Origin of the sequence: Dickeya undicola (assembly GCF_000784735.1) — a bacterium.
GTDB classification, from domain to species: Bacteria; Pseudomonadota; Gammaproteobacteria; order Enterobacterales; family Enterobacteriaceae; genus Dickeya; species Dickeya undicola.
Genome location: NZ_JSYG01000015.1, coordinates 115,344 through 169,840 on the forward strand (window position 1 = coordinate 115,344; position 54,497 = coordinate 169,840).

Here is a 54,497-nt window from a genome sequence, read left to right on the forward strand (position 1 = left end):
AGTTGTCAGGTCGTGCATGAAGAAACGCTGGATATCGCGCTGAATGACCGCACGCGGGCGATGTTTACGCTGAAAGAACGGGTACGCCAGGTGCTGCAACACCGCGCTATTCCTGCGTCGGCCGTCATCGGTATCGGGTTTGCCATTGCCGGTTATTTGATGGAAGAAAAGCGGTTGTTCAATACGCCGGAACCGCTGCGTGATTGGTCACTGGTGGATCTCAAAAACGAACTGGAAACCCTGTTTGATCTGGAAGTCTGGACGGAGAACAACGCCACCACCGGTGCCATCGGCGAGTCCGTGCTGGGTGCAGGGTTGCAATACCCCACCTTCGGTTACCTGTCGTTTAATTACGGGTTTGGTGCCGGGCTCATCCTCAATGGGCAGCCTTTTTCCGGCGCGTTCGGTAATGCCGGGGAGATCAGCCGCATTTACACCGAGCAAGAATTCCCCTCCCGCCCGGCACTGGGCGAACTGCTCAAGCGACTTAATGCGCACGGGGTCGATATCCAGCGGGTCAGCGCCTTGCGCCAGCAGTTCGACCCGCAATGGCCGGGTGTAAACGACTGGGTGGCGGAGGTCCGGCCATACCTGAACCGGGCGATTGATGCGTTGCGGGCGGTGATTGACCCAGCCGCCATCGTATTTGGCGGTGAACTGCCGACGGCACTGGGCGACATGCTGCTCAACGTGCCGCCAACCCAACAGCCGCCACGTTACGGCCTCGCCGCGCAGTACCCTCGGTTGTTGCTAAGCCAGATCCAGCACGACCCCTCCGTGGTTGGTGCTGCATTGATGCCGTTCAAAGCGCGTTACTTCGCCTGACGGCCGTTTAGCGTCAATCGCCAGCAGATAAGGGTGACAACGTCACTTTCCAGGCTGAGGTTGCCGCGTCCGTCAGTAATGTCACCAGGGTGGCAACCTCTTCATCACAAGGCTGCTTCTCTTCCTCCACCACCAGATACAACGGTGTGAAACGCCGCCCCCCCTGCGGCAGCGACAGCGGTTTCAGCTCGCCGGAAGCCAGCCAGGGCGCGATACGCTCCTCCGGCATCCAGCCATAACCGACTCCGTGCATGACGGCTTCTATCGCCGCCTCGACCGTGGTGAACGTCCAGTTTTCGGCGCTGGCTGGCTTACGCAGACTGTCTTTTTGCTGTTGCCGGTCGATGATCTCAATCAGCGGATACGCCGCGAGATCCTGAAACGACAATGGCGTGGCAAGCTGGTGCAACGGATGTTCAGCCCGTGCGACGGCCACAAACGCCATTTCCATCAATAATCGTCCCCGGTTAATGCCTTCCCACGGCCGGGAAATCAGCCAGATATCCGCCTGACGATCCGCCAGTTGCGCCCGGCTTTCACTGCGCAGCACTTCCATCAGATGCACCTGCGTATGCGGATGGCGAGACTGAAAGGTGCGCAGCGCGCCAAACAGCGTGGCTTTGGGGAAAATACTGTCCACCACCAGATCGATTCTGGCGCGTCCGCCACGCTGTAGTACTTCCGCTCGCGACTCCAGCGCCTGAAAGGCGTTTAGCAACGGCATCACCTGCGCCAGCAATTGCTGCCCCTGTGCCGTCAACACCGTTCTACGTCCAGAGGGCGCCAGCAGCGCCACCCCCAACCGTTCCTGCATCAACGACAATTGATAACTGACCGACGATTGGCTGCGATTAAACGCCTGCGCCGCCGGGGCAAAGCCCCCCAGCTCCACCACCGCCTGTAGCAGCGTCCATTGTTCCAGTGTGGTTTTCGTCAACATCATGCTTCAGTCTGCCTCTGTGTAACGGGTGTATCGTTCGGCCATCGCCTCAATTCATCTAATTATTGAATTAATTAGCACTAAAAACAGCGTTATTCATCAACTTAATTCGCTTTTATACTCCCGTTAACACCCTATCCCAATAGGCGTCGCCCGTTTGGACACAGACAGCGCGGAGAACCCGGAGCGTACACGGAGTACGTGAGGCGTTCAAACCCGGTCCTGGGCCAACATGGCAAGTAAAAGAACCTATCGGGACAGGTTATCAGTCAACAAAAGGAAAACAGTATGAGTAGCTTCGACAAACAGGATCTCAGCGGTTTTGTGGGAAAACATCTGGTCTACACCTACGACAATGGCTGGAATTACGAGATCTACGTGAAAAATGGCAACACGCTGGATTACCGCATTCACAGCGGCATTGTGGGTAATCGCTGGGTGAAGGATCAGGCGGTGTTTATCGCCCGCGTCGCCCGCGACGTCTACAAGGTGTCCTGGACGGAACCGACCGGCACCGACGTGAGCCTGATCATCAATCTGGGCGATCGGATTTTCCACGGCACCATTTTCTTCCCCCGTTGGGTTATCAATAACCCGGAAAAAACCGTCTGCTTCCAGAACGACCATATTCCGCTGATGGAGTCTTATCGTGCGGCAGGCCCGGCCTACCCGACTGAAGTGATTGACGAATTCGCTACCATTACTTTTGTGCGCGACTGCGGTGAAGACGATAACAACGTGATCAATTGCCCGGCCAGCGACCTGCCGGACAATTTCCCGCAGAATCTGCGTTAAGCCCCACAGACATCGCTAATGCGGGATCGCATTTAGCGTTCAGCGCATCATCCCCAAACACAACGGCAGGCCACCAGGGCCTGCCGTTTTTCTGTGTCATAGCAAATATGTCGGCTCAGAACGTCGTCCAATTATCCGCTGACGAACTGTCTGAACGACCGGCCGGTAACGCGGCAGGACGAACGTTGCGATCCGCTATCTTCGCCTTGTTGTCCGCCATGCGCGGGTGGGTAGCAAGCGCGGGTTCATCCTGTGATGACAGGCGGAATACCGACACCATCCGTGACAGTTTCGCCGCCTCGTCTTCCAGCGAGTTCGCTGCCGCAGACGATTCCTGCACCATTGAAGCATTCTGCTGAATGGTGGTATCCATTTCCGATACCGCTGCACCTATTTGCGCGATGCCGCGGCTCTGTTCATCCGACGCCGAGGCGATTTCGCCCATGATGTCGTGAACCCGTTTGACGGATGCCATAATGTCATCCATCGCACTGCCCGAATCCGACACCAGCACCGTCCCGGTATTCACCCGGCTCACCGATTCTGAGATCAGCCCTTCAATCTCTTTGGCCGCCTGGGAACTGCGTTGCGCCAGATTACGCACTTCCCCGGCCACCACCGCAAAACCACGCCCCTGTTCACCGGCTCGCGCGGCTTCCACCGCCGCGTTCAGCGCCAGGATGTTGGTTTGAAACGCAATGCTGTTGATGACGGAGGTAATATCGGAAATCTTTTTCGAGCTCCCCGAAATATCATCCATCGTCTGGATCACCTTGTGGATGATCTCACCGCCACGATTGGCGTTACCGGAAGCCTGTTCGGAAATCTGGCTGGCATGTCGCGCATTGTCGGCGTTGTTTTTCACCGTGGCGGTCAGCTGTTCCATACTGGCGGCGGTTTCCACGATCGCTGCCGACTGCTGTTCGGTACGTGATGACAAGTCGTTGTTGCCAGCGGCAATCTCTGACGATGCGTTGGCAACGCTGTAAACACTATGGCGGATATCAGCAATCAAATGGCGTAGCTTTTCCGTCATCGACATCATCGCCTGAGTCAATTGCCCCAGCTCATCATGCCGTTCCACCACCACACTGGCCGACAAGTCACCGTCGGCTATCTTCTCTGCCAGTTTCAGATTGGCGATCACCGGTCGGGTAATCTGGCGGGTGACGGACCAGGCAATGAATAACCCCAGCACGACAGCCGCTATGCCGGAAATAACCGTCTGGAGCACCGAGTTATCAATAATATCGTTGTTACGAACGCCGATTTTTTTGAGAATGCCATCGATATCGCTAATCAGCTTGTCCCCGGTCGCCCTGAGCGCGGAGTCAGACGTTCTCAACTGATTGAGCTTGTCGTTATATTTCACACCACTCTGGTTATAGCGCTCAATTCGGTTACCGAGTTCGATGACGCTATTTTTAGCCTCCGCAGGGAGCAATCCATTCAGGTTATCGAAGGCTTTTTTTGCCTGTTCATACCCGCCCTGCATCGACTTAAATGCCGCCTCGCTGCCTTCTTTTTGCAACAAATGCACTTTGTCCACCAGTTGCGTGTAGAGTACGCTGGCCTGATGATACTGCCGTAATACATTGATATCGTTAGAGCTGGTGTACAGTGCATCGCTCAGGGGATCTTTCTGGTCAAGCGCGGCGATCTCTTTCGTGACATCATTCATGCTATCGACACTGTTTTTGACTTGCTCAATATTTTTGGCGTATTCCGTAAAGTCCTGCGCCACATTGCTAAAATCGCCCTGATACGTTGCATCCCAACGTAGTGCGTTGGCTTTTTCATTGAGCTGGCGAGCCTGCGCAAGGTATTTATTCAGATTATTGAGGTTGTCATTATTAAGTGTGTAGGTGAATTTAATACGGGCAATTCGGGTAAGATCAATAAAGTTCCCCATTTCATTCATAACGGAACTTTTAACATACAAGTCCTGAATCATAAAAAAACGAACTGAGCTAAATGCTGAAGCCAGAATAACCAACAGCAGCACAATGCCAAATCCGCCATACATCTTGTGAGCGATCTTTAAATTTCGAACATAATTCCCAAACACACTCATCCTTGCTTCTCCGACAGGTGGAAGACGCCGCGATAAAGGCGACAGATATTTTTATCTTATCGGAACAGAATGATGTTTTTTTAGCAAAATCACGTGACATTAGTCACACTTTATATAATAAAATGCTTTATTTTAATCACGAATGATTAATTTACATCGAGATCTGATGATCAACAAAAAGCCCCTGCCGGAAGGCAAGGGCTAAACAGCGGGACACAGGTGTGACTATTTTGCCGCCAGCAAGCTTTTCCCTATCGCCAGCGTCGCGCTGGCCTGACGCTGCTGCGCTGGCTCAAACATTTTGTTATCCACCAGCGTCACTGGCTGAATTTCAACAATACGGCCTTTCACCACAGCGGAGCACAGTGAATGAACCACCTGGTCATTCAAAATCGTCAACAGGCAACGAAACGTGGGTGAACCGTCAGCAACCAGGTCCTTTTTTTCCGGCCGGATGCGTTGGCGCAACATCTCTTTCTCAGAGCTGGCAACCACGGAATCCAGTTCGCTGTCACCAGCCACTGTCTGCCCGTTAGCCAGGGGTGGCGTATAAATGGTTACCAGCGCCTTACGCTTGGTGACGGTATCCACATACTCCGTCTGTACCGAATGCTCTTTCGCATCCACCTCCACTTTCAACCGCTTTAAACCATCGACGACCGTCGGCAGTGCATCGGCCAGTTGCTGTGAGGTATACCCTGCTATCAGATCCGGATTGCTGTTATCAGCAAAACCATAGAGTGGCATCACCAGTAACAAGCCGTACAGTCCTTTCGTTATCACGCTTTTCGTCATTTTTTCTCTCCAATACGCCTGATTTTTTGATATGAACCATCCCCTGATAACACTATATATATCGAATCGCTTTTTTATCAGCGTGATAGCGTCAATTTTTACCGCAATTCGGTTGTTATGATGTTGGCTGTTTTTCGTTTACCCCTGCCTCACCGGTTTCAGCGCTATCCTTCCTCTATACCCGTCATATTTCACGTTGCAGGTGTATTGGCTTTCCTGAAACCCGAATTATTTTGGGTCTACTATCATTAGATAGTCTACATTATTTTTACTTGTTAATTATTGTAATCCATCGGCTAGCTAGCGGAATAACGGCATGAAAACAACCGGTGTGATCCCTCACACGGAAATACATTTCTTGCTTATTCGACGCATAAGTGGGTGATCGCGATCACCCTCTGACCTGATAGCATCCCTTAGGATGAATTCAGGATTCCCATTAGATTAATTTAAATATAGGGAGTGGGGATATCATGTCATCTTTCCTGAATCGTATCGCAATTCCAGGTTTAAAAAGGAACCGCCCTGCACGTGGGGCCTATCGCTGTGACGCTTTACCTACCTCACTGTCAGCCCTCGGATTACCGTCCAAGCCAGGGCTACTGCTGGTATTTGTGCCACCTGAAGCGCATTTTTCGGAGGTCAATCGCGCCTGGCAACGTTTCTCCGCCCCCCATCGCACCGTCATTACCCTCTCCTCCACCGGCGCATTATGCAGCCAGCGCAATAATTCCACGTATTGCGACATGAACGGCCCTTATGGCAGTTGGTTGTGGATGCCCCAGACGCTGATCGCCAAACACGAAGTGCATCTGGTGGACTTGCACATGCATGATAAACCCAATGCCCGCGTCAGAGTCGATGCGATCAGACGGGAACTAGAGCGCATTGACGTCAGTATGCCGCTCTCCTCGGACAACACGTTCGCACTGATTTATTGCGACGGCCTGGCCGCTTCGGAAGGCTTCCTGATGCAGGCCTGGTATGCCTGCCGCCGTTTCCCCTGCCTCACCATTGGCGGGGCGGCGGGCGGGCGGTTGGACTTCAGCGGAACCTACATTGGTGCGGATAACACCGTGCTACAGGGGAAGGCGGTGATTGTGTTCTGCCAGATGGCACCCGGTAAATCCTTTGCACCGTTTAAGAGCCAGAATTTTAATCCAACACAACAAAGCTGGCTGGTTGCCGAAGCTGACCCGGTCGCCCGCACCGTTAAATCCGTCTTTGACGCTAACGGCCACGAACAGCCCATCATTGAGGCTATCGCCTCATGCTTACGTTGCCCGCCCGATCAGATCAGTCAACATCTGACAGGAAAAACCTTTGCCGTTAAGGTTAATGACGAGTTCTTCGTCCGCTCTGTTGCATCAATTAAAGAAGATCGCATTGCGTTTTTCTGCGACCTGGAATTTGGCGACCGTCTGTATCTTATGCAATCAACGGATTTTATCGCCACGACCGAGCGCGACTGGCAACAATTCATGTCGCAATATGGCAAACCTGATCTTGTTCTGCTCAATGACTGCGTATTGCGCCGGGCGGGCAACACCAACCTGGATCGGGCCCATTTCTTTGAGCACATCCCTGCGGCAGGGTTTTCCAGTTTTGGGGAGATTCTGGGCGTACCGATTAATCAGACACTATCGGCGCTGGCATTCTTCAGTCGAGACGTAAAAGCGATGACGCATTTCCCGGTTGAATACGCTGCCTATGCCGGACACTACGCCCAGCGCGCGTTACGGCGTTGGGAAGCCCTGCACGATATTCAGTCTACCGTCGTCAAGCAGGTCGTCGATTACGAGCAGGCACTGGCTCCTTTGTTAACGGCCATGCCACAGTTGGAACAGGCGACACTACAACAAAGCGAAACACTGGATGTGGCTCAAGCCAGTATTCGCGCAATTAGCGAATCCGCCTCAAAAACTCAGGAAGCGCAATCACGGCTGGAAACCGGCCTCAACGACCTGGAGCGAATCTCAAAAGGCATCAGTCATATCACCAGTGGTATCAATGCTATTGCGGATAAAACCAATCTGCTGGCGCTGAATGCGGCAGTCGAAGCCGCTCGTGCTGGCGAGGCAGGCCGGGGATTCGCCGTGGTAGCCGATGAGGTACGCAAACTGGCTAGCTCCTCCAAAGAGCAGGTGGACGCCACAACGCACAGCATCAACGAAGCCGTTGAAACCATTGCGCATATCCGAGCCATCGCACAGCAGACGGTAACGACAACAACGCAGATGGCGGATAAAAGCATCTCGGCGGCAAATCAAATCGCAGACATGAGCGCTGAAACCGATAAGGATCGGGCCAAGATGAGCGCCAATCTGAATAATTTGAAAGATCTTGCCAGAGGTATGGATGCCATGCAGGATGCCGTCAACCAGTTGACTACCTTGCAAAAACTCGCCTCATCCTAACCGCCTCGATAACCGGAGTCGACAGCCATTCCCCCTCGTCGACTCCGTCATTTTCCTGAAAAAATCATGCAGTTTTTATGTGACAGACGGCGCTATTAAAGCGACAATGCTGCCCACGCTTAAATCAGGTTATCACGTTGTCTTAATTGACCGACGTTTCACAACACGATATTTATGCAGACATTCTTATTTGACACATTACCTACCCCCATTGGGGATTTATTATTAATTGCCGATGAGAATTATCACTTAAGGGCGGTGGAATGGTGTGAATATGAAGAAAAATTATATCAATCGCTCAATAAGCGTTATCGCAATGATCCATTCGTGTTAAAAGCCTGTGGTAATCCTGGTGGATTAACTGATACTCTGCACGCCTATTTTGCTGGCGAGCTGCATAGCATAGAAACGTTGCCAGTTGCCGCCGCCGGGACAGATTTTCAGCGCCAGGTATGGCAGGCTCTTCGCACGATATCCTGTGGTAGTACAATAACTTATGGTGAGCTAGCTGCCAGGCTCGGGCAACCGGGTGCCGCCCGTGCGGTTGGTCTGGCAAATGGTGCCAACCCCATCAGTATCGTGGTTCCCTGCCATCGCGTCATCGGCGCACAAGGTGCGCTCACCGGCTATGCTGGCGGCATTCATCGCAAACAATGGTTATTAACGCATGAAGGGTATTTGCCGCAGCAGAATTTATTCAATACCAGCCATTAAGTTACCGAGGTTAGCGTAGCGCCAGGGTAAAAATCCGAATGTGATGGTAAAAATATTAATAAGCTCACTATTTATTAGTCAGTTCCGGAGATAGCAGAGCTTATCAGACCCAATAAAAGCTGTTAAAATTGACCGATATCAATTATCGCCTGAGTAAAGTCTATGATTCCTGAAAAGCGAATAATCCGACGCATTCAGTCTGGCGGTTGTGCAATCCATTGTCAGGACTGCAGCATCAGCCAACTGTGTATTCCTTTCACGCTGAACGAGCATGAACTTGACCAGCTCGACAACATCATCGAAAGGAAAAAACCCATCCAGAAAGGGCAGGCGTTGTTCAAGGCCGGCGATGAGCTGAAATCGCTGTACGCCATCCGCTCAGGCACCATCAAAAGCTACACCATCACCGAACAGGGTGATGAACAGATCACCGGTTTCCATTTGGCCGGTGACCTGGTTGGATTTGACGCCATCGGCAATGCCCAGCACCCGAGCTTTGCGCAGGCGCTGGAAACGTCGATGGTGTGCGAGATTCCCTTTGAAACGCTGGATGACCTGTCCGGCAAAATGCCCAACCTGCGTCAGCAGATGATGCGGCTGATGAGCGGCGAAATCCGCGGCGATCAGGACATGATCCTGCTGTTATCGAAGAAAAACGCCGAAGAGCGTCTGGCGGCGTTCATCTACAACCTGTCTCGCCGTTTTGCTCAGCGTGGTTTTTCACCTCGTGAATTCCGCCTGACCATGACTCGTGGCGACATCGGCAACTACCTTGGTTTGACGGTGGAAACCATCAGCCGTCTGCTTGGCCGATTCCAGAAAAGCGGGATGCTGGCGGTAAAAGGCAAATACATCACCATCGAGAATATCGAAACGCTGGCTGAGTTAGCCGGTACGTCACGTAGCAAAGCGTAACACCCCCTCTCCCTGACTGGATCAATGATTGCTCTGAATTGTTGATCCGGTCTTCATCACCAGTTGTTCAAAGCGATTTCCTTGCGTTACTCTTAACGGGCAGGCTGCAGAGTGACAGCCAACAGGAGGAGCTATGGCGAAGTATCAGAACTTACTGGTAGCTATTGACCCCAATCAGGATGACCAGCCCGCGTTGCGGCGGGCCGTCTATCTGGTCCAGCGACTTGGTGGCCGTATCAAGGCATTTTTGCCTATCTACGACTTTTCCTACGAAATGACCACCCTGCTCTCTCCGGACGAAAGAACCGAGATGAGACAAGGGGTTATCGCCCAACGAACCGAATGGATTGCGGAGCAGTGTAAATACTATCTTGATGCAGGAATCACTATTGATATCAAGGTGGTCTGGCATAACAAACCTTATGAAGCCATTATTCAGGAGGTGATCGCCGGAAAGCACGACTTATTGCTCAAAATGGCTCATCAGCACGACCGGCTGGAAGCGGTGATTTTTACCCCCACCGATTGGCAGTTGCTACGGAAGTGCCCCTGCCCGGTGTGGATGGTAAAAGATCAGCCGTGGCCGGAAGACAGCCGTGCGCTGGTGGCCGTGAATCTGGCTAGCGAAGACCCGTATCACGATCCACTTAATATCAAACTGGTGTCGGAAGCATTGGACCTGGCCCGTCAGGTCAATCAGACCGAGGTTCATCTGGTCGGTGCCTATCCAGTCACCCCCATCAATATCGCTATCGAGTTACCGGATTTCGATCCCGGCGTTTACAACGGTGCCATTCGTGGTCAGCATCTGCTGGCAATGAAATCTCTGCGACAGAAATTCAACCTGGACGAACGCGTTACCCACGTAGAGAAAGGGCTACCAGAAGAAGTCATCCCCGACCTGGCCGAACATTTGCAGGCTGGCGTAGTGGTGCTGGGGTCACTGGGGCGCACCGGATTGTCTGCTGCCTTTATCGGCAATACGGTGGAACATGTCATTGACCACCTGAAGTGCGACCTGTTGGCTATCAAACCGGACGATTTCGTCTCGCCGGTAACGCTACAGGGAGAGGCCGATAACCCGGATGAAAGCGCCTGACGTCCGGCACGCTTACCATCATCAAATAGCAACGGGGGCCAGACGGCCCCCGTTGTGTTTCTGCAACCGCCGTCTTCTGGCGGGATTCAGGCTTATAGTGCTTTCAGAATCGCTTCGACGCTTTCTTTGGCATCGCCAAACAGCATCTGGGTATTTTCTTTGAAGAACAACGGATTCTGCACACCAGCGTAGCCGGTATTCATCGAACGCTTGAACACAATCACGTTCTGCGCCTTCCACACTTCCAGCACCGGCATACCCGCAATCGGACTATGTGGATCTTCCTGTGCCGCCGGGTTGACGGTATCGTTGGCACCAATCACCAGCACGGTGTCGGTATCGACGAAATCATCATTGATTTCATCCATTTCCAGCACGATGTCGTAAGGCACCTTGGCTTCCGCCAGTAGAACGTTCATATGTCCTGGCAAACGTCCGGCAACCGGGTGAATACCGAAACGCACGTTGATACCACGAGCACGCAGTTTGGCAGTAATGTCATGCACCGGATACTGTGCTTGTGCCACTGCCATACCGTATCCCGGCGTAATGATCACCGACGTGGAGTTTTTCAGCAGCTCGGCCACCTCTTCCGCGGTGGTTTCGCGATGTTCGCCAACCGCATCATCACTGCCAGTCGAAGAGCCATCTGTACCAAAACCACCGGCAATGACGCTAATGAACGACCGGTTCATCGCCTTACACATAATGTAGGACAGAATGGCACCAGAAGACCCCACTAACGCACCGGTAACGATCAGCAGGTCGTTGCTCAGCATGAAACCCGCCGCCGCCGCGGCCCAACCGGAATAGGAGTTCAGCATGGAAACCACCACCGGCATGTCCGCACCACCAATAGACGCCACCAGATGCCAACCAAACGCCAACGCAATCAGCGTCATCAGCAACAGGGCAAACCCTTGCATCGCCACACTGTTAGTTTTGACGAACACCAGTAACAACAGGAATGACAATACCAAAGCCAGCAGATTCAACTTATGACGGTTAGGCAGCATCAACGGTTTGGATGAGATCAAACCACGCAGCTTACCAAACGCAACGATCGAGCCGGTAAAGGTCACAGCACCGATGAAAATACCCAGAAACACTTCGGTCAGATGGATATTTTCCATGATCGGGTCAGCAATATCGCCTTCGCCGATAAAGCTGTTAAAACCGACCAGCACCGCAGCAAAACCGACAAAACTGTGCAGAATCGCCACCAGCTCCGGCATCTCGGTCATTTCCACCTTACGAGCCAGATGCACGCCGATAGCGCCACCAATCACCATCGCCGCGATAATCCACCCCACGTTGCCTGCGCTCGGCCCCAGAATGGTCGCTAACAATGCAATGGTCATCCCGCTGATGCCGAAAATGTTCCCCTGACGGGACGTCTCGTGTTTGGATAAGCCAGCCAGGCTGAAAATAAACAAAATTGCAGCAACGATGTATGCTGCCGTTACTAATCCTCCAGACATCCGTTACCCCTTAATTCTTGCGGAACATTTTCAGCATACGCTGAGTGACGGTAAATCCGCCGAAAATATTGATGCTGGCGATCAGCACAGCGATGAAGGAGAAAAAGGACACCCATCCACCATGCCCGATCTGCAACAACGCGCCCACCACAATGATGCCGGAAATAGCATTGGTGACCGACATCAACGGCGTATGCAGTGCGTGGCTGACATTCCAGACCACGTAGTACCCCACCACGCAAGACAATGCGAATACGGTGAAGTGCGACAGGAACTCTTTCGGTGCCACATTTGCCAGCCAGCCAAACAGCACGATAGCGATAGCGATGAAAATGAATTTTTTCCAGGGCGACGCGGGTTTAGCGTCCTGCTGTGCGACAGCGGCGGCGGCGGGTTTTGCCTGCTGCGGCTGAGCGGAAACCTGAATCGGCGGTGCCGGCCAGGTAATTTCGCCAGACTTGATGACCGTCACGCCACGGATGACGTTATCGTCGAAATCGATATCGATCTCGCCGTTTTTCTCTTTGCACAGCAGCTTCAACAGGTTCACCAGATTGGTGCCGTACAATTGTGAAGATTGCGTCGACAAGCGACTCGGCAGATCGGTATAACCGATGATTTTCACACCATTTTCCGTCACCGTGACCTGATCCGCGACGGTCAATTCGCAGTTGCCACCGGTCTGGGCCGCCAGGTCGACAATCACACTGCCGGGCTTCATGCTCTGCACCATCTCTTTGGTGATCAAGCGTGGAGCCGGTTTGCCTGGAATCAGTGCCGTGGTGACAATAATGTCCACCTCTTGCGCCTGCGCGGCAAACAACGCCATTTCAGCGTTGATAAAGGCTTCGGACATCACTTTAGCGTAGCCATCGCCGCTGCCAGCCTCTTCTTCGAATTCCAGTTCCAGGAACTCGGCACCCATGCTTTTAACCTGCTCTTTCACTTCCGGGCGGGTATCAAATGCACGCACGATGGCACCCAGGCTGCCTGCCGCACCAATCGCCGCCAGGCCAGCCACACCGGCACCAATAATCAGTACCTTAGCCGGAGGGACTTTACCTGCCGCCGTGATCTGCCCGGTGAAGAAACGACCGAATTCATGCGCGGCTTCAACAATCGCACGATAGCCTGCAATATTCGCCATCGAACTCAGCGCATCCATAGACTGGGCGCGTGAAATACGGGGAACGGAATCCATCGCCAATACCGTTACCTGGCGCGCCGCCAACGTTTCCAGCAGAGCTGGATTCTGGGCTGGCCAGATAAAGCTGATAATCGTACTACCGGCACGGGTCCATTCCACTTCGTCATCCAGCGGGGCGTTAACCTTGAGCAGGATATCGCTCTGCCAGACAGCCGCCGTATCCAGAATCGTCGCGCCAGCTTGCTCGTAAGCCTCATCCTCAAAGCTGGCGAGTTTCCCAGCTCCACGCTCAACGGCGACCTCAAAACCCAATTTCAGCAGTTGCTCCACCGTTTTTGGCGTGGCTGCGACACGGGCTTCATTGGCCAACCTCTCTTTTGGTACACCAATACGCATTGTGAATCCCTTTTCGTTGTCACGAAGGTTTTATATGGTTGTGTCAATCACCTAAAAACTAACTTGTCGCCGTTGCCAGCACCCTCGGCAATAACGATAAGTCCCTTTATAACCTACTTAAAATGGAATTAATGATCCACCGCTAAAACCATTAAGTTCTAAAAGCAGAATTTTGGCAGGTTACGATGCCTATTCATGGTTAAAAATCACAGCTAAAACAGATTTTTCTATCATTATTACCATATCAATGTTTCGAACCATCTCACAAAAAGCCACTGTTAACGCCTTGTTAACCAGGCTAATTCTGATAAATATCATTTATGATAGGAATTAGGTTATTAATAGTGATTATTTCCATTTTTCTTTTCTTCCATTATTAACACCGTGGTTTTACGGGATTTGGCTTAAAATGCAGAGGCATAACGTCAGGTTCCGTGCCATAATCAGCGGCTACAACAGAAAACGGCTTGGTACGTATTTACCGAATTGCGTCAGGCGAAAGGATTTTTTATGAAGCTGAAAACTAGCGTTGTTGCATCCACTCTTTTATCAATAGTAGCGTTTTCGGCGCAGGCTGCGCAGGAACTTACGCCAGAAAAAGCACAATCATTGCAGCCCTTTGAACGCATCACCTTTTTCGGTCGTTATGACGCGATTTACGAAGCAGCGGCCGATGCCTCTAAAAAGGCCGATGAGCGAGGAGCCGCCGCGTTTTATATTCAGGGTAGCTCCGAAGTCAATGGTGGCCGCTGGCAGGTCACCGTCGATTTGTATAAAAAAGACGCCCCAGCCGCAGTTAAAGATACCTCTCACCGCGAATTCAGTGGCGTAAAAGAGTTACCGAAAGATGAAGCGGTGCGTCTGGAACCGTATGACACCGTTACGGTCACCGGTTACTTTGGCAATCAGCCGGAAGTCAATGAAGCCATTGGCAAAGCCGCCAAAGAGAAGAATGCTTATTCCTTCTATATTGTGCGTCAGGTTGATATCAACTCCAGCGGCGCGACACAGTCCATCACTGCGTTCGTCTACAAGAAAGATGCAGCGAAACGCCAGGTGCAAAGCCCAGACGCCATCCCAGCCGACTCAGAAGCCGGTAAAGCGGCAATTGCCGCTGGCGGCGCAGCGGCGTCCAAAGTGGAAATCCCCGGCGTAGCAACCTCTTCCAGCCTGAGTGACAAGGTGGGTAATTTCTTCCAAACGCAGTCCTCCTCTGTTGGGCCACGTTACAGTGTCACCATGCCTGACGGCACCAAAATTCAGGAACTGAATAACGCAACGGCAGCACAGATGGCACCGTTTGACTCCATTACTCTGCGCGGCAGTTTCAGCAGCCCGACCGATATCTCTGAAGAAGTGGCCAAACAGGCAGCGAAGAAAGGTGCCAAGTTCTACCACATCACCAGAGAGTGGCAGGAAAAAGGCGACCACTACACCATCGGTGCCGATTTGTACAAATAACTTTGCTCTGCGCATAAAAAAAACCGCCAATCGGCGGTTTTTTTACGTCTGACGAAAAATCAGTTGCTGGTATCCAGCTCAGGAAAACTTTTCACCAGATCATCAATGGCTTTCATCTGTTGCAGGAACGGCTCCAGTTTATCCAGCGGCAACGCGGAAGGACCGTCACACATGGCGCTGTTCGGCTCCGGATGCGCTTCAATAAACAGCCCGGCAATCCCGACCGCCATACCGGCACGCGCCAGCTCAGCCACCTGAGCACGGCGTCCGCCAGATGCAGCACCAAACGGGTCGCGGCATTGCAGCGCATGGGTAACGTCGAAAATCACCGGCGCGCCATGAGAGGCTTGCTTCATGACATTAAAACCCAGCATATCCACAACCAGGTTGTCGTAACCAAAGTTGCTGCCACGATCGCACAAAATCACCTGTTCATTGCCACCCTCGCGGAATTTATCCACGATGTTGCCCACCTGCCCTGGGCTGATGAACTGCGGTTTTTTGATGTTGATAACCGCGCCGGTTTTCGCCATGGCTTCTACCAGGTCAGTCTGACGCGCGAGGAATGCCGGTAACTGAATCACATCCACCACTTCAGATACTGGTTGTGCCTGCTGCGGCTCATGCACATCGGTAATGATTTTTACACCAAACGTCTGCTTCAGCTCCTGGAAGATCTTCATGCCTTCTTCCAGGCCCGGACCACGGTAAGAGTGGATGGAGGAGCGGTTCGCCTTATCAAAAGACGCCTTGAAAACATAGGGGATACCCAGTTTCTGCGTTACCACGACATAGTGTTCGCAAATCCGCATCGCCAGATCGCGGGATTCGAGCACATTCATACCGCCAAACAGTACAAACGGCAGAGAGTTGGCAACCGGGATATCTCCGATGTTAACCACTTTATTGTTCATAAACTTACCTTATTGTCGGATAAATCAGATGATCGGGGTTCAGGCGCTTTCCCGAACTAGTGCAGCACAATCTGCTTCTGCTCGATGGAGTGAATCTGCACCTTGATCATTTCGCTAACAGGATCTTCCGGGCATTGTTCCACAAAATAGCTCAGATCAGACAAAGCGATATGGTCGCACTCCAGCTGTGCGTAAATCAGGCCACGGTCACGGATTTCATATGGATCTTCCGGGTCAAATTGCAATACAGCTTCACTGGCACGCAACGCCAGCTCCATCTGTTTCTCTTCCATCAGTGCAACTTTGAGCGTATCCAGCAGCTTACGGACAATCATCACGTTTTCCGCTTCATCCAGATCGCTATCCATCAACCTGGTGGAAGGGCCCAGATTACCTTTTAACCACACTTCCAACACATGCTCACTCAGCGTGTCACCGTTCAGCGGGTTAATCAGCCACATTTCATCGTCGAGCCAGTCAGCACGTAGAATCAGCTGAGTGGGGAAAATGACCGGCATCAGCGGCAGCCCTAATTGATTGGCGATATGCAGGAAAATGATTCCCAGCGATACGGGCATTCCCTGTCGGGTCGCCAGCACGTTATCCAACCACAGGACGTCGGATAAATGGTAAACGCCACTGGCACCACCAAAGCCCCAGGTGTGGAAGAAAAGTTCAATGAGTTGCTCCAGCTGTTGATCCTGATCCAGCTCATCGGAAATAGTCGCTCGTGCTTCTTCAACGAGTTGCTGCAGATTTTGTCTCACTTCCTGCGCGGAAAAATCGCGGCGTATTGACTGGGAAACCAACATCACGCCTTCACTTAAGAGTGATTGGTTAAATTCAAAATCAGCAATAGAACTCATAGTTATTCCATCAAGCAAAGATAACGTCAGCTACACGTCTGAAAAAGCAAATTTCTCTCTCAGTTTATGTATGCCTTGCGGGTGCGGAAGCCAGCGGATCAGATAATAATGCCAAACCTGGCGCTCGTCAGCAGGTCTATCCGAAACGGAAAGCGATAATCATGGCTAATCATTGCCAATGTGATCCCGCTCAACTCCCGACGACACAAGCAGAGGTCCCACTCAACACACGCAGGTTGCGCCCTGAGGCCATTGCCCCAACGTCACCCGCTCATTGTCGCCATAATCACGACAGGTTTTCACCTGCACAAATCCATACTGTGTCAGTAATGACCGTACCGCGTCACCCTGCTGCCAGCCATGTTCCAGTAACAACCAGCCATTATCCAGCAAAAATGCCCCCGCCTGCCGGATAATGTGCCGTAAATCAGCCAACCCCGCGTCACCAGCCACCAGTGCGCTGGCTGGTTCGAAGCGCACATCGCCACGCGACAAGTGCGGATCATGCTCATCAATATAGGGGGGGTTACTGACAATCAGAGCAAAACGTTGTCCATCCAGCGGCGAAAACCAGTCTCCCGACAAAAACCGGGCGTTGGCGATCCCCAACTGGCTGGCGTTATGACTGGCTAATGCCACCGCCTCAGGTTGACGATCAATACCCACCACCTGGCAATCCGGCCGCTCATGCGCAATCGCCAGCGCAATCGCCCCGGTGCCGGTGCCCAAATCCAGTACCGATGACGCGTCGGCGGGTAAACGCGCCAACGCCTGCTCAACCAGACACTCGGTATCCGGACGCGGGATCAGCGTCGCGGGTGATACCGCCAGCGGCAATGACCAGAATTCCCGTTGGCCGACCAGGTAGGCAATCGGCTCACCAGTGGCGCGGCGCGCCAGCAAGGCTTCTAACGCCGAAAGCGCTTCGTCGCTCAACTCGGTTTCGCCAAACGCCAGCAGAAACGTACGGCGTTTACCGGTTACATGCTCCAGTAGGATCTCGGCGTCTCGCTTCGGGCTGTCGCTCGCTTGCAGCCGGGCCACCGCCTGTTTCAGCCAATGCTGATAATTCATTGATCCTGCTCGGCCAGCGCCGCCAGTTGATCCGCCTGATATTCCTGCACAATAGGCTGAATCAGCATGTCCAGTTTGCCCTCCATCGCTTCGTCCAGGCGATAGAGCGTCAGGTTGATGCGATGATCGGTCACCCTTCCCTGTGGGAAGTTATAGGTGCGGATACGGTCGGAACGGTCACCGCTGCCCAACAAATTGCGCCGGGTCGAGGCTTCCTCCTGCTGACGTTTTTGCATTTCCGCAGCGCGAATGCGTGCCGCCAGCACCGACAATGCTTTGGCTTTGTTCTTGTGCTGTGAGCGCTCATCCTGACACTCCACCACAATACCGGTCGGCAGATGGGTAATACGGATAGCAGAATCGGTGGTGTTAACGTGCTGCCCACCCGCACCGGAGGAACGGAAGGTATCGATTTTCAGATCGGAAGGGTTGATATCTGGCAGTTCCGCTTCCGGCACTTCCGGCATCACGGCGACGGTACAAGCAGAGGTATGGATACGCCCTTGCGACTCAGTCGCGGGTACGCGCTGCACCCGATGACCGCCAGATTCAAATTTCAACTGACCGTAAGCGCCGTCGCCCACTACCTTGGCAATCATCTCTTTATAGCCGCCGTGTTCACCGTCGTTTGCACTCATGATTTCAACTTTCCAGCGACGGGATTCGGCATAACGGCTGTACATACGGAACAAATCGCCAGCAAACAATGCTGCTTCATCGCCACCGGTGCCAGCGCGAATTTCGAGGAAACAACCGCGTTCATCATCCGGGTCCTTCGGCAACAGCAACACTTGCAGTTGCTGTTCCAGCTCTTCGGTAGCCGCTTTGGCTGCTTTCAGTTCGTCCTGCGCCAGGTCACGCATTTCGGGATCATCCAGCATCAGCTCGGCCGTGGCGAGATCATCCTGCGTCTGCTGCCAGCGCTGAAAGCAAAGGGTAATGTCGGTAAGTTGCGCGTACTCGCGGGACAATGCCCGGAAACGGTCCATATCGGCAATCACGCTGGGTTCTCCCAGCAGCGCCTGCACTTCTTCATGGCGCTCTTGTAACGCTTCCAGTTTGGCAACAATAGAAGACTTCATGCGGGCGGTTCAATCCTGTGTTGAATCATTATGGGGGAAGAAGAATGCTAGTTCAGACCGAGGCTGTCACGCAAAATCTGCAAACGCTCCAGATCGCCATCGCGGGCGGCCTGTTGCAATGACCGGGTGGGAGCATGAATCAGGCGGTTGGTTAACCGGTGCGCCAGTTCCTGTACGATGGCATCCACATCGCCACCATTCTGTATCGCCGCCAGCGCCTTGGCGGTCATGTCTTCACGCAGGCGATCGGCTTGAGAACGATAGTCGCGGATGGTGTCCACCGCTGCCTGTGCGCGCAGCCAGGACATAAACTCCGAACATTCCTGCTGCACGATGGATTCAGCCTGAATCGCCGCCGCTTTGCGCTGCGCCAAATTATGCTGAATGATAGCCTGCAAGTCATCGACGCTATACAGGTAAATGTTTGGCAACCGTCCGACTTCGGGTTCGATATCGCGCGGTACGGCAATATCCACCATCAACATTGGCTGGTTACGGCGGGCTTTCATGGTGCGCTCCATCATCCCTTTACCGATGATGGGCAACGTACTGGCGGTAGAACTGATGACAATGTCCGCCTGCGGCAAATAGGCGTCCAGTTCCGCCAGTGTTATCACGTCGGCACCCACTTCCTCTGCCAGCGCCTGAGCGCGCTCACGCGTCCGGTTGGCAATTACCATCCGCTTCACGCGGTGCTCGCGTAAATGACGAGACACCAGTTCGATGGTTTCACCCGCGCCCACCAGCAACACACTGACATCGGCCAACGATTCGAAGATCTGCCGAGCCAGCGTACAAGCGGCAAACGCCACCGACACCGCGCTGGCACCAATATCAGTTTCGGTACGCACCCGTTTGGCGACGGTAAACGATTTCTGGAACATGCGCTCCAGATCGCCCGACAGCGAGCGTTCACGCTGAGAATCAGCAAACGCTTTCTTGACCTGCCCCAGAATCTGGGGCTCGCCCAGCACCAACGAATCCAACCCGCTGGCGACACGCATCAAGTGGCTGACAGCGGCATTACCTTCATGCCAGTAGAGATTTTTGCGGATTTCATCAGGATTAAGCCGGTGATACTCACACAGCCAGGCAATCAGTTGTTCGTGCCGGTTTTCCTGCTCTTCATCCACACTGAGATAGAGTTCGGTACGGTTGCAGGTGGAAAGTAACACCCCACCCTGAACTAACGGTTGCTGTAACAGACTGTGCAGCGCCTGCCCCTGTCTGTCCGGCGAAAACGCGACGCGCTCCCGCAGAGAGACTGGTGCTGTTTTATGATTGATGCCAAGCGCAAGCAGGGTCATGGTTTACAGAGTAATCCCGTTGTTAGTATGGGTTTCATCTAAGCGGCATTCTACTTGAAGCCTGCGGGCAAGAAAAGTGACCCAGAACAACCGCGCTCACGTTGTCGCCAGCACACTGAGCAGCATCACAGGCATTGACGCTGCCAGCCAACCCGGCTAGCGTGACGCCTTGTTGTGAACCCATGATGCTTGTAACAGGACCTTTTCGACATGCTAAATAATCCCGTTCGCGCCTTACGGTTACTGCCTTTGGCGAGCGTGTTACTGACCGCCTGTACCCTGACTCAGCCCACCCTACCGGGTAAAAAGCCGACCTCTCCCGAGTGGCGCGAGCATGAGCAAAAAGTACAGAATCTGACCAACTATCAGACCCGTGGCTCATTCGCCTATATTTCCGATAGGAAAAAGCTGTACGCCCGTTTCTTTTGGCAGCAATTCTCGCCGCAGCGTTACCGCCTGTTACTCAGCAACCCACTTGGTGGCACTGAACTGGAGCTGCAATCGAGTCCCGACCTGGTACAAATTACCGACAATCAGGGCAAGCGCTACATGGGCAAAAACGCGCAGTACATGGTTCAGCAGTTAACCGGCATGGCGATTCCACTCGATAATTTGCGCCAGTGGATGCTCGGTCTGCCAGGTGATGCGCAAGACTTCACACTGGATGATCACGCTCTGCTGCGCAGCGTCAACTATCAACAAGGCGACCAACACTGGAGCGTGTCCTATCAATCCTATACCGATGGCCCGCTGCCGTTGCCGCATAATTTAGAACTCACACAGGGCGAGCAACGCATCAAACTGAAAATGGATAACTGGACGACGCAATAAATCATGGCGACCACATGCAATCGCTGGCCTTCCCCAGCCAAGCTGAATCTGTTTTTGTACATCACCGGCCGTCGCCCGGATGGTTACCATAATCTACAAACGCTGTTTCAGTTTCTGGATTACGGCGACACGCTGACCATCACCCCACGGCAGGATCAGCAAATTGTACTGCTGACACCCTTGCCCGGCGTTCCCGATGAGCACAATCTGGCTGTACGTGCTGCCCGTCAGTTACAGGCCTATTGTCAGCAGGCCGGGTTGCCGTTTGCCGGTGCCGACATCGCTGTCGACAAGCATCTGCCGATGGGCGGCGGCCTGGGCGGCGGTTCGTCAAATGCCGCCACTGTGCTGGTGGCGCTGAACCAGTTATGGCGTAGCCAGATACCGGTCGACACGCTGGCGGCGTTGGGCCTGAAACTGGGGGCCGATGTCCCGGTATTTGTGCACGGGCACGCGGCCTTCGCCGAAGGCGTCGGTGAGCAGCTAACCCCGGTGTCACCACCGGAAAAGTGGTATCTGGTGGTTCATCCTGGCGTCAGCATTCCCACCCCGGTTATCTTTGCCGATCCGGACCTGACGCGAGATACGCCAGTACGCCCACTGTCACAATTACTGACACAAACTTTCAGCAACGATTGTGAAGCCGTCGCAAGAAAACGTTTTCGTGAGGTTGAAGAGCGACTTTTATGGCTGTTAGAATACGCACCGTCGCGCCTGACTGGCACCGGCGCTTGCGTGTTTGCCGAATTCGACACCGAGTCCGCCGCTCGTCAGGTGCTAAACCGGGCCCCGGAAGGGTTTTTGCATGGTTTTGTTGCGCGTGGTGTTAACGTTTCCCCACTGCAGCAACGGCTTTCCGGGCAATCCAAGGATTGCTAAAACACCACCGCCGACCGTGATGTTCTAGCGATCTTTTCCATACACCCGTATGTATATCCTGCTTGCGGTACGACACACGGCCTTCCGCAGGCGGATATTTCTCTGGACGCAAGCTTGAGGTTCTTCTCGTGCCTGATATGAAGCTTTTTGCTGGTAACGCCACACCGGAACTAGCACAACGTATTGCCAACCGTTTGTACACCAGTCTGGGCGACGCTGCTGTTGGTCGTTTTAGCGACGGCGAAGTCAGCGTACAAATCAACGAAAATGTACGCGGTGGTGATATTTTCATCATCCAGTCAACCTGTGCTCCCACCAATGACAATCTGATGGAGCTGGTCGTAATGGTTGATGCCCTGCGCCGCGCTTCCGCAGGACGTATTACCGCTGTTATCCCCTACTTCGGCTATGCCCGTCAGGATCGCCGTGTGCGTTCCGCTCGCGTGCCGATTACCGCGAAAGTAGTGGCTGACTTCCTCTCCAGCGTCGGCGTTGACCGCGTTCTGACGGTGGATCTCCACGCCGAGCAGATTCAAGGATTCTTCGACGTACCGGTAGACAACGTGTTCGGCAGCCCAATCCTGCTGGAAGACATGTTGCAACAGAATCTGGACAACCCGATCGTCGTTTCTCCGGATATTGGTGGTGTGGTTCGCGCCCGCGCTATCGCCAAGCTGCTGAACGACACCGATATGGCCATCATCGACAAGCGCCGCCCACGTGCCAACGTCTCTCAGGTGATGCACATCATCGGTGACGTAGCCGGTCGTGATTGCGTGCTGGTCGACGACATGATCGACACCGGTGGCACCCTGTGCAAAGCAGCGGAAGCACTGAAAGAACGTGGTGCTAAACGCGTCTTCGCCTACGCCACCCATCCGATCTTCTCTGGCAACGCTTACGAGAACATCAAGAACTCTGTTATTGATGAAGTGATTGTCTGCGACACCATTCCGCTGTCAGAAAATATCAAATCTCTGCCGAATGTACGCACGTTGACCTTGTCAGGCATGTTGGCCGAAGCCATCCGCCGTATCAGCAACGAAGAATCTATTTCTGCGATGTTCGAGCATTAATATTCGGTTGTGTAAGTTGAAGTAATAACGCCATCGGTGATATCACCGGTGGCGTTTTTTTGGTATTCAATTATTCTGCCGGTATTATACCGTCATACTTCAAGCTGCCGGTGTGTTGGCTGCGTTACTCGGCTCATTAGAGCCTTGTCCTAACGGGCCAACGCGTTGCGTTGTTCAACTCGCATTATTTAGGATATAGACTCGCCTTTTTCCACTTATAGATGCCGTTCGCGGCGACAGCGCTTATCAAAGTGCTTCAGCCACCAATAGCGATCCGTCACATTTTCCCGTCCACCAATACGGGCACCGGCTAGCCACAAAATAGCACCGGCAAAAATAGCCAGCAGCTCTATATAATAGAGCGAACCCGGCAAATGCAATTCAGGCAGCTGATTGGCAATCGAATAAGCTATTCCGGCAACCATAAGCAACAGACCTAATCCCATAAATGCGTTGCCTACCATCACAGCATTTCTACGTTTCATATTTCGCCTCCAGAAATATCCAGTGGAAATAATCAGAATCTTGCTGCGTGTCTCTCTGATTTGCTCATAGTATAAGCAGCACTTCTCAATCGGGTTGCGCGAAGGATCACATGTTGGTGATCAACTTCCCCTGAGTTAAACTAACGACTTTGTCAATTATCTAACAGGCGCGCTACCTCCGGTTTCCTCAATTCGGAAACGTATCGCGTGAGTCATATCGAATGATGAGTGGTATTAAACTGTGAGTGGCATCAAATTGATTGTCGGTCTGGCCAACCCCGGTGCCGAATACGCTGCGACCCGTCATAACGCCGGTGCCTGGTACGTTGACCGCCTGGCAGAAACCTACCGGCAGTCGCTGAAAGAAGAGAGCAAGTTTTTCGGCTATACCGCACGCCTGACGCTCGGTGGCAACGATGTACGCCTGTTGGTGCCCACCACGTTCATGAACCTGAGCGGCAAAGCGGTGGCGGCGATGGCGACCTTTTACCGTATCGCGCCAGATGAAATTCTGGTGGCGCATGATGAACTGGATCTGCCGCCCGGCGTCGCCAAACTGAAGCTCGGCGGCGGTCACGGCGGCCACAATGGGCTGAAGGATATCGTCAGCAAACTCGGCAACAACCCCAATTTTCACCGGTTGCGCATCGGCATCGGCCATCCGGGCGATAAAAACAAGGTGGTGGGATTTGTGCTGGGTAAACCGCCCACTAGCGAACAGGCGCTGATCGATCAGGCAATTGATGAATCATTGCGCTGCACCGATATCCTGATGAAAGAAGATATGATCAAAGCGATGAACCGTCTGCACGCGTTCAAAGCGTCATGATGGTCGTTCGGGCGGATCGAGTTCATGCCGCATTATGTGTATAATTGGCATCAAGACTGACTTTTTCCATTCTGACAGGCTTTTTGCAACGAAAGCCTGATGATTAGTGATTTTTAAGGTGACATAAACATGGGATTCAAATGCGGTATCGTTGGGCTGCCTAACGTGGGTAAATCCACTCTGTTCAACGCGCTGACCAAAGCCGGCATCGAAGCGGCCAACTTTCCGTTTTGTACTATCGAGCCTAACACCGGCGTAGTGCCGATGCCGGACCTGCGCCTCGACCAGTTGGCCGAGATTGTCAAACCACAGCGTACCGTCCCCACCACCATGGAATTTGTGGATATCGCCGGTCTGGTAAAAGGCGCGTCCAAAGGCGAAGGTCTGGGCAACCAGTTCCTGACCAACATCCGTGAAACCGAAGCCATCGGTCACGTGGTGCGCTGCTTTGAAAATGAGAACATCATTCACGTATCGGGCAAGGTTAACCCAGCGGAAGATATCGATATCATCAACACCGAACTGGCATTGGCAGACCTCGACACCTGCGAACGCGCCATTCATCGCGTGCAGAAAAAAGCCAAGGGCGGCGATAAAGACGCCAAGACCGAATTGGCGGCGCTGGAAAAATGCCTGCCGCAGTTGGAAAACGCCGGTATGCTGCGCGCACTGGATCTGAGCGCGGAAGAAAAAGCCGCTATCCGCTACCTGAGCTTCCTGACGCTGAAACCGACCATGTACATTGCCAACGTCAATGAAGACGGTTTCGAAAACAACCCGTATCTGGATCAGGTACGTGAGATTGCCGACAAAGAAGGTTCTGTCGTCGTTGCGGTGTGTGCCGCGGTGGAATCGGACATTGCTGAGCTGGACGATGCTGAGCGCGACGAATTCATGGCCGAACTGGGTCTGGAAGAGCCGGGCCTGAACCGCGTGATTCGCGCGGGTTACAAGCTGCTGAACCTGCAGACCTACTTCACCGCCGGGGTGAAAGAAGTCCGCGCCTGGACTATCCCGGTCGGCGCTACTGCCCCGCAGGCGGCCGGTAAAATCCACACCGACTTCGAAAAAGGTTTTATCCGCGCCCAGACTATCGCCTTTGATGATTTCATCACCTACAAAGGTGAACAAGGTGCTAAAGAAGCCGGCAAAATGCGTTCAGAAGGGAAAGAATATATCGTTAAGGATGGCGATATTATGAACTTCTTGTTTAACGTCTAATTCACTTCTGTTGTCTCATGCGATTTCACCGAATCGCATGAAGACTAACAAAATTCATAAAATCCACGCAGTTGCGTGGATTTTTTTCAGAATATCTCAGGTACATAAGACGCAACAGCCAGAACCCCAGATATCATCAGCACGCCGAGCGTCGTCAGCACGTGGGGGATTTATTGTTATTACTTCAGCAATCGGACTTTCACCGCTTTGCCTTTAATTTTCCCCTGCTGCAACTGCTTCCACGCATGGCGTGCTACCGACTGCTTCACCGCCACGTAGGCATGGGTCGGGTGAATGGCAATCTTTCCGATATCGGCACCCTCCAGCCCCATGTCGCCGGTTAACGCCCCCAGAATATCACCGGGACGCATTTTGGCTTTCTTGCCGCCATCGATGCACAGCGTCGCCATCGTCGCTTCCAGCGGGGTGATGCGCAGCCCGGTCGGCAGCGGGTGCCAGTTGAGTTTCATATTGAGCATTTCTTCGAGCGCATTGGCTCGCTGGGCTTCTTCCGGCGCACAGAGGCTGACAGCCAACCCGCTCTCACCGGCGCGGGCGGTACGACCAATACGGTGAACATGCACTTCGGGATCCCACGACAGCTCGTAGTTAACCACCATCTCCAGCGCTTTGATATCCAGCCCGCGCGCGGCAACGTCGGTTGCCACCAGCACACGGCTGCTGCCGTTAGCAAAACGTACCAACGTCTGATCGCGGTCACGCTGCTCCATGTCGCCATGCAGCGCCAGCACGCTCTGGTTACTGGCGGTCAGCGCGTCGTATACCGCCTGACAGTCTTTTTTGGTATTGCAGAACACCACGCAGGACGCGGGTTGTTCACGGCTCAGCAATTTTTGCAGCAGATCGAGTTTGCCACTGCGGGCAACTTCATAGAACTGCTGTTCAACCGCAGGAAGCTCGTCCACCGTGCCGATCTCAATGACCAGCGGATCGCGCTGAATACGATGGCTGATAGCAGCAATGGCATCCGGCCAGGTGGCGGAAAACAGCAGTGTCTGACGCGCAGTGGGGGCGTGGGTGATCACCTCATCGATGGCGTCGGCAAAGCCCATATCGAGCATCCGGTCCGCTTCATCCAGCACCAACGTCTGTAGGGCATCGAGATTTACGGTCGCCTTGTTCAGGTGATCCAGCAGTCGGCCCGGCGTGGCGACAATGATGTGGGGAGCGTGGATCAACGAGTCGCGCTGGATGCCGAACGGTACACCGCCGCAGAGCGTCAGCACCTTGATGTTCGGCATGTAGCGTGCCAGACGACGCAGCTCGTTGGCGACTTGATCGGCGAGTTCACGGGTCGGACACAGCACCAGCGACTGGGTGTTGAATTGCCCGGCATCAAGATGCTGTAACAGGCCCAGGCCAAATGCTGCGGTTTTGCCGCTGCCGGTTTTCGCCTGCGCGCGGACGTCTTTCCCTGCCAGGATAGCCGGTAACGCCGCCGCCTGAATCGGCGTCATGGTCTGATAGCCCAGCTCATTAAGGGTGGCAAGTTGTTCCGCAGGAAGCGCGTTCAGTTCAGCAAATGAGGTCAATGAAGTCACAGTGAAAATTCCAGATGAAAGAAGCCGACAATGATACCACCCCTTTCCTGCCACGCCGTGAGGAGTTTTCACCTCGATATCAGATTGAAGTCCGGTTCACTGTGTTCCCAATAGAAATAATCGGTAAATCGAAATAATCGGTGAATAGAAATGGCAGGTAATGCGTTTACCCCTTGCTTACCCCACGACATTCACCTGGAGTCAATACAATGAACCCTGCTTCTTTTTCCCCATGTTCCATCGCTCGCCGTCTGGCTATCCCAGTACTGCTATTTTCTTTGCATGTCCCGCAGGTCTTTGCGGCGGGCGACGACGACACCAACAGTAAAACACCGGATTGCCCAGCCGGACAGGTTTATAGCAGCGCAACCAGGCAGTGTGTCCCTGAAAAAACCAGCAGCCTGAGCGACCAGGATAAGACAAACTACGCTTATCACCTGGCTAAAAAAGGTGAGTATCAGGCAGCGCTGAACTTGCTGGATACCCTGAAAAATGGCAATACCGCCGAAGCCTGGAACTACCGGGGTTACGCCACACGAAAACTCGGGCGTACCGACGAAGGCATCGGCTATTATCAACGCTCGCTGGCGCTCAACCCGAATTATGCCAAAGTACGCGAATATCTTGGTGAAGCGTGGCTGGTGAAAGGCCGCCCCGATCTGGCGCGGGAGCAACTGAAAACGATCGCCAGCCTGTGCGGCCAAAGCTGCGAAGCGTACCGAGACTTACAAGCCGCGATTAACGGGCATCCTGAATCCTGAGTTTTACCGCGAGGACAAAAAAATCACTACCAGTGACGTTCGCCAGCAGCTTGCCGCGCATCTGACACGCCTGTGGCGTTACGGTCTGGTGCTGTCGCGCAACCACGATGTTGCTGAAGAATTAGTACAGTCCACCTGCGTTCGCGCGCTTGAAAAGAGCGCGCAATTCACGCCGGGAACCCGCATCGACAGATGGTTATTTTCCATTCTTCACTCCATCTGGATTTCCGATCTCCGCGCCAACCGTGTACGGATGGGGCAAGGATTTATCGACAGCGACGAATTACTGGCACCGGATACCCACGCGCTGAATGATGACCGTCGGCATTACCAGAAAATCATGCAACGGGTGAGCGCCCTTCCTGAAGCACAACGCAACGCGCTATTTTTAGTTTATGTCGAAGGATTTACCTATCAGGAAGCGGCAGACACGCTATTAGTACCGATCGGCACGATCATGAGCCGACTGGCTGCGGCACGAACCACGTTGGCTAAATCGGTTGACGAATCCGCCGCCGCGAAGGAAAAACGGTTATGAAAACCACGAATTTTACGCCCCCCTACAGCGACGAGGCTATCGTCGCCTGGCTTGATGGCGAGATGAATGACACCGACGCACAGCGCTTCGAGCAGTTACTCAAGCATGACGAGCAGCTGGCTGCACGCATCGCCAGGCTGCAAGACAGCAATCTGCCGTTTAAAGACGCCTTCGCACCGTTGCTGGACGACGCGCCGCAGGCCCGGATGCAAAATCGGCTTGAGCAACTGCTGGCGGCGACACCTGCCGCAGGAGAAAATCCCCCCCGCATCGGGGTTAGCCGCCGTTCGCTGATTGCCGCGTCGCTCAGTTTTCTGGTGATAGGATCAGGGTTGGGCTATCTGTCGCGACCGACCCAACTTATCCGTAGCGATAGCGAGAAAATTCGCGACCTTGAAGCCCAATACATGTCACTGTACAGCGCAGAAACGCTGCTCGATACCGACAGCACATCGTCTGCGCTGGCACGGGGACTGGCGCGTACCGCGCAGGACATCGGTATCCGTCTGAGCGAACCGCAGTTATCTCTTCAAGGTGCGGAGCTGAAAATGGTACGTATGCTGCGCTACGACAGCACCGCCATCGCCCAGATTGCCTGGCTCCATGCGGAGTATGGGCCGATGGCATTGTGCATCTCCCCTGAGCAACAGCGAAGCGCAACGGCGATCAACAATGAACAACGGCATGGAATGCACCTTGCCTGGTGGCATACCCAAGGCTATCAATTCGTATTGATCGGCCGTAATCCGGCGTCACAACTGACGGACAGCGCGCGCCGGTTGCAAACATCGCTGACATAACAGACCTAAGCCCCTTCCCTCCATGCGGCAACAGCCAGAGCACGCCGGGAGGGCTGCCATCAGGAAAGACGATCATAAGGCGCGTCGGACTTGTGCCTGAAGGTCAATATTGATCGCCACCTTGTCATCCACCAGTGCCGTAAACCGGTCCATATTAAAAGCCGAACGTGAAATCGCGGTTGTCGCATGGAGAAACAACGTCCCCCCCGCGGGTGATGCACTGCCATATTGCTCCAGCGTCGCCTCCAGAATGACTGGGCGCTGAACGTCTTTGACGGACAACGAGCCAAACACACGAAAGTGACCATGCCCTTGCGCCACCACGCGGCTGCTGGTGAAAACAATCCAGGGGTAGTGTGTGGCATCAAAAAACAGACCGCTTTTCAGCTGGTAAGTCAGCAGGCTGTTAGAGGCTTCGAGCGTCGCAACCGGGATTTTCACTTCAATACGGTCATCGATTTCTTTGGCGGAATCCAGCATAACCTCCCCGGTGACACCATCCAGAGACGCCTGCGACGTGTCGCCAAATGCGCGCCATGAAAGCTTGATAACGGTTTTATTGGTTGAAATCGTATAGTTAAGTGGTGTGGCGTGGAGCATGGGGCTTGCCAGCAGCCCAATAGCCACAACGGGAATGATGCGCCTCATAACGGGAACCTCCTCAAAGCAGACAACGCGTAAACGCTTCAAGAAGCCAATCTATTCATTCCCTCACGATAACTACGATGTTGGGATGGCGACAGGTTACCGCATCACGCCTGTCGCCTTAAAAACAGTCACGGATTATTCTGCCGGTCACCCCACCAGACCGCTCACCCGCAACACCCGCCGACCGACCGCTTGCGCCAGCACCGTACTGTGTTCCCCCACACAGCCGAGGCTAAACGCATTTTTGGCGCGGGTAATGCCGGTGTACACCAGTTCACGGGTCAGGATCGGGCTTAACGCATCCGGTAGCAGCAAGGCGGTGTGGGCGAATTCCGACCCTTGCGACTTGTGCACCGTCATGGCAAACACCGTTTCCACCGCGGGTAATCGCCCTGGCAGCACCCAACGGATGTCCGATGAACCGTCACCCGCGGGGAAAGCCACCCGGATACCCCATGCCGATGAGCCATCAGGCTGGCGCACCGGGACATGTAGCGTGATACCGATATCGCCGTTCATCAGTCGTTGACTGTAGTCGTTACGGGTCACCATCACCGGTCGCCCCGGATACCAACCTTGCCAGGCTGCCAGCAAACCGTCCCGATACAGCAGATGGGCGATGCGCTCGTTCATACTGTCAACGCCCCAGGGTCCGTTACGCAACGCACACAACAGTTGGAACTGGCCGAAGGCGTTCAAGATCTGCGCTGCCCAGCGGTCGAACTCACTTTGCGGTGCCGTCAGCGCGGGCCGCGTGTCAGCCATCTGTCGCAGGTAGTTACCGTAGCCCACCGGCGCAGCCGTAGGAGGCGGTGCGCCGAACCGGCCGACGGCACCGTCGATAACCCATTCACGCAACGTGCGATTATCGTTCGCCGTTAGCGTCAGGTATGCCAGGTCGGCATACCCCTGCTGCCAGATCGACGCCAGCGCCGCCACATCACCGGCATTGACCGCTCCCGCCAGTTGTCCGATACCACTGTGGGCCCCAAACCGATAGCTGTGGCGCAGCATGACGATGGATTGATCCAGCGCGCTGCCTTGTGGGTCAAGCAGCGAATCGTCCGGAGCCTCCCCCGCGACCTGCCGTAGCCAGTCGCGGGTCTGCGGCAAGTAATGCCCCTGCGCGGCGCGTTGACAGAGTTCCCCCATCAACGCCCCCGCTTCCACCGACGCCAGTTGGTCCTTGTCGCCCAGCAGAATCAGGCGGGAACGGACCGGCATCGCCGCCAGCAACGCGGCCATCATTTCCAGGTCCACCATCGATGCTTCGTCCACCACCAGCACATCCAGCATCAGCGGGTTATCGGCGTGGTGGCGGAAATGCCGGGTATCTGGCCGACTGCCCAGCAGACGGTGCAGGGTCACCACCTCGCTGTTGATCTGCCCCCGGATAACCTCGCCCTGCGCCAGGCCATCCAACGACAGCCCGGCAACGGCCCCGGCAATCGACTCGTTCAGCCGAGCCGCCGCCTTGCCGGTGGGTGCCGCCAGCCGGATACGCAACGGTTTGCCGTGCTGTTCCAGCGCCAGCGACTGCAATAGCGCCAGCAGTTTCACCACGGTGGTGGTTTTTCCGGTGCCCGGCCCACCGGTGATAATGCTAAAAGCGCTGCCCGCCGCCAGCGTACAGGCCAATTTCTGCCAGTTGATCGTGCCGTCCGCAGCAGCAGGAAACAGCGCATCCAGCCGCTGGCGCAGCGCCGCAGGCGCTATCGCTGCTCGCAACGCATCGTTTTGTCGCAATTGCTGTGATATGGCGTGCCGCACATCCTGTTCATACCGCCAGTAGCGGCGCAGATAAAGACGTGTGCCAACCAGCACCAGTGGTGTGCTGCCTTCCCCCGACGATACCAGTTGTGGCTGGTGCAACGCTGCCTGCCAGGCCGACAGGGTTACACCCGCCAGCACCTCCGCCGGACGCGTTACCTGACGATTGTCGCTACGATCGCCTTCCGGCGGCAACGCCAGCGAAAACCCGCTATCGGCCAGCGTAGCATCCAGGTCGAGGCACACATGCCCACGCCCAAGCTGATAGCTGACCAACGCCGCCCCCAGCAGTAACAAGGGCGAGGCATCAGGGCATTCCTGATGCAGGAAGCGTACCAGCGCCCGGTCCAGCTCCCGCAACCAGCCGCAGTCAACCCACTGGTCCAGCAACCGGGTTAATTCGTCATGACGGGTGATGTTCATGCCGTCGCCTCCGTTTCGCCGCTAAACAGGCTCTCCAGCGCGTCAATCAGCGCCTTGTCCGGCCGCAGGGCGCAGACCCCGCCGCCCGGTGCCTGGCTACCACGCAAAAACAGGTATAACGCGCCGCCGACGTGACGGTCGTAGTCGTAATCCGGCAGGCGAGACTTCAGCAAGCGGTGCAACGCAAACAGATACAGCGCCAGTTGCAGATCGTAACGGTGATCCAGCATGGCGCGCGCCATACGCGGTGGGTCATAGTCGGCAGCCTCCGCCCCCAACCAGTTGGATTTGTAGTCCAGCACGTAGTAGCGCCCCTGATGTTCAAACACCAAATCGATGAACCCTTTCAACATACCGTTAAGCTGTTCACGCATCAGCGCCGCACGCGGCTCCCCCGCCAATGTGGCGATGCTGACCTGTTGATCCAATTCGTGCGTGTTGACCTGATTGAGTGCAAACCAAAACTCCATTTCCACCTGGTACTGCGTCAATCCCGCCAGCGAAACGGCGCTACCAGGTAGGGTCGGCAACGCCAGTGGCTGATTGAGAACGGCCATCAGCCAGTCGGTCAGCACCGGTATCCACTGCGTCCAGCCTTGCCGGTTACAGCGCCGCGCGACCTGATCCTCCACCCGAGGCCGGTCTGCCGCCAACGCAGCAAAGCCCTCTTTTCCGGCCCACTCCAGCAAGCCGTGCAGAAAGCTGCCCGGTGCCGCCCCGCGAGGAAAGCTGTACATATCAAGTCCGGTCGGCAACGGCGGCAGGCGCTCCGCCGACGCTTGGGGTTCGCTAAAGGTTTCCTGTTTCGCGCTCTGCACTTCGGGCACGTCGCCCGTAGCAGGCTCAGCGTATTCGCGGTAATGCCCTTCCGGTGCCAGTTGCAGCCCGGAATAGCTGGTAATGCGCCAGCGATGGCTGCGCATATCCGGCAACGGCGGCTCCTGCCCCAGCGTGGTGGTATCCTGTTCCGCGCGATACATCCCCTCGTCCGTTTCCGGTAACGGCGCTATCTGGCTGTACGCGCCGCCCCAGGCCGACAACGCTTGCGCCAGTTGCATCGGGTCTAACGGCTCACCGGCACCCAGCAGGTAACCGGGCGCGCTTTTTTCCAGCTCTTTCAACGGTGCCATGCCCAGCCACATGGCATAACGGGCACGGGTTAACGCCACATAAAATTTACGCAGGTCCTCACCCAGCCGCTCATGGTCGGCGCGGCGCACCGCCTCGTCGCTGGCGGTCAGTTCAAGGCGCAACTGCCCGTCATCATCATGAAATTTCAGCGGCACATCCCGCTGGCTGACAGCACGAAACGCGCAGGCAAACGGCAGAAACACCAACGGATACTCCAGCCCTTTGGACTTGTGGACGGTCACCACCTTCACCAGATCGGCATCGCTTTCCAGCCGCAGTTTCAGGGTATCGCCACCGGGATTATCCGCCTGGCACTGCTCGGCCAGATAGCGGATCAGCGCGTGCTCGCCGTCCAGATGCACACTGGCTTGTTGCAACAACTCCGACAGGTGCAGCACATCGGTCAGCGCACGGGCGTTGTCAGCAGCCAGCAAGCGGCGCGGCACATCGAATTCCCACATCAGCCGCCGCAGCATCGGCAACACGCCTTGCTGTCGCCAGCAGCTCTGGTAGCGAACAAACTGCATGACCCGGCGTTCCCACTCCTGCTCGTCGTGGTTAAGGCGGTCAAGCGCCTGCCAGCTTAGCCCCAGCGCGGGGGTCGCCAGCGCGGCGCGCAGTAGCCGATCGTTCTCCGGGTCGGCGCAGGCCGCCAGCCAGCAGTGCAATTCACCGGCCTGCGGGCTGTCGAAGACCGACTCCCGGTCCGACAGATACACGCTGCGCACGCCACGGGCGGACAACTGCGCCCGCACCGCCATCGCCTCACGCCCGGTATTAACCAACACCGCCATGTCCCCCGGCCTGACCGGGCGCAACGGCTGCCCCGGTGCGGCAAAACCGGCCCGACCCTGCCCACCGAGTTGCAGCAATCGCACCATTTCGCGGGCGCAACCGGCAGCCATACGCTGGCGGTATTCCGCCGACGACAACGGTGCGCCGTCGGTCGGCAGCGTCCAGCAGGTCAGCGCGGCGGCGTCAGCGCCTTCCAGCACCCAGGCCTCGTCGCGCCCGTTGGTCTGCACCGGCAAAAACGGCACCGGATTACTGCCGTCCGTGTGTCGAAACAGAAACGCGCCCGCGCCGTCGGCACGGTTTTCCGCCTGCATAAACACCTGATTGACGGCACCGACCATCGCCTGCGTCGAGCGGAAATTGGTGCCCAGCGTGTAATGCCGCCCATCGGTATCGCGGCGAGCGCGCAAATAGGTGTAGATATCAGCACCGCGAAACGCGTAAATCGCCTGTTTCGGGTCGCCGATCAGGATTAACCCTTGCTGCGGGTCGTTGTCCGCCACCCGGTACAAGATATCGAAAATACGGTATTGCAGCGGGTCGGTGTCCTGAAATTCGTCGATCATCGCCACCGGGAACTGACGGCGAATACGCTGCGCCAACCGCTCGCCGTTGTCACCGCGCAACGCAGCATCGAGCCGGGTCAGCAGATCCTGAAACCCCATTTGCGCCCGGCTCGCCTGCTCGTGCTGGAAGCGCTGACTTATCCAGCGACAGGCGTGTCGCAGTAACTGGCTACGCGGTTCCGGCAGCGCGTCTAACTGCTGTTGCAACGTCTCCATCGCGGTCAATGCCGGGTGTTGCGGTGCCTCATCGGGAGTTTTCCACGCCTCCCGCAGCCCTTGCGGGGTGAGCCGCGTCCAACCCGTGCCGATATCCAACGTTGTCTCGTCGCTGGTGGCCCAGTGTTGTAACTTATCCAGCCACGGCTCGAAATAACGGGCTTGCAGCTTGTGTCCGTTGACCTGCTTCTGTGCCACCGCTGCATTCAGCAGGTCGCGCAATTCGCCGCACCACTGCGGCCAGGGCGCTTTTAGCGCCGCCAGCTGGCGTATTTTCTCTTCGCGGACCGCGCTGAAAATCTGTGCGGGCAGGTCATCAATGCCGATCTCGTCGGCATATTCCAGCAACGGCGTCACACTGTGATAAAAGCGTTCCGGCGACGGCCAGCTATCGCGCAGTTCCAGCACATCGCGGGCATCGAGCGGGAAAAAGAACGTCCGCCAGTAATCACGCACCACCTCCAGCAGCAAGTCGCTCTGGTCGGTTTCCAGCGTCTGGTTAAACAGGCTGCCGCTGTCAAAAGCGTGTTCGCCCAGCATCCGATTACACCAACCGTGGATGGTGGATACCGCCGCTTCATCCATCCATTCGGCGGCCAGTTGCAATTTGCGCGCGCAGTCCGGCCAGTGTTCCGGCGGGTAGTCGGCGCGCAGTTCCTGCAACAGCGGATCGACCGCCTCATCCTTGCCATCCGGCTGAAAGTAAGCCGCCGCCTGCGCCAGCCGGGCGCGAATACGGTCGCGCAGCTCGCGGGTGGCGGCATCGGTAAAGGTCACCACCAGAATGTCCGGCGGGTTGAGCGGGCGGGAAAACGCTTGTTCGTCACCGTGCCCCAGCACCAGCCGCACATACAGCATGGCGATGGTGAAGGTCTTTCCGGTGCCAGCACTGGCTTCGATCAGGCGGCTGCCGGAAAGCGGAAAACGCAGCACATCCAGCACCGAGGGTAACGCTTGCGCCGTCATGACTGGCCTCCTGTTTTTTTATTTTTCGCCGACGCCGCTTTCAGCGTCTGGTACAGCGGCGCCAGCAATAGCTGCGTCCAGCGGGCGAATTCGCCGTTGGCCCACAGCGCGCCAAAGGTGGGATAAGCACGATTCAAATAAAGATTGTCCACAGACTCGGCGAATTTTTTATTTTTCGGGTCATGTTCTTCATAACACTGGCGCGCCGCCTTGCCCGCCTCGCTGTCCACGGGTTGTTCCGGTTCACCACCCGCCTCCAGCCAGCGAAATCCGCTCTTCACCGCCAGTGGCAGCGGGTAACACATTCCCTCCTGCCAGGCGTCTATCAGCGTCTGCCAGTAGGCTTTCGCCTGCTCAGGCGACAGTGGCGGCAGGTGCACGGTGCCATTCTTGCTGACCAGCGTGCTGTGCAACGGTTTCCCGTCAAGATGCCCAGCCAGATGCACCACCCAGAACGGCACCAGCTTGTCGAAGCGGTAGCTACGCTGTGTGGAATTCAGTAGCCCGCCGCTTTCCAGCACCAGCCGACAACGGTTGCCCTGCTCATCGGTGCGCAGCTCGTTCAGCCAGTCTTCCAGCGGGACATCCGGCAGCGACAGCGCTTCGTCCGCCACCGATAGCGGCCATTTTTCCCGTTCCTGCTCATAGCGGGTGAACAGGTCCGCCATCGGCTCCGCCAAGTCCTGCTCCAGCACGGCGGTAAAGCCGCCCGGTGCCAGTTCACCGCGCCGGGCGATGCGCGCCAGTTGCTCCGCCAGCGCTTGCTCACGGGGAATATGCTGACGCAACGCCGCTTTCTGCACCTGGATCAACTCATGTTGCAGCCGCCAGTTTTCCAGCGCATCAATGGCAAACGGTTCCTGATCCTGACTGGTGGCGTCTTCCTGCTCGAACCAGACGTTAAGGCGCAGACGAAAGAAACTGCGCACCGGGTCACGGACGAAATCCGCCAACTGACGCAGTGTCAGTACACCATCCTGCTGATACGCATCCAGCGCAGCATTCTGCGCGAGGACGTTTTGTGGCAACAGACCGGCGCGCCATTCGCGGGCATAGCTGAACAACGGGCTACCGGCGGTAAAATAGTCCGGGCTGAATGGCTGCAACCGGTGTTCCACCGTCAGCGCCGACAGCACCGCTTGCCCGTCGGTGGTTTGCCAACCGTTGCTCAGATGATCGCGCAATTGCGCCACCAATACCGAGGGTGGCCGTTCGCTGTTGTCGTGGATACTGCGCCCGACCCAACTGATGTACAGCCGCTCACGCGCCGACAGCAGCGCCTCCAGAAACAGATAGCGGTCGTCTTCGCGTCGGGAACGGTCGCCGGGGCGGTAATCCTGCCCCATCAGGTCGAAGTCCAGCGGCACCCGGTTACGGGGGTAGTCGCCATCGTTCATACCCAGCAGGCAGACGTGACGAAACGGGATGGCGCGCATCGGCATCAGCGTGGCGAAGGTGACGGCACCGGCAAAAAACGGCTGGGTCAGGCTCGACTGTTCAAACAACCCCAGCCAGTGTTCCCGCACCACCGACAACGGCAATGCCTGTTCCAGCGCCACCGATTCGCACGCCTCCAGCCAATTCTGCAACCCTTCATCCAGTTGCAGCAGCATGAAGCCATCTTCGCCCTCATCCGCCGCAAAAAACGTACTCAGCAGCGTGCGTAACCGCTCGCCCCACTGCGCAGGTGTCGCGGGCTGGCAGAGCTGCTGCCAACTGTGGTCCAGCCGGTCGAGCAGTAACGCTAGTTGACCGGCCAGCACCGCATCCAGCCCGCCGATTTCATCCAACGGTTCAATATCCCGCCAGGCCTCACCCGTCCCCACCGCGTACCCCAGCAGCATACGCCGCAGGCCGAAAAACCAGCTGTTTTGCTCCGGCGCGTCCGGCAAGTCGAGGCTCTGTCGCTGGCGGGCATGTAGCCCCCAGCGCACGTTGGCGGCCCGAATCCAGCGTTGTAACAGCGGTAACTGCGCTTCGGTGATGGCAAAACGCTGGCGTACCGCGGGCACCTCCAGCAAATCCAGCACGTCGCTCACCGCCACGCGCGACTGCGGCAAATGCAACAACCGCTCCAGCGCCGCCAGCAGCAGGTTGTTCTGGCGCGGTCCCCGGTCTGCTACGCTGAACGGGATATAGCGCGAATCCTGCCGGTCGGTCAGCCCAAATACCGCCTGAATATGCGGCGCATAGCCGTTGATGTCCGGCACCATCACAATCACATCGCGCGGGCGCAACGTCGGGTCGGCGGCAAACGCCGCCAGCAGTTGATCGTGCAGTACTTCGACTTCGCGCTGTGCGCTGTGCGCGACATGAAAGCGGATCGACGCATCCTGATGCGGATCGAAGGTCGGCCAGCGCGCCCGGCTTTCCGCCAGCGGACGCAAATCTCGGATATCGTCCTGTAACTGATTGAGCAAACACCCTTCGCCGTTGCTGTCGAACAGGTCGATGCGTGAAATGACGGGTTGCAATAGCGGTTCGTACTGCTCACGCTGGTCATACTCGTCCAGCAAGCCGATGTAATCCCGCCCCTGTTTACCCCAGGCCGCCAGCAGCGGATGGGCATGTTGGTGCAGTTCCTCCAGCGCGATCGTCTCCGGCATACCGGGTTTACGTTGCTGGCGGGCGCGTTCGGCGCGCAGCAAATCCTTGTCGGCGATGATGTTGCCCCAATAGTGCTCGCACGGGTTGTGCACGCACATGAAGATCTGGGTCCAGCGGCCGATGGCCGCCAGCAGCTCCAGCGCTTGTTGCGGTAACGATGAAATGCCAAACACCATCACCCGTGACGGCAGCCCCGCCGGACGGTCGGCGTCGCCCCGCCGCTGAACCTCGTCCAGAAAACGCCGATGCAGTGCCGCACGGCTGGTGCCGGATAACACCTCGCCGGTATCCTGTAGCAGTGCCCGCCACAGCAGCGGCTGCCAGCGCTGGTCGTCCGGCAACGGTTCTACGCCGCGCCGACTGGTCACCAGCACATCCTGCCCGGCAGCCCAGGCTGCCAGCCAATCGGCGCGATACACCTGATACTGGTCAAACAGGTCGGCCAGCCGCTCCGCCAACTGATAGCGCTTACGCAAGTCGGCGTCCTGTTGCAGAAAACGCGCCAACGCGGCAAATTCGGATTGTTCAAGCAGATCCGGCAGCAGCCGTACCAGCCGCCACACCAGCAGAGATTTATCGAACGGCGAGGTTTCCGGCACCTGATCGTGGCCCAGCACCGCCCGGTAGACTTGCCAGAAAAAGCGCGACGGCAACTGCACATCCAGCGCGGCGGCGATGCCGCATCCGCCCTCGCGGGGATCGCGCGCCAGCGCCAGTTTCAGCCACTGTCCGATGCCGTTGCTCTGTACCAGAATCAGCTCGTTTTCAAGCCCAGCCAATGGATGGGCCGCCATCCACGACACCAGCACGTTGCGCAGGGCTTCAGGATGGTTGCTGTGAATCGCCATCAAACCGGGTTGTAGCCTGTTTTTGCTCATCGCTCTCTCTGCTCGTTGCCACACCGGTGTACCGAATAACGGTACAATCAGTAAATATCTTAGCATTCATGAGATTGGCTGGGATACCGTGAAGCAAATCAGGGAGAAACCGGTCAGGCTCAGGCTGCCTGACCGGTGTGATGCTCCTGATACGAAGGTATCAGGGCGTGTGTTGTCGGCAGTGAGGTCAGGCAGCGTTAACCTGTGCCAGCGTCTGCTCAATAAATATGCGGGTGTCTTCAACCTGCCGGATATAGCCGTTCAGCAACGCGCTGAAGCCAGACTCATCCAGCTTGTCGAGCGGATATTGACTGCACAGGCGCAAATTGTCGTACTCATCCAGCGCCAGCCAGCAGCCGCGCATCGCCGCCATCTCGAAATTGAGCAGCAGCATCAGACGGTAGACGGCTGATTTATCTTCACCTTTCAGGCTAATCAGGTGGCAGTGCAGCAGCAGACTGTCGCTTTGCGCTGGCACTTCAATCACCGCCGCCTCCCGGCCGTCCGCACCGTTCAGGACACAAATACCGTTATTCAACGTCAAACGCTGCCGGTTAAACTGGCTAAAATGTTGCAGCAACCGCGCCGCCTGTTGCTGTGCCTGGGTTTGCTGTGATGTGGTCTGTTGTGATGAGGTGTATTGTGCTGATGTCATCGCTTTACTCCTGTGATATTTCGTTCCATTGCCGCATTACTGTTTCACCAGCGTGATGCCCTGCTGGTGCATATGATTGACCGCCTGAGAGACTTCCGGGTTGGCTTTGGCGATAGCGCCTTCCAGACTGAAGCTGCTCGGGCTGTTCTGGTTTTGACCGTAGCTGAAATTGATCTTGCCCAGCAGTTTGGTCATGCTGACATCCGCACTACTACCGGCACTGACGATCGGCAGCGGGAATGCCAATCCTTCCTTGTTTTTCACCGTCTGGGTGAAATCGATGGATTTGATGCGCAGGTTATTGCTGTCGCGGAAGATCGCCGCGATGTCGTCCTTACCCAGCGTATTGTTCTGAATGCCTTTTTCGACTTTGTTTTTCACCTCGTCTTTCAGCTCCAGGCTGACACCTGCGGTGGCGTTGGTCAGCGACTGCATCTTCTGCACCACCGCTTTCAGCGCCGGGTTTTCCTCCATGAAGCCGTGAATACGCTCGGCGTTGGTCGGCGGCAGGTTATCGCTGACCAGCTTACGCAGCGCATGGAAAACACCGTTGCTGTCAAGCTTCGACAGGTTGGCGTAAGTCGTGCTGTAGCTGGCGCTGTCCAGCGTCGCCCCCTGTTTTTCCGCCGCCTCATGTTGCCGGGTTTTGGACTGCAACCCTTGAATGGCACCGTACTGCGCATCGCCCACCGGGGTTTTGGCCTCAAAATGCTTATTGAGGATCGCCAGTTTTTCGCCGGTGTCCGTCAGGTCTTTCACCCCTTTCAGTACCTGCTGTGTTTCCGGATCGGTGAAGTTTTTCTCCAGTGAGGAAGTCAGGCTGTCCATGTCCTTACCCTCTAACGGCTGGGCCGGTTTCATCTGCATACTGATGCTGTGGTTGGTTTTGGTATCCACCGTCATGGTCACCGACGCGCTGTTTGATAACGGCGCCGTCCACGTGCCGCTCGGTGTTGGGTTGGTGATACCCGCAAACGCCGTGGCATTGGCGCTCACGTTAGCCTGGTTCATAAAGCGGGCCCGGTTATTGGTGGTGGCCTTCTGCTCGGTAAATTCACCCCGAACCGTACTGTGCTCATGACTGGCTGACATCAGGTTGGCCCCAGCACCCACCCCAACAGAAAGTCGGCCTGCTGACGTCGGTACTTTGCCTTTTTGTGCCGCACTGGGTTTATCCGCCAGGTTGACCTCGGCGCGCGCATCAGCGGTCAACGCCGCATCCAGGTCAAACTTAATCGAGAAGCCTTCTTTCACCCGATGGTCGTTGCCCTTGGTGACCAGATCCAGTGGATTAATCTTGCCCTCTATCAGGTTGTCGATAAAACCGGGCAGCTCTTTTTCACTCAGGGTAAATTTCAGGCCGTTTTGTTGTACGGTCCCCACCCCGGCGTTGACACTGCCGCCAAAGCGGACATCCAGCGCCAGCGCGTGTTTTTTATCATCAAAATCAAAACCTTTTTTGGCATCATTCGGCGACTGACCGGTCGCCACCCCGACTTTGGCGTTCAACCCGCCGTTGCGCCCGAAGTTAACGTCAATGCCGTTTTCACCGCGGCTGAAACTGAGACTGTAAGCGCGGTCGCCGGTAACACCACCGCTGGGAATAATCGGGAACGCAGTCGCGTTGAGCATCACTTTGGCTTTGGTCGGTACATAAGCGGTGCTGGCCCCGGCGTTATAGCTACGGTTCAGCGCTAAACTTTCACCGTTATCCAGCGACAAAATGGTGTCTTTCAGCTTGCCCGCCAACCCCTCCTTATCGCCTGCTTCCAGCGTGGTGCGAGCCGTCAGGTTCACCGCACTCTTGTCATTGCCAAACGCCTGGGTAAAGGTTTTCACCGCATCGTAATCGGCTTCCAGCGCGCCAAAACGGGTGAAGCCCATATCGGTGACCTTTTTCACATCGTTGCCGCCGTACTGCTGGTCACGCAGCTCACCGAGCGCGGCCTGAATCGGTTTCAGGTCAGCCGCGGTCGGCTGTTTACCAGACAACGCCTCCAGCTTGTCGACCACGCGGTGCAGATCGCTGGCGGTCATCACATCCAGCGCCAGGCGGGATTTGGTCAGCGCCATGTCATCGTTCAGATCGCGACGCAGCCCGGTCGCCACCCTGTCGCTCTGGTAACTCATGTCGACTTTCTTATCCACAAAAGCGTTCAGCAATTCCCCCGCCTTGCTGTCTTTGGACAGCGGGGCCGCGTTCATTACCGTCGACAACGCCACGCTCAAATCTTTACCAGAACGGAACGGGTTCATGGACTGCACCAGCGGCTTGAAGGGAGACGGTTTAAACTTGTCATCCACCTCACAGCTGCTCTTCAGCACCCCCTGGTGTTTACCCAGTAGAGCCGCAGATTTGGCAGCACTCATTTCCAGATCGTTCTGGAACGATTTCAGCTCCGCCAACAGCGGCTTGCCTGCATCGCCTAAATCGAGCTTGTCGAGTCGGCTTTGCAGATCCTCACGCTTGGCGCTCCAGGTATGCGATGACACCGCCTGCTCCAGCTTTTTGAACATGCTCGCCTGTGTGTCATACACCGACGATAATCCTTCATACCCTTTAAGATAGTGTTGGCGGCTGTCGACCGTGCTTTTCACCATCTCTTTTACCGTCTCTTTACCGTAGGCACTCAGGAAGTCACCAAAGTTGCTGTTAAGCTTATGGTTTTCCATGCCGGAGCGCCCCAGAACCTGCGCTTCCACTTTTCCGGTGAGATTCGTCAACGGAATACGGGCCGCATGGGTGCCTCCCGACAACCGGTCATAGGTGGTTTCAGCCGCACGTGGCTGACTGCCAGAGGTATGCGCCTCTGGCACCGTAGTTTTCCAGCCGCCCGCGGTCAGTTGGTGCTGCTGATGACCATCTTCAGAGATCGTCGGTTCATGATTTTTGGTGGTGGACAGGTGCTCGGCTTTAACATTGTCAGGCAGCGTCACCGGTTGCCACTGGGCGTTGGCGCGCGCCTCGGCGTTACCCTGTAACGCCTGTTTATCCAGTTTGAATAACTGTCCGTCTTTATTCAGGGCAAACAGGTTCTGATCCTTGTCCAGCGCCAGGTCTTTCACCTCGCCGCTCAAACCGGCGGTCGGCAGCGGCTGAGGCGGCACCGCTGCGCGTTGCAAACCGGGCTTGTTGAGGTGCAACTGCAACTCACCCTGATCATTAGCGGTGACAAATTTATTGCCGTCCACCACCGCCAGTGCAGTGGCACCACTCTTTTTCTCTAACCCCGTCAGTGGGTCACCCGCCGACGGCGAATTGCGCCCCTGCGTCACGGCAAACACGTTGTTATCGCCGTGGGTAACGCTGTCCGCCTTCTGGTTGATGGACAGCTTCTTCACCTGCCCGTCATCCAGCACATACGCCTGATTATCCAGCCCACGTTTTAACTGGCTGGCACCAACATCGGTTTTGGTCCAGTTCTGGGTGGTGCTGTCCAGATAGTGGACTTTACCGTCATGCAGCGCCATGGTGCCAAGCCGTCCCATATCCATGACATCGTGGGGTTGCGGTCGCGCGGGGTTCAATCCTGACTTGTTATCCACCACCAGCGCATCGCTCAGGTTCCAGCCGGGTTTGAAGCCTTCGGTTTCACCCGGCTTACTGCCGTCCGCCAGCGGTGCCAAATGCTTCTGACCCGCCGCGTCGTTGACCAGCGCATGTATCGTGCCGTGCTCGCCAGCCACAAACCCTTGTACCTTGTGGTTATCGCCAAATGCGGCTTGCAGCTCTGGGCTATGGTACGGTTCCAGTTTGACGGTATTGCCGCCATCCTGCGGCAGTTTGCCAGCGAAAACCTTACCTTCATCATCGGCGACAAACAGTCTATTACCGTCCAGCCCAACCGCTTTGGCGTTCACCTGCTCGCTGCCGCGCGCCAGCGCCACCTGACCATCCAATTTCAGGTCCAGCGTTTTGTGCTCTGCCGCAGGCGCATCCGCTTTAGGCAGCAAGTGAAGCTGCGCGGTGCTGTCGTCTTTTTCCGTCAGTACCGCCACATTGCCTTGCGCGTTGGCTGAGAACGATTTGATTTTGTCGGCAAACGGTGCCGAGTCATGCCCTGCCGACAGGTTAGCCAGCGTCTTGTCATCTTTAACGGCATACAGCTTGCCATCCGCCTGCCCGGCAAGCTGGCTGTGTGGGGTGTCGTTTTTCTTCTCCCACACCTGATCGGCGTTCAGGCTGTAAAGCCCCTTGTCATGTAGTTGCAGCTTCTCATTACCGTGCGCCGGGTCGGTATGTACCCCGGTCAACTGCGACAACGCGGCCTGACCGGGCTGCGGCAGGTTGATGGTGTTGACGCCACTGTGATTGACGATAGAGGCACGCACGTGGGTGTCATCCATCCCCAGGGTGTAGCTGGCTTTATTCTTGCCCGACAACGCCTCACCGGCTTTACCGGCTTGCGTCGGCGTGCTGGTGTGCAACGCAACCAAACCGTCACCGGACTGTTGCAGGCTGAACAGACGGCCGCTTTTGTCCATCAGCACATGCTGGCTGCCATCTTCCGCCGCCTGATGCGCCACAAACGGCTGGCTGTTTTTACCTATGGTCTGCGACAGCAGCGTTTTCAGGTGATCGGACACCCCATCACCGAGCGTAAGCTGGCCCTTTTTATCCAGCGACACCAGGTCTTTCGCTGGTGCAGCAGCTGACGACGCGCCACCCGATGCCGACGACAGCGCGCGATCGATAGCCGACTTCATGTCCTTCAGATTGGGAGAGCGGCCAACCTGCGCGCCTTCGTTTTTGGGCAACGACGCTTGCTGGCTCACCTGCGCCATATCGGCGCGCATACCTTCCCGCTGTAATGATCCCGAGGCGGACCGCCCGGACACCGATGGACTGCCTTGCGTCAACGCAGGGGTTGCATGAGTGGCGGCGGGCTGTATGTCCGTCACCGACAGCTGACGCTGAATATGATTGATATTGCCCAACATTGGCCTTCTCCCGTGTGCTGGATAAATAGGGTAGTGACTGCTGAGTGGTATGCCGCCGCGGCCAGTTCCCATCTGCTACGGAATTTCTTTCCAGCATCTCCGCTAACGGTGCGGAACCGCCGCCGCACTTTTCTTACTCAGCAAACAGCGGGCATTTGCCGTGCTGACACGCGCGCGTTTTCCATAAACGGGCGTCTACATCCAGATGAAAAGAGGCGAACTATGGCTGATATCAATATCACGCTCAGTATTCCCAGTGCTGGCCAGAATGGCGGGCTGGGAGGCATTGGCGGTGCAGACAATCTCAATAGCGGTTTGGGCAATAACGGGCTTTCCGGCAAGAAATCAACCTCGCAGGAAAACCAACTGCTGGAAGCGCTGGCGGTGGTCCTGACCGCCCTGCTACCCAGTTTGTTGAACAATAACGGTGGTCAGGGTGGCGGTGACAATCCGCTCGGCCGCACCAGTGATGCACTGGGTGGTGGTGGCGGTGCGGGCAATGCGCTCGGTGGCGGTCAAGGACTCGGTGGTGGTCAAGGCAATGGTCTGGGCGGCGGGCTGGATAATGGGCTGGGAAGTGGTTCGGGCGGGCTGGCCGATGGGCCTGGTGCCAGTGGTGGTCAGGGTCAAAACGGCCTGACCGACATCCTGACTAAACTGCTCGACCTGCTGATGCCCAAAGACGGGTCGCAAGGTGGTCAGGGCAATGGTCTGGGCGGCGGATTGGGCGGCGCAGGTGGCAGTGGCGGGGCTTCCGGCGCGCAAGGTACAGGCGGTACTGGTGGTGCGGGTGGTGCGCAAGGCGCGGGTGGGCTGGAAGATCTCAGTAAATCGCTGTTGCAGGATACCGGTGAAAGTAGCCTCGGCAATGGCATTTCACCAACGCAAGACGGCGGCGGTCAGATCAGCGACAACCCGTTGTTGAAAATCCTGCTGGCGCTGGTGGCGCTGCTGATGGAAAGCCAGAAAAACCAGTTCGGCCAGCCACAAGGCGGTTCGGGCGGTGGCAATGGTTCTGGCGGCGCAGCACCGGTTTCCGGTGGTGGTGTCGGCGGCGGTTCCACGCCTGGCGTTGGTAACGCGACTGGTGCCGCTCCCGCCGTTGGCGGTGGTGCCGCACCTATCCTCAATGGTGCAGCCCCTGAAACCGGTGGTATCGCCGCTGCAGGTGCCAGCAATAACGCCAGCGAGCTGGGTGACGGTAAAGGGCAACCTGGCCTGACGCCCACACCGGATGCAGTAGGTGCAGATACTGGGAAAACCACGGTTTAACCGTCTCGTGCGCCTGATCGTTATCCACACCGTGGAACTCATCAGGCGCTTTTCTCACTTATCTGATGGCAGGCAGAGGTCTGCCTGTTTCGGGAACGGCATCTCATCTTTGGGTAAAGAGGCACATTATGGCTGACATCAGTATCACTCTCAGTATCCCCAACTCAGGTCTGCAAGGCGGGCTGGGCGGTTTGGGCGGTGCGGACCGCACCAGCAACAGCGGGCTGGGCAATAACGGAGTTTCCGGCAATAAATCCTCCTCGCAGGACACGAAGCTACTGGAAGCACTGGCGATCGTTCTGGCTGCTCTGCTGAGCAATAACGGTGGTGCGCAAGGAAGTGGCAATAATCCGCTGGAACGCAGCAACGACGCGCTTGGCGGAAACAATCCACTCGGTAATAACAGTGGAACAGGCGGCGCGGGCGGTGCGCAGAACGGTGGTCTGGGCAACAGCCAGGGGCTGGGCGGCGGGCAACAGGGTCAGAATGGCCTGGGTGATCTGCTGACTAAGTTACTGGATATATTAATGCCGAAAAACGGCACACAGGGCGGCCAGGGGCAACAAGGCAACGGTCTGACCGGCGGCGCAAGCGGTAACGGCGGGCTTTCCGGGGCACCAGGTGCGGGCGGCGCACAGGGAGCCGGTGGCGCGCAAGGCACGGGTGGTTCATCCGGCCTTGAGGGACTGGGCAAATCGCTGCTGCAGGATACCGGTGAGAGTGCGCTCAGCAATGGTATCTCCCCTACCCAGGATGGCGGCGGCCAGATCAGCGATAACCCGCTGCTGAAAATTCTGCTGGCATTGATCGCTATGCTGATGGAAAACCAGAAAAATCAGTTTGGCCAGCCGCAGGATGACGCTGGTGGTAATGGCGGCGGTGCTGCTCCGGCATCAGGTGCCGGTGGCGGCGCAGCACCGTCTGTAGGCGGGGGTGCCGGTGGCGGCGCAGCGCCGTCTGTTGGTGGTGGTAATGCTACTGGCGCAACCGGTGATGCCAGCAATTCCGCATCCACAGGTAGCGCAGGTAAGGCAGGCCCGGTTTCCTTCCCTACCGCTGATAATGCTAACGCCATCGTAGTTAATGAGCCGATTAAGGTTGGCCCAGGCGAAGTCTTTGACGGGAAAGGCAAAACCTACGTTGCCAGTTCAGCATTAGGCACGGGTGACCAGAAAGAGGGGCAGAAACCACTGTTTGAAGTGGCTGACGGCGGTTCCGTTAAGAACGTAATTTTCGGTAACAACGCGGCTGACGGTATCCACCTGCACGGCGACGCCAAAATCGACAACGTTCATTGGACCAACGTCGGTGAAGACGCCTTGACGGTGAAGACCAACACCGGTAAACCGGCTAACGTTTCGATCACCAACAGCAGCGCCCAAGGTGCCTCTGACAAAATCTTCCAGTTGAATGCCGATGCCAACTTCAGCGTTGATAACTTCAAGGCCAAAGACTTCGGGACCTTCGTCCGTACCAACGGTGGTCAGCAAGGTAACTGGAACCTCAACCTGAGTAACATCGATGCGCAGAACGGCAAGTTCTCGTTTGTGAAAAGCGACAGTGAAGGGCTGAACGTGAAGGTTAACAACGCCAATCTGGATAACGTTAACAATCACTATAAAGTCCCCAAATCCACCAATCTGCAAGTAAGCTGATAGGGAGCCCACTATGACCGAGCATGATATTGACACCCCTACCCGCTGGACCGAATTGGTCGACCGGGGTGGGTATATCACGCCAGCACAGCGTCAGGCGTTTGAACAGGCGATTCAGATGGTCACCCGGCGTCTTAATCTGGTGTTGAGCCAGAAAGAGCTGCCGCGTAGCGGCCAGTTCGATTTCGACACCTTTGTCGATTCACTGGAGACGGATTTTCTGAAAAGCGTGGATACCTCGCTGGACCCGGAAATGAACAGCGACGTGGGGCAGACAGCGTTCTGGGTCATTCGCCAGATAGCGGACCACCTAATCGCTCTGCAACAGCAGCGGCAGGCGTTGTAACGGACTGCCAATATCCCCCTCACAAGCCAGCGCCATGCTGGCTTTTTTATGCCGCGCACTCAGCACCCCGTTTCAACTTGTGACGCCACCTCGGCACCGCGTACAATTATTTATATCATTTCGTATATTTATTCATCAGTTCAGGCAGGAATTCGGGCGATTTTATCCGATAAAAATCAGACCACTCAGGAGATGACAGAGTATGGATTCAGGACAACGCGCACTGATTATCGGTGCATCTCGCGGGCTGGGGCTCGGCATCGCTACCGCGTTGCATCAGCAGGGCTGGGCCGTCACCGCCACCCGACGTACCCCTTCCGCCACCACCGACAACCTGCCGGTGCACTGGTTGATGTTAGATATCAATGACGCCTCGCAGCGCACCGCCTTTTGCCAGACGCTGGCGCAGGCGCGTTTTGATCTGGTGCTGATTAATGCCGGTGTCTACGGACCGGCGCAGCAAGAGCTGACCGCTCTCGACCCCGAGCAGTTGATTCCCTTATTTCTGACCAATACGCTGGCACCGATTGCACTGGCATCGGCACTGCTACCACATCTGGCGGAGCACGCCACGCTGGCGTTCATGACCTCACGGTTGGGTAGCCTGACGGAAAACCCCCACGCGGAGCTTCCCTTCTATTCCGCCAGCAAGGCGGCATTGAACATGCTAACGCGAGGCCTGAGTGACGCGGTATCCGGCCGTCAGGTTACGCTGCTGTCATTACACCCTGGTTGGGTACAAACCGATCTTGGCGGTAGCCGCGCACCACTGACAGTGGAGAGTAGCGTCGACGGTCTGTTGCAACAAATAGCACGTTATCAGGGCAAGGGAGGCCACCATTTTGTCGATTATGCTGGCAACCAACTGTCATGGTAATACCGCGCGCCAGCGCCCAATAACCGGGGCCGACGCGCAGTAAAAGCAACGGAGGGGATGAAACCGCTCAGCGCGGTTTGGGAATGTTGAACTGTGTCAGTGTCGGGTTAACGGTGTTGGCAAAATCCGCCCGGCGGTGTTTAAGCTTGCTCTTCGCCTTGAAGAAATTAACCAGTTCGGCAATCCCCATCCCGATACTCAGCGCGCCGCTCACCGCCCAGCCAACCGGCCCAGCGGCGGCCCCCACCGCCGATGCCGCCGCCGCGCCTGCGGCTTCCCCCGCTACCGCGCCAACCACCTTACCGGCTACCGCCGCACCCACCCGACCCGCCAGGCCGATTGCGGTCCTGCTGCCCGCGGTCTTGCTCAGGTCGGTGATATGCAACGACGATTTAGCGGCATCCATCAGGTGACGCCCCATCTGCCCGCTCAGTTGCGCATCGCCGGGTGCGTGACGTCCAGCCGCGCCTTGGGTGACGCCATTTGCCCCCAGTCCGGTGGTGGTGTTTGGGGTCAGTGAGCCACCGTCACCACGGCGCGCTAACATCGCCAGTTGCGGATCAGACATCTGTAGCCGTAGCGCGTCGGCAGGCACCGCCTGCTCGAAATGCTGCACCACATCGGTGTCCTGTTGCAATTGGCCGATTCGTTCATTCAACGCCCGCTCAGTTTCGTCGGTCTTGCGATACTGTCGGCCCGCTTCCACCTGTTCCAGTGTCTGTTGCAGCTTGACCAGCGTGGCTGCTTTTTGCGCACCGCTATAGTGGTCAGGATGTGCAAATACGTCATCATTCAGGCGGCTGATATCCGTTTTACTCGCCAGCCCCAGCGCAGCGGCATCGTGAAACAGTGCCGTTGCCTGCTCATCATTCGCGGGTGCCTGATCGGCTATCCAGCTTCTGATATCGCCCGCCGACAGCTTGCCGTCATGGGGCACTCGCGCCAGCTTTTCCCCTTTCACATCCGCATGTTCCAACAGGCTAAACAACCCTGGATGTGACCAGAGTCGGGCCGCATTTTGCAATTCTGGTGACAACAGCGGATTACCGTTAGCCAGCGCGGTCAAATCGGTCTGACGGGAGAGTGACGAGACATCCTGTGGTGCGGCATTGGCCGCAGAATGGCTAGGGTCGGCCGCGCGCAACAAAGGCTCATTAGCCAGCAGCAACGCCGAGCTTTCCACCATCCGTAACGAGCGCGCATCCGCCTGTGGGTGCGCCTGTTGATAGTCATCAAGACTGCGTTGCGCGTTCCCGGCGCTGCGCGTCATGTTTTTAATAAACGCACCAATATCCCGACGGGAAATGTAGCCATCGGCTTTACCACCGTCTTTGCCGGTATCCAGTGCCGTCATCACCGCTGGATTTGCCTTCAGGTAGATCATCGCGACATCTGCTTCCGCCCCGCCCGCTTTCAGCATATTGGCGGCGGCAATCGGTCGGTTAAGCGCTTTAGCCGCCGACGCCCGTTCCTGCTCGGGTAACGACCCCACCAGCGGCATCCATTTTTCCAGTGCCTTGGCATCGCTGTAACTCGACCGATCCAGCATTGCTGTCGCCTGTTCCGCCGCCAGCGTTGTTGCCGGTGGCGCGCCACGAGGCTTGCCTGCTGCTGCCGTGACCGGTGCAGCCGCCACTGTCGCTAAAGACGGTGCTGTACCGCCGAATTCCACCGCTTGTCCGCTGGTGGCAGGCAAGCGCGGCGGGCTCAGTTCAGGCGTGGTCAATGGTTGTGAAGCCGGTCCGGTGCCGGGCCAAAGGCCGACGCGGTTATCAATACGACTCATGGTGTCGATTCCCCTCAGATTTTGGTCAATAACGTCCCCTTCTCTGAGTGGATCACAACCTTACCCGGTTCCCTGTCGAGTCTGGCGCGATAACTCGATGACAAAAGTTTGCAAAGCGAGACAGCAGCAAATCACTTCAGTAATCTGACTCCCCTGCTTTAACAGGCTCCAGGACATAAACCGACAGACAAACATGAAAAAGAGAAAACGCCTGCGCACCATTCTGCTTATTGTGCTTCTGCTGCTGATCTACGCCAATCGCGAGTCACTCAATCCGTTTAAACCGGACTGCTCCGTTCAGGTCGCGAAGTCTGAATTACCGGACGTCTGCAAAAAACCGGTGAAGGAAGTCGCCCCCGGCTTCGAACTCTGAACGCTCTGCCGCCTGGCGTCCTCACGCCAAAAACAGTGGGGATGCGGCGCAGGCGTTCATCCCCACACATCATTTCAGGCGTATTTGCCGCAGGTTCTGTGACTCATTTTTTCATTTATTATGTTTAGCTAATAATAAATTTACACTTCCCTTACTCTTCGGGTTATTTATTTCAATCTGTGAATAGCCTGCTATTTTTCTTTCTCGTTCCTTACGCAAATTGCATTCATTTTTTGTTTATCCGTTTAAATAACAAATAACTCACCGCCTTTTCATTCGATTGATTTTTTGAGCGTTATTGACCAACCCCACCCCAGAATCACCCCGGATAGAAAAACGCCTGCAATTACTCTATATACCTATTTGGCGTCGTGTTTTTTATATTTTTGACGCTCACACGTAAGACAACAGTTAATTTTCTGGCGAATATTACAAGGAGAAATACCATGGTGATGTCCATTTCCTCCAACTATTCTGGGTTATACAATTCCGTCTGGCAGGTGTCTGGCGTCAGTTCCGCGTCATCCTCCACATCTTCTGCCGTCACGGCGATCCCTTACCGTAAATCGAACGATGATCAGGAGGGCGGGTTATTTGCGGCACTGACCAGTGCGTTGTCCTCCATTGGTATCACTCTGAGCACCAGCAGTACCTCAGAAACCAGTGCGACCAGTTCCACCACATCCTCGACAGACAGCACGTCGGACACCACGTCTTCCAGCGCGAAAGAAGCCGTGGCGACCTTCCTGCATACGTTGATGGACACCTTGCACAGCATCGGCGCGTCGTCCAATTCGTCGTCCTTGTCCGACAACCCGATGAAGAACGATCTGTCTTCGCTGATCAGCGCGCTCTCTTCCGACTCGTCTTCCAGCAGCAGTTCGGTTTCCAGCAGCCAGTTGAGCGAATTGCAGAGTGCGTTCAGTTCAATGATCAGCGCACTGGGCGGCGACAGCAGCAACGCTTCGCTGTCGTCTTTCCTGCAAAGCTTCTCATCCTCGCTGTCCTCGTTCTCGTCACAGGGCAATCTGGTTAATACCGCCGCCTGATAGCGCTACTCCGCCCTGCCTGGCAGGGCGTTTTCATATCACAGTCGGTTGTCTGTGATCCGCCTCTGCTTTTGCCATAATCAGACCATTACATTACCCAACAGCAAATTATTAGAAAAAATAAACCATTCTATTATTCCAGCCTCGTCAGAACCTCATTTAACACCAGTAAATCCGCCTTATTCAGAACAAGCTATCCTTATTAATCATTCAAGGTTTTTAACTATATTATTCACTTTTTCTTCCTGTTCGTTTTTATGCAATCCGATACACTCGATTTCAATTCCCTGACGGAGAAAGGGGAAATTAGCCTCAGACGGGAGAGCTCACCATGAAGGTCTATGCGCGTTCTATATCGGTAACCGGCAAGTCAGCGCGGCTTGCTTTATGGCACCGCCATGCGCCAGCCCATACTGTTTCTTTCCCCGTGATCTCCCGCTTCGCCAGACAGACCTTTTCATTCGTTATCAGCTCTCCGCCGTAATTTCCCCCTGATTCTGGCTCTGGCGATCTCGCATCGCCGGGTCAGTCCGGCGTGTTATTCGTTGGTGATTCGCCGGTCACGCCGCGACCGTCGTTCGGCACCTGCTTACTACACCGTGTACGTCGGCCCGGATTTTTATCCTAAATAAAGGAAACCACTATGCAATACACTGGGAAGTACCTGAAGAAAACCGCATTGATGCTGACCATGATGGCCGGTCTCAGCGCCTGGCAAAGTCAGGCCGCGGTCGCGCCGGACACCCGTTCGCTGGATGAAATCTATCAGAGCGCATTAAAGGAAGGCGGCACGGTCACCGTTTATGCCGGCGGCGATGTACAGTCACAGCAAACAGGCTTCAAGCAGGCTTTTGAGAACCGGTTTCCCGGCATCAAACTGAACGTGATCGTCGATTACAGCAAATACCATGACGCGCGTATCGATAACCAGCTGGCGACCGACACCCTGATTCCGGATGTGGTTCAGTTACAAACCGTGCAGAATTTCCCTCGTTGGAAAAAACAGGGAGTGCTGCTGAACTACAAACCCGTAGGCTGGGACAATGTTTACCCGGAATTTCGTGATGCAGACGGTGCCTGGATCGGTGCGTATGTCATCGCTTTCAGCAACCTGGTTAACACCCAACTGCTGGATGAAAAATCCTGGCCACGAGAAGCCAATGACTATCTGCGCCCCGACCTGAAAGGCAACCTGATTCTGGCTTACCCCAACGACGATGATGCCGTGTTGTTCTGGTACAAGCAGATTGTGGATAAATACGGCTGGGAATTTGTGGAAAAACTGCAAGAGCAGGACCCGGTCTATGTGCGCGGCACCAACGTTCCAGGTGCACAGATTACCACCGGGAAATACAGCGCCACCTTCACCAGTTCCGGCGCGCTGGTTCCAGCCGCAGGGTCAGTCACCCGCTTTGTGCTGCCGAAGTCCGATCCGTTTGTCTCCTGGGCGCAACGTGCTGCCATCTTCAAACAGGCCAAACACCCGGAAAGCGCCAAACTGTACCTGAGCTGGCTGCTAGACCCGCAAACGCAAACCCAGGTCGCACGCATGTGGTCGGTACGCACCGATGTCGCACCACCGGCTGGTTACAAACACATCTGGGAATACCGCAATACCCGCCCACAGGCTTTTGCCGATTTCATGTCTGACCGCGGTGCCGTAGAACGCTTTCGCGCACAGTTGAATCTGTACGTGGGCGAAGTCAACGGCGACCCGACCCCAGGCTGGCTTGGCCTGCACCCGGAAGCACCGCTGGCAAACTAAGATTTAGCAAAACGCAGGTTGACCGTATTCAAGGGATCCGATTGGGTCCCTTTTTAGCGGTAGTACTTGTCACTGTCTCGAAGGGCTGAGCATTGAACCCTTTGACCCGGACGCCGCCACGAACTGGATCAGGCATTACCCCGGCGGCCTGAAGTTTGCCGAGTAATCACCTCACCCCCGGTCATACCGGGGGTTTTTGTTTTAACCGAGGGGTGTCGGGGCATGGCCCTGACCGGGTGGTTTTGGGGGCACGGCCAACCGGCGGTGGCCGCAAAACATTTCCTGTCCGGTTACTGAAGCTTTTTCGGGCAACTCTGCCACAACCCACCCTCAAGGGACGCTGGCTGGAAGACCTCGGCTTTAACACCGGCCAGCCGGTTATCGTCACCGTCGAGCGCGGGCGGCTGGTGATTGAGGCGGAGCTTAGGATCTGAACGGTAAAAATGACGATCCCGGCGCAAAGGCCGGGATTCAGGAGGGTGTAATTAAAATTG

General features: G+C 55.9%; 42 protein-coding genes (1 of these 42 only partly in view). 23 read left to right on the forward strand and 19 right to left on the reverse strand.

Annotated elements, in window-relative coordinates; translation table 11 throughout:
* Nucleotides 1-825 carry the 3' portion of an ROK family protein gene (locus OB87_RS07470; protein WP_033568817.1) on the forward strand. Its footprint begins 300 nt before the window's first position, so the window shows 825 of its 1,125 coding nt (coding positions 301-1,125); its start codon lies beyond the left edge, outside the window; its stop codon occupies nucleotides 823-825.
* Nucleotides 826-838: 13 nt separating this feature from the next.
* Here the strand turns inward: OB87_RS07470 and OB87_RS07475 are convergent, their stop codons facing one another.
* Entirely contained in the window at nucleotides 839-1,765 is a 927-nt protein-coding gene (locus OB87_RS07475) for a LysR family transcriptional regulator (protein WP_050515671.1), read from the reverse strand.
* Between the two features lie 288 nt (nucleotides 1,766-2,053).
* Between OB87_RS07475 and OB87_RS07480 the strand changes: the two genes are divergently transcribed.
* Complete coding sequence (locus tag OB87_RS07480; protein ID WP_033568818.1) at nucleotides 2,054-2,560, forward strand: phenolic acid decarboxylase; 507 nt, start codon at nucleotides 2,054-2,056, stop codon at nucleotides 2,558-2,560.
* 115 nt (nucleotides 2,561-2,675) lie between these two features.
* Here OB87_RS07480 and OB87_RS07485 read toward each other — a convergent pair whose 3' ends face one another.
* Nucleotides 2,676-4,634 (reverse strand): methyl-accepting chemotaxis protein, encoded by a 1,959-nt coding sequence (locus tag OB87_RS07485; protein ID WP_033568819.1) that lies wholly within the window; start codon nucleotides 4,632-4,634, stop codon nucleotides 2,676-2,678.
* 225 nt (nucleotides 4,635-4,859) lie between these two features.
* Nucleotides 4,860-5,429, reverse strand: a complete 570-nt coding sequence (locus OB87_RS07490) for a hypothetical protein (RefSeq protein WP_033568820.1) — start codon at nucleotides 5,427-5,429, stop codon at nucleotides 4,860-4,862.
* Between the two features lie 473 nt (nucleotides 5,430-5,902).
* Here OB87_RS07490 and OB87_RS07495 point away from each other — a divergent pair, with 473 nt between their 5' ends.
* The 4 genes from OB87_RS07495 (at nucleotide 5,903) to uspE (ending at nucleotide 10,574) form a co-directional block, all read left to right on the forward strand.
* Entirely contained in the window at nucleotides 5,903-7,846 is a 1,944-nt protein-coding gene (locus tag OB87_RS07495; RefSeq protein WP_033568821.1) for a methyl-accepting chemotaxis protein, read from the forward strand.
* Nucleotides 7,847-8,020: 174 nt separating this feature from the next.
* Entirely contained in the window at nucleotides 8,021-8,560 is a 540-nt protein-coding gene (gene ogt, locus OB87_RS07500) for a methylated-DNA--[protein]-cysteine S-methyltransferase (protein ID WP_033568822.1), read from the forward strand.
* 162 nt (nucleotides 8,561-8,722) lie between these two features.
* Entirely contained in the window at nucleotides 8,723-9,475 is a 753-nt protein-coding gene (gene fnr, locus OB87_RS07505) for a fumarate/nitrate reduction transcriptional regulator Fnr (protein WP_022633602.1), read from the forward strand.
* 133 nt (nucleotides 9,476-9,608) lie between these two features.
* The gene (gene uspE, locus OB87_RS07510) at nucleotides 9,609-10,574 is read left to right on the forward strand and encodes a universal stress protein UspE (RefSeq protein ID WP_033568823.1); all 966 of its coding nucleotides are present in this window, start codon (nucleotides 9,609-9,611) and stop codon (nucleotides 10,572-10,574) included.
* A gap of 92 nt (nucleotides 10,575-10,666) precedes the next feature.
* On the opposite strand, the gene pntB is transcribed toward uspE, so the two are convergent.
* Both pntB and pntA read right to left on the reverse strand, forming a co-directional pair.
* Entirely contained in the window at nucleotides 10,667-12,055 is a 1,389-nt protein-coding gene (gene pntB, locus OB87_RS07515; RefSeq protein WP_033568824.1) for a Re/Si-specific NAD(P)(+) transhydrogenase subunit beta, read from the reverse strand.
* Nucleotides 12,056-12,065: 10 nt separating this feature from the next.
* Nucleotides 12,066-13,598, reverse strand: coding sequence for a Re/Si-specific NAD(P)(+) transhydrogenase subunit alpha (pntA, locus tag OB87_RS07520; RefSeq protein WP_033568825.1), 1,533 nt, complete (start codon nucleotides 13,596-13,598; stop codon nucleotides 12,066-12,068).
* A gap of 510 nt (nucleotides 13,599-14,108) precedes the next feature.
* On the opposite strand from pntA, the gene ydgH reads away from it, so the two are divergent.
* Nucleotides 14,109-15,059 (forward strand): DUF1471 family protein YdgH, encoded by a 951-nt coding sequence (gene ydgH / locus OB87_RS07525; protein ID WP_033568826.1) that lies wholly within the window; start codon nucleotides 14,109-14,111, stop codon nucleotides 15,057-15,059.
* A 59-nt stretch (nucleotides 15,060-15,118) separates the two neighbouring features.
* Here the strand turns inward: ydgH and kdsA are convergent, their stop codons facing one another.
* The 5 genes from kdsA to hemA all read right to left on the reverse strand — a co-directional run bounded on the left by kdsA (nucleotide 15,119) and on the right by hemA (nucleotide 20,302).
* A complete protein-coding gene (gene kdsA, locus OB87_RS07530) occupies nucleotides 15,119-15,973 on the reverse strand; it encodes a 3-deoxy-8-phosphooctulonate synthase (protein ID WP_033568827.1) in 855 nt (284 codons plus the stop codon).
* A gap of 56 nt (nucleotides 15,974-16,029) precedes the next feature.
* On the reverse strand, nucleotides 16,030-16,839 hold the full coding sequence (gene sirB1 / locus OB87_RS07535) for an invasion regulator SirB1 (protein WP_033568828.1): 810 nt from the start codon (nucleotides 16,837-16,839) through the stop codon (nucleotides 16,030-16,032).
* Nucleotides 16,840-17,061: 222 nt separating this feature from the next.
* Complete coding sequence (gene prmC / locus OB87_RS07540; RefSeq protein ID WP_033568829.1) at nucleotides 17,062-17,913, reverse strand: peptide chain release factor N(5)-glutamine methyltransferase; 852 nt, start codon at nucleotides 17,911-17,913, stop codon at nucleotides 17,062-17,064.
* Nucleotides 17,910-18,995, reverse strand: coding sequence for a peptide chain release factor 1 (prfA, locus tag OB87_RS07545; RefSeq protein ID WP_033568830.1), 1,086 nt, complete (start codon nucleotides 18,993-18,995; stop codon nucleotides 17,910-17,912). The genes prmC and prfA overlap by 4 nt, the downstream gene beginning before the upstream one ends.
* Before the next feature lie 47 nt (nucleotides 18,996-19,042).
* Entirely contained in the window at nucleotides 19,043-20,302 is a 1,260-nt protein-coding gene (hemA, locus tag OB87_RS07550; RefSeq protein ID WP_033568831.1) for a glutamyl-tRNA reductase, read from the reverse strand.
* A gap of 210 nt (nucleotides 20,303-20,512) precedes the next feature.
* Between hemA and lolB the strand changes: the two genes are divergently transcribed.
* The 3 genes from lolB (at nucleotide 20,513) to prs (ending at nucleotide 23,088) form a co-directional block, all read left to right on the forward strand.
* Nucleotides 20,513-21,133: a lipoprotein insertase outer membrane protein LolB gene (gene lolB, locus OB87_RS07555; RefSeq protein WP_033568832.1), complete on the forward strand. Its 621-nt coding sequence runs from the start codon at nucleotides 20,513-20,515 to the stop codon at nucleotides 21,131-21,133.
* 3 nt (nucleotides 21,134-21,136) lie between these two features.
* Entirely contained in the window at nucleotides 21,137-22,012 is an 876-nt protein-coding gene (gene ispE / locus OB87_RS07560) for a 4-(cytidine 5'-diphospho)-2-C-methyl-D-erythritol kinase (RefSeq protein WP_033568833.1), read from the forward strand.
* Nucleotides 22,013-22,140: 128 nt separating this feature from the next.
* Entirely contained in the window at nucleotides 22,141-23,088 is a 948-nt protein-coding gene (gene prs, locus OB87_RS07565) for a ribose-phosphate diphosphokinase (protein ID WP_012769780.1), read from the forward strand.
* Nucleotides 23,089-23,303: 215 nt separating this feature from the next.
* Here prs and ychH read toward each other — a convergent pair whose 3' ends face one another.
* Nucleotides 23,304-23,573, reverse strand: a complete 270-nt coding sequence (ychH, locus tag OB87_RS07570) for a stress-induced protein YchH (protein WP_033568834.1) — start codon at nucleotides 23,571-23,573, stop codon at nucleotides 23,304-23,306.
* A gap of 241 nt (nucleotides 23,574-23,814) precedes the next feature.
* Between ychH and pth the strand changes: the two genes are divergently transcribed.
* Nucleotides 23,815-24,402, forward strand: a complete 588-nt coding sequence (gene pth, locus OB87_RS07575) for an aminoacyl-tRNA hydrolase (RefSeq protein WP_033568835.1) — start codon at nucleotides 23,815-23,817, stop codon at nucleotides 24,400-24,402.
* A gap of 129 nt (nucleotides 24,403-24,531) precedes the next feature.
* Entirely contained in the window at nucleotides 24,532-25,623 is a 1,092-nt protein-coding gene (ychF, locus tag OB87_RS07580; protein ID WP_033568836.1) for a redox-regulated ATPase YchF, read from the forward strand.
* Nucleotides 25,624-25,802: 179 nt separating this feature from the next.
* Here the strand turns inward: ychF and dbpA are convergent, their stop codons facing one another.
* Nucleotides 25,803-27,176, reverse strand: a complete 1,374-nt coding sequence (dbpA, locus tag OB87_RS07585; protein WP_033568862.1) for an ATP-dependent RNA helicase DbpA — start codon at nucleotides 27,174-27,176, stop codon at nucleotides 25,803-25,805.
* A 218-nt stretch (nucleotides 27,177-27,394) separates the two neighbouring features.
* Between dbpA and OB87_RS07590 the strand changes: the two genes are divergently transcribed.
* The 3 genes from OB87_RS07590 to OB87_RS07600 are packed head-to-tail and all read left to right on the forward strand — an operon-like array spanning nucleotide 27,395 to nucleotide 29,284.
* Nucleotides 27,395-27,946 carry a tetratricopeptide repeat protein gene (locus OB87_RS07590; RefSeq protein ID WP_033568837.1) on the forward strand — a complete coding sequence of 184 codons (552 nt, stop codon included), beginning with the start codon at nucleotides 27,395-27,397 and terminating at the stop codon, nucleotides 27,944-27,946.
* Nucleotides 27,947-27,968: 22 nt separating this feature from the next.
* Nucleotides 27,969-28,484: a sigma-70 family RNA polymerase sigma factor gene (locus OB87_RS07595; protein WP_200884281.1), complete on the forward strand. Its 516-nt coding sequence runs from the start codon at nucleotides 27,969-27,971 to the stop codon at nucleotides 28,482-28,484.
* Entirely contained in the window at nucleotides 28,481-29,284 is an 804-nt protein-coding gene (locus OB87_RS07600) for an anti-sigma factor family protein (protein WP_033568839.1), read from the forward strand. The genes OB87_RS07595 and OB87_RS07600 overlap by 4 nt, the downstream gene beginning before the upstream one ends.
* 72 nt (nucleotides 29,285-29,356) lie before the next feature.
* Here the strand turns inward: OB87_RS07600 and OB87_RS07605 are convergent, their stop codons facing one another.
* From OB87_RS07605 to OB87_RS07630, 6 genes are all read right to left on the reverse strand, one after another.
* A complete protein-coding gene (locus OB87_RS07605; RefSeq protein ID WP_033568840.1) occupies nucleotides 29,357-29,932 on the reverse strand; it encodes a YceI family protein in 576 nt (191 codons plus the stop codon).
* Nucleotides 29,933-30,079: 147 nt separating this feature from the next.
* Nucleotides 30,080-32,125, reverse strand: a complete 2,046-nt coding sequence (recD, locus tag OB87_RS07610; RefSeq protein WP_033568841.1) for an exodeoxyribonuclease V subunit alpha — start codon at nucleotides 32,123-32,125, stop codon at nucleotides 30,080-30,082.
* Nucleotides 32,122-35,799, reverse strand: coding sequence for an exodeoxyribonuclease V subunit beta (recB, locus tag OB87_RS07615; RefSeq protein ID WP_033568842.1), 3,678 nt, complete (start codon nucleotides 35,797-35,799; stop codon nucleotides 32,122-32,124). Before recB ends, recD begins: the two co-directional genes overlap by 4 nt.
* Nucleotides 35,796-39,284 carry an exodeoxyribonuclease V subunit gamma gene (gene recC / locus OB87_RS07620; RefSeq protein WP_033568843.1) on the reverse strand — a complete coding sequence of 1,163 codons (3,489 nt, stop codon included), beginning with the start codon at nucleotides 39,282-39,284 and terminating at the stop codon, nucleotides 35,796-35,798. The genes recB and recC overlap by 4 nt, the downstream gene beginning before the upstream one ends.
* 187 nt (nucleotides 39,285-39,471) lie before the next feature.
* Nucleotides 39,472-39,939: a type III secretion system chaperone gene (locus OB87_RS07625; RefSeq protein ID WP_050515669.1), complete on the reverse strand. Its 468-nt coding sequence runs from the start codon at nucleotides 39,937-39,939 to the stop codon at nucleotides 39,472-39,474.
* Between the two features lie 36 nt (nucleotides 39,940-39,975).
* On the reverse strand, nucleotides 39,976-44,880 hold the full coding sequence (locus tag OB87_RS07630) for an AvrE-family type 3 secretion system effector (protein ID WP_033568844.1): 4,905 nt from the start codon (nucleotides 44,878-44,880) through the stop codon (nucleotides 39,976-39,978).
* A gap of 222 nt (nucleotides 44,881-45,102) precedes the next feature.
* Between OB87_RS07630 and OB87_RS07635 the strand changes: the two genes are divergently transcribed.
* The 4 genes from OB87_RS07635 (at nucleotide 45,103) to OB87_RS07650 (ending at nucleotide 49,030) form a co-directional block, all read left to right on the forward strand.
* On the forward strand, nucleotides 45,103-46,152 hold the full coding sequence (locus tag OB87_RS07635; RefSeq protein ID WP_033568845.1) for a hypothetical protein: 1,050 nt from the start codon (nucleotides 45,103-45,105) through the stop codon (nucleotides 46,150-46,152).
* 128 nt (nucleotides 46,153-46,280) lie between these two features.
* A complete protein-coding gene (locus OB87_RS07640; protein ID WP_033568846.1) occupies nucleotides 46,281-47,807 on the forward strand; it encodes a pectate lyase in 1,527 nt (508 codons plus the stop codon).
* 13 nt (nucleotides 47,808-47,820) lie between these two features.
* Nucleotides 47,821-48,153, forward strand: a complete 333-nt coding sequence (locus OB87_RS07645; protein ID WP_033568847.1) for a hypothetical protein — start codon at nucleotides 47,821-47,823, stop codon at nucleotides 48,151-48,153.
* A 202-nt stretch (nucleotides 48,154-48,355) separates the two neighbouring features.
* The gene (locus tag OB87_RS07650; protein ID WP_033568848.1) at nucleotides 48,356-49,030 is read left to right on the forward strand and encodes an SDR family oxidoreductase; all 675 of its coding nucleotides are present in this window, start codon (nucleotides 48,356-48,358) and stop codon (nucleotides 49,028-49,030) included.
* A 67-nt stretch (nucleotides 49,031-49,097) separates the two neighbouring features.
* Here OB87_RS07650 and OB87_RS07655 read toward each other — a convergent pair whose 3' ends face one another.
* Entirely contained in the window at nucleotides 49,098-50,816 is a 1,719-nt protein-coding gene (locus OB87_RS07655) for a type III effector HrpK domain-containing protein (protein WP_033568849.1), read from the reverse strand.
* Between the two features lie 193 nt (nucleotides 50,817-51,009).
* Between OB87_RS07655 and OB87_RS07660 the strand changes: the two genes are divergently transcribed.
* The 4 genes from OB87_RS07660 (at nucleotide 51,010) to OB87_RS21155 (ending at nucleotide 54,437) form a co-directional block, all read left to right on the forward strand.
* Nucleotides 51,010-51,189 (forward strand): hypothetical protein, encoded by a 180-nt coding sequence (locus tag OB87_RS07660; RefSeq protein ID WP_033568850.1) that lies wholly within the window; start codon nucleotides 51,010-51,012, stop codon nucleotides 51,187-51,189.
* Nucleotides 51,190-51,635: 446 nt separating this feature from the next.
* Nucleotides 51,636-52,238, forward strand: coding sequence for a hemagglutinin (locus OB87_RS19765; protein WP_072025442.1), 603 nt, complete (start codon nucleotides 51,636-51,638; stop codon nucleotides 52,236-52,238).
* Between the two features lie 643 nt (nucleotides 52,239-52,881).
* On the forward strand, nucleotides 52,882-54,003 hold the full coding sequence (locus OB87_RS07670; RefSeq protein WP_033568852.1) for an ABC transporter substrate-binding protein: 1,122 nt from the start codon (nucleotides 52,882-52,884) through the stop codon (nucleotides 54,001-54,003).
* 236 nt (nucleotides 54,004-54,239) lie between these two features.
* Complete coding sequence (locus OB87_RS21155) at nucleotides 54,240-54,437, forward strand: SymE family type I addiction module toxin (protein ID WP_395856614.1); 198 nt, start codon at nucleotides 54,240-54,242, stop codon at nucleotides 54,435-54,437.
* The last annotated feature ends 60 nt before the right edge of the window (nucleotides 54,438-54,497 follow it).

Coding starts and splice junctions, on each gene's coding strand:
- OB87_RS07475 (WP_050515671.1), bottom strand. CDS start 1,765: ATGTTGACGAAAACCACACTGGAACAATGGACGCTGCTACAGGCGGTG.
- OB87_RS07480 (WP_033568818.1), top strand. CDS start 2,054: ATGAGTAGCTTCGACAAACAGGATCTCAGCGGTTTTGTGGGAAAACAT.
- OB87_RS07485 (WP_033568819.1), bottom strand. CDS start 4,634: ATGAGTGTGTTTGGGAATTATGTTCGAAATTTAAAGATCGCTCACAAG.
- OB87_RS07490 (WP_033568820.1), bottom strand. CDS start 5,429: ATGACGAAAAGCGTGATAACGAAAGGACTGTACGGCTTGTTACTGGTG.
- OB87_RS07495 (WP_033568821.1), top strand. CDS start 5,903: ATGTCATCTTTCCTGAATCGTATCGCAATTCCAGGTTTAAAAAGGAAC.
- ogt (WP_033568822.1), top strand. CDS start 8,021: ATGCAGACATTCTTATTTGACACATTACCTACCCCCATTGGGGATTTA.
- fnr (WP_022633602.1), top strand. CDS start 8,723: ATGATTCCTGAAAAGCGAATAATCCGACGCATTCAGTCTGGCGGTTGT.
- uspE (WP_033568823.1), top strand. CDS start 9,609: ATGGCGAAGTATCAGAACTTACTGGTAGCTATTGACCCCAATCAGGAT.
- pntB (WP_033568824.1), bottom strand. CDS start 12,055: ATGTCTGGAGGATTAGTAACGGCAGCATACATCGTTGCTGCAATTTTG.
- pntA (WP_033568825.1), bottom strand. CDS start 13,598: ATGCGTATTGGTGTACCAAAAGAGAGGTTGGCCAATGAAGCCCGTGTC.
- ydgH (WP_033568826.1), top strand. CDS start 14,109: ATGAAGCTGAAAACTAGCGTTGTTGCATCCACTCTTTTATCAATAGTA.
- kdsA (WP_033568827.1), bottom strand. CDS start 15,973: ATGAACAATAAAGTGGTTAACATCGGAGATATCCCGGTTGCCAACTCT.
- sirB1 (WP_033568828.1), bottom strand. CDS start 16,839: ATGAGTTCTATTGCTGATTTTGAATTTAACCAATCACTCTTAAGTGAA.
- prmC (WP_033568829.1), bottom strand. CDS start 17,913: ATGAATTATCAGCATTGGCTGAAACAGGCGGTGGCCCGGCTGCAAGCG.
- prfA (WP_033568830.1), bottom strand. CDS start 18,995: ATGAAGTCTTCTATTGTTGCCAAACTGGAAGCGTTACAAGAGCGCCAT.
- hemA (WP_033568831.1), bottom strand. CDS start 20,302: ATGACCCTGCTTGCGCTTGGCATCAATCATAAAACAGCACCAGTCTCT.
- lolB (WP_033568832.1), top strand. CDS start 20,513: ATGCTAAATAATCCCGTTCGCGCCTTACGGTTACTGCCTTTGGCGAGC.
- ispE (WP_033568833.1), top strand. CDS start 21,137: ATGGCGACCACATGCAATCGCTGGCCTTCCCCAGCCAAGCTGAATCTG.
- ychH (WP_033568834.1), bottom strand. CDS start 23,573: ATGAAACGTAGAAATGCTGTGATGGTAGGCAACGCATTTATGGGATTA.
- ychF (WP_033568836.1), top strand. CDS start 24,532: ATGGGATTCAAATGCGGTATCGTTGGGCTGCCTAACGTGGGTAAATCC.
- OB87_RS07590 (WP_033568837.1), top strand. CDS start 27,395: ATGAACCCTGCTTCTTTTTCCCCATGTTCCATCGCTCGCCGTCTGGCT.
- OB87_RS07600 (WP_033568839.1), top strand. CDS start 28,481: ATGAAAACCACGAATTTTACGCCCCCCTACAGCGACGAGGCTATCGTC.
- OB87_RS07605 (WP_033568840.1), bottom strand. CDS start 29,932: ATGAGGCGCATCATTCCCGTTGTGGCTATTGGGCTGCTGGCAAGCCCC.
- recD (WP_033568841.1), bottom strand. CDS start 32,125: ATGAACATCACCCGTCATGACGAATTAACCCGGTTGCTGGACCAGTGG.
- recB (WP_033568842.1), bottom strand. CDS start 35,799: ATGACGGCGCAAGCGTTACCCTCGGTGCTGGATGTGCTGCGTTTTCCG.
- recC (WP_033568843.1), bottom strand. CDS start 39,284: ATGAGCAAAAACAGGCTACAACCCGGTTTGATGGCGATTCACAGCAAC.
- OB87_RS07625 (WP_050515669.1), bottom strand. CDS start 39,939: ATGACATCAGCACAATACACCTCATCACAACAGACCACATCACAGCAA.
- OB87_RS07630 (WP_033568844.1), bottom strand. CDS start 44,880: ATGTTGGGCAATATCAATCATATTCAGCGTCAGCTGTCGGTGACGGAC.
- OB87_RS07635 (WP_033568845.1), top strand. CDS start 45,103: ATGGCTGATATCAATATCACGCTCAGTATTCCCAGTGCTGGCCAGAAT.
- OB87_RS07640 (WP_033568846.1), top strand. CDS start 46,281: ATGGCTGACATCAGTATCACTCTCAGTATCCCCAACTCAGGTCTGCAA.
- OB87_RS07645 (WP_033568847.1), top strand. CDS start 47,821: ATGACCGAGCATGATATTGACACCCCTACCCGCTGGACCGAATTGGTC.
- OB87_RS07650 (WP_033568848.1), top strand. CDS start 48,356: ATGGATTCAGGACAACGCGCACTGATTATCGGTGCATCTCGCGGGCTG.
- OB87_RS07655 (WP_033568849.1), bottom strand. CDS start 50,816: ATGAGTCGTATTGATAACCGCGTCGGCCTTTGGCCCGGCACCGGACCG.
- OB87_RS07660 (WP_033568850.1), top strand. CDS start 51,010: ATGAAAAAGAGAAAACGCCTGCGCACCATTCTGCTTATTGTGCTTCTG.
- OB87_RS19765 (WP_072025442.1), top strand. CDS start 51,636: ATGGTGATGTCCATTTCCTCCAACTATTCTGGGTTATACAATTCCGTC.
- OB87_RS07670 (WP_033568852.1), top strand. CDS start 52,882: ATGCAATACACTGGGAAGTACCTGAAGAAAACCGCATTGATGCTGACC.